51 protein-coding genes and 1 pseudogene (1 of these 52 running past the window's edge) are annotated in these 47152 nt (G+C 44.3%); 17 read left to right on the forward strand and 35 right to left on the reverse strand.

Annotated elements, in window-relative coordinates:
• The 4 genes from lpdA to pdhA form a co-directional block, all read right to left on the reverse strand.
• Positions 1 to 1135: the 5' portion of a dihydrolipoyl dehydrogenase gene (lpdA, locus tag C7R91_RS23925; RefSeq protein WP_016743458.1), read on the reverse strand. The gene continues 275 nt to the left of window position 1, outside the view; 1135 of the gene's 1410 nt are visible here — the first part of the coding sequence; the start codon lies at positions 1133 to 1135; its stop codon lies beyond the left edge, outside the window.
• 6 nt (positions 1136 to 1141) lie between these two features.
• Positions 1142 to 2530, reverse strand: coding sequence for a dihydrolipoamide acetyltransferase family protein (locus C7R91_RS23930; RefSeq protein WP_047067641.1), 1389 nt, complete (start codon positions 2528 to 2530; stop codon positions 1142 to 1144).
• Positions 2531 to 2631: 101 nt separating this feature from the next.
• Complete coding sequence (locus tag C7R91_RS23935) at positions 2632 to 3612, reverse strand: alpha-ketoacid dehydrogenase subunit beta (protein ID WP_047067643.1); 981 nt, start codon at positions 3610 to 3612, stop codon at positions 2632 to 2634.
• 3 nt (positions 3613 to 3615) lie between these two features.
• Positions 3616 to 4701 carry a pyruvate dehydrogenase (acetyl-transferring) E1 component subunit alpha gene (pdhA, locus tag C7R91_RS23940; protein WP_047068606.1) on the reverse strand — a complete coding sequence of 362 codons (1086 nt, stop codon included), beginning with the start codon at positions 4699 to 4701 and terminating at the stop codon, positions 3616 to 3618.
• Between the two features lie 327 nt (positions 4702 to 5028).
• Between pdhA and C7R91_RS23945 the strand changes: the two genes are divergently transcribed.
• Complete coding sequence (locus tag C7R91_RS23945) at positions 5029 to 5763, forward strand: alpha/beta hydrolase (RefSeq protein ID WP_047067644.1); 735 nt, start codon at positions 5029 to 5031, stop codon at positions 5761 to 5763.
• A gap of 3 nt (positions 5764 to 5766) precedes the next feature.
• Here C7R91_RS23945 and C7R91_RS23950 read toward each other — a convergent pair whose 3' ends face one another.
• From C7R91_RS23950 to ltaE, 3 genes are all read right to left on the reverse strand, one after another.
• A complete protein-coding gene (locus C7R91_RS23950; protein WP_047067647.1) occupies positions 5767 to 5964 on the reverse strand; it encodes a hypothetical protein in 198 nt (65 codons plus the stop codon).
• A gap of 133 nt (positions 5965 to 6097) precedes the next feature.
• The gene (locus C7R91_RS23955) at positions 6098 to 7741 is read right to left on the reverse strand and encodes a peptide ABC transporter substrate-binding protein (protein ID WP_047067649.1); all 1644 of its coding nucleotides are present in this window, start codon (positions 7739 to 7741) and stop codon (positions 6098 to 6100) included.
• Between the two features lie 225 nt (positions 7742 to 7966).
• Positions 7967 to 8992, reverse strand: coding sequence for a low-specificity L-threonine aldolase (gene ltaE / locus C7R91_RS23960; protein ID WP_047067651.1), 1026 nt, complete (start codon positions 8990 to 8992; stop codon positions 7967 to 7969).
• Between the two features lie 124 nt (positions 8993 to 9116).
• Between ltaE and C7R91_RS23965 the strand changes: the two genes are divergently transcribed.
• Positions 9117 to 9419 (forward strand): HesB/IscA family protein, encoded by a 303-nt coding sequence (locus C7R91_RS23965; RefSeq protein ID WP_047067652.1) that lies wholly within the window; start codon positions 9117 to 9119, stop codon positions 9417 to 9419.
• Between the two features lie 65 nt (positions 9420 to 9484).
• Here C7R91_RS23965 and C7R91_RS23970 read toward each other — a convergent pair whose 3' ends face one another.
• The 4 genes from C7R91_RS23970 to yneA all read right to left on the reverse strand — a co-directional run bounded on the left by C7R91_RS23970 (position 9485) and on the right by yneA (position 12849).
• Positions 9485 to 11734, reverse strand: a complete 2250-nt coding sequence (locus C7R91_RS23970; protein ID WP_047067654.1) for a HelD family protein — start codon at positions 11732 to 11734, stop codon at positions 9485 to 9487.
• Positions 11735 to 11772: 38 nt separating this feature from the next.
• Positions 11773 to 12138 carry a fluoride efflux transporter CrcB gene (crcB, locus tag C7R91_RS23975; RefSeq protein WP_047067656.1) on the reverse strand — a complete coding sequence of 122 codons (366 nt, stop codon included), beginning with the start codon at positions 12136 to 12138 and terminating at the stop codon, positions 11773 to 11775.
• Positions 12139 to 12239: 101 nt separating this feature from the next.
• Positions 12240 to 12437 carry a DUF896 domain-containing protein gene (locus C7R91_RS23980; protein WP_007718933.1) on the reverse strand — a complete coding sequence of 66 codons (198 nt, stop codon included), beginning with the start codon at positions 12435 to 12437 and terminating at the stop codon, positions 12240 to 12242.
• A 76-nt stretch (positions 12438 to 12513) separates the two neighbouring features.
• Positions 12514 to 12849 (reverse strand): cell division suppressor protein YneA, encoded by a 336-nt coding sequence (yneA, locus tag C7R91_RS23985; RefSeq protein ID WP_047067658.1) that lies wholly within the window; start codon positions 12847 to 12849, stop codon positions 12514 to 12516.
• Between the two features lie 162 nt (positions 12850 to 13011).
• On the opposite strand from yneA, the gene lexA reads away from it, so the two are divergent.
• Positions 13012 to 13635, forward strand: a complete 624-nt coding sequence (lexA, locus tag C7R91_RS23990) for a transcriptional repressor LexA (protein ID WP_007718939.1) — start codon at positions 13012 to 13014, stop codon at positions 13633 to 13635.
• Between the two features lie 51 nt (positions 13636 to 13686).
• Here the strand turns inward: lexA and C7R91_RS23995 are convergent, their stop codons facing one another.
• Positions 13687 to 14172: a DUF456 domain-containing protein gene (locus C7R91_RS23995; RefSeq protein WP_047067660.1), complete on the reverse strand. Its 486-nt coding sequence runs from the start codon at positions 14170 to 14172 to the stop codon at positions 13687 to 13689.
• 108 nt (positions 14173 to 14280) lie between these two features.
• Here C7R91_RS23995 and C7R91_RS24000 point away from each other — a divergent pair, with 108 nt between their 5' ends.
• Entirely contained in the window at positions 14281 to 14847 is a 567-nt protein-coding gene (locus C7R91_RS24000; protein ID WP_047067665.1) for a DUF4269 domain-containing protein, read from the forward strand.
• Between the two features lie 192 nt (positions 14848 to 15039).
• On the opposite strand, the gene arsC is transcribed toward C7R91_RS24000, so the two are convergent.
• The 5 genes from arsC to C7R91_RS24025 form a co-directional block, all read right to left on the reverse strand.
• Complete coding sequence (gene arsC / locus C7R91_RS24005; protein WP_047067667.1) at positions 15040 to 15444, reverse strand: arsenate reductase (thioredoxin); 405 nt, start codon at positions 15442 to 15444, stop codon at positions 15040 to 15042.
• A 20-nt stretch (positions 15445 to 15464) separates the two neighbouring features.
• Complete coding sequence (gene arsB, locus C7R91_RS24010) at positions 15465 to 16508, reverse strand: ACR3 family arsenite efflux transporter (protein ID WP_047067669.1); 1044 nt, start codon at positions 16506 to 16508, stop codon at positions 15465 to 15467.
• Positions 16509 to 16526: 18 nt separating this feature from the next.
• Complete coding sequence (locus C7R91_RS24015) at positions 16527 to 16928, reverse strand: ArsI/CadI family heavy metal resistance metalloenzyme (RefSeq protein WP_047067671.1); 402 nt, start codon at positions 16926 to 16928, stop codon at positions 16527 to 16529.
• Positions 16929 to 16993: 65 nt separating this feature from the next.
• Positions 16994 to 17308 (reverse strand): arsenical resistance operon transcriptional regulator ArsR, encoded by a 315-nt coding sequence (gene arsR / locus C7R91_RS24020; protein ID WP_047067673.1) that lies wholly within the window; start codon positions 17306 to 17308, stop codon positions 16994 to 16996.
• A gap of 134 nt (positions 17309 to 17442) precedes the next feature.
• On the reverse strand, positions 17443 to 18333 hold the full coding sequence (locus C7R91_RS24025) for a GNAT family N-acetyltransferase (protein WP_047067675.1): 891 nt from the start codon (positions 18331 to 18333) through the stop codon (positions 17443 to 17445).
• Positions 18334 to 18918: 585 nt separating this feature from the next.
• On the opposite strand from C7R91_RS24025, the gene C7R91_RS24030 reads away from it, so the two are divergent.
• Both C7R91_RS24030 and C7R91_RS24035 read left to right on the forward strand, forming a co-directional pair.
• A complete protein-coding gene (locus tag C7R91_RS24030) occupies positions 18919 to 19182 on the forward strand; it encodes a CD3324 family protein (RefSeq protein WP_007718970.1) in 264 nt (87 codons plus the stop codon).
• 157 nt (positions 19183 to 19339) lie between these two features.
• A complete protein-coding gene (locus C7R91_RS24035; protein ID WP_047067677.1) occupies positions 19340 to 19978 on the forward strand; it encodes a FusB/FusC family EF-G-binding protein in 639 nt (212 codons plus the stop codon).
• A 62-nt stretch (positions 19979 to 20040) separates the two neighbouring features.
• Here C7R91_RS24035 and C7R91_RS24040 read toward each other — a convergent pair whose 3' ends face one another.
• The 4 genes from C7R91_RS24040 to C7R91_RS24055 all read right to left on the reverse strand — a co-directional run bounded on the left by C7R91_RS24040 (position 20041) and on the right by C7R91_RS24055 (position 22689).
• The gene (locus C7R91_RS24040) at positions 20041 to 20556 is read right to left on the reverse strand and encodes an SRPBCC domain-containing protein (RefSeq protein WP_047067679.1); all 516 of its coding nucleotides are present in this window, start codon (positions 20554 to 20556) and stop codon (positions 20041 to 20043) included.
• 31 nt (positions 20557 to 20587) lie between these two features.
• Positions 20588 to 20932, reverse strand: a complete 345-nt coding sequence (locus C7R91_RS24045) for an ArsR/SmtB family transcription factor (protein ID WP_047067682.1) — start codon at positions 20930 to 20932, stop codon at positions 20588 to 20590.
• Between the two features lie 172 nt (positions 20933 to 21104).
• A complete protein-coding gene (locus tag C7R91_RS24050) occupies positions 21105 to 22070 on the reverse strand; it encodes an SDR family NAD(P)-dependent oxidoreductase (RefSeq protein WP_047067684.1) in 966 nt (321 codons plus the stop codon).
• A gap of 112 nt (positions 22071 to 22182) precedes the next feature.
• Complete coding sequence (locus C7R91_RS24055; protein ID WP_047067686.1) at positions 22183 to 22689, reverse strand: TetR/AcrR family transcriptional regulator; 507 nt, start codon at positions 22687 to 22689, stop codon at positions 22183 to 22185.
• Between the two features lie 868 nt (positions 22690 to 23557).
• Between C7R91_RS24055 and yjcZ the strand changes: the two genes are divergently transcribed.
• Both yjcZ and C7R91_RS24075 read left to right on the forward strand, forming a co-directional pair.
• Complete coding sequence (gene yjcZ / locus C7R91_RS24070; RefSeq protein ID WP_083995000.1) at positions 23558 to 23644, forward strand: sporulation protein YjcZ; 87 nt, start codon at positions 23558 to 23560, stop codon at positions 23642 to 23644.
• Positions 23645 to 24281: 637 nt separating this feature from the next.
• Positions 24282 to 25274 (forward strand): GNAT family N-acetyltransferase, encoded by a 993-nt coding sequence (locus C7R91_RS24075; protein ID WP_047067690.1) that lies wholly within the window; start codon positions 24282 to 24284, stop codon positions 25272 to 25274.
• A gap of 394 nt (positions 25275 to 25668) precedes the next feature.
• Here the strand turns inward: C7R91_RS24075 and C7R91_RS29815 are convergent, their stop codons facing one another.
• Together C7R91_RS29815 and C7R91_RS24080 are read right to left on the reverse strand one after the other, a co-directional pair.
• A complete protein-coding gene (locus C7R91_RS29815) occupies positions 25669 to 25794 on the reverse strand; it encodes a hypothetical protein (RefSeq protein ID WP_255322433.1) in 126 nt (41 codons plus the stop codon).
• 126 nt (positions 25795 to 25920) lie between these two features.
• The gene (locus C7R91_RS24080; protein WP_047067691.1) at positions 25921 to 26868 is read right to left on the reverse strand and encodes an ABC transporter substrate-binding protein; all 948 of its coding nucleotides are present in this window, start codon (positions 26866 to 26868) and stop codon (positions 25921 to 25923) included.
• 347 nt (positions 26869 to 27215) lie between these two features.
• Between C7R91_RS24080 and C7R91_RS24085 the strand changes: the two genes are divergently transcribed.
• The 3 genes and pseudogenes from C7R91_RS24085 to C7R91_RS29820 form a co-directional block, all read left to right on the forward strand.
• Positions 27216 to 27854, forward strand: coding sequence for a flavin reductase family protein (locus C7R91_RS24085; protein WP_047067694.1), 639 nt, complete (start codon positions 27216 to 27218; stop codon positions 27852 to 27854).
• Between the two features lie 167 nt (positions 27855 to 28021).
• Complete coding sequence (locus tag C7R91_RS24090) at positions 28022 to 28819, forward strand: putative protein N(5)-glutamine methyltransferase (protein WP_047067696.1); 798 nt, start codon at positions 28022 to 28024, stop codon at positions 28817 to 28819.
• A gap of 1011 nt (positions 28820 to 29830) precedes the next feature.
• Positions 29831 to 29965, forward strand: a pseudogene (locus C7R91_RS29820) (IS3 family transposase); the annotation flags it as partial.
• Positions 29966 to 30007: 42 nt separating this feature from the next.
• Here the strand turns inward: C7R91_RS29820 and C7R91_RS24095 are convergent.
• From C7R91_RS24095 to C7R91_RS24125, 4 genes are all read right to left on the reverse strand, one after another.
• Positions 30008 to 30385 carry a PH domain-containing protein gene (locus C7R91_RS24095; protein ID WP_047067697.1) on the reverse strand — a complete coding sequence of 126 codons (378 nt, stop codon included), beginning with the start codon at positions 30383 to 30385 and terminating at the stop codon, positions 30008 to 30010.
• A 1350-nt stretch (positions 30386 to 31735) separates the two neighbouring features.
• Positions 31736 to 32200, reverse strand: coding sequence for a hypothetical protein (locus C7R91_RS24115; protein WP_106786234.1), 465 nt, complete (start codon positions 32198 to 32200; stop codon positions 31736 to 31738).
• 53 nt (positions 32201 to 32253) lie between these two features.
• Positions 32254 to 32709, reverse strand: a complete 456-nt coding sequence (locus C7R91_RS24120) for a hypothetical protein (protein ID WP_047067700.1) — start codon at positions 32707 to 32709, stop codon at positions 32254 to 32256.
• A gap of 400 nt (positions 32710 to 33109) precedes the next feature.
• Entirely contained in the window at positions 33110 to 33421 is a 312-nt protein-coding gene (locus C7R91_RS24125) for a WGxxGxxG family protein (protein ID WP_047067702.1), read from the reverse strand.
• Positions 33422 to 34020: 599 nt separating this feature from the next.
• Between C7R91_RS24125 and C7R91_RS24130 the strand changes: the two genes are divergently transcribed.
• A complete protein-coding gene (locus C7R91_RS24130) occupies positions 34021 to 34566 on the forward strand; it encodes a GNAT family N-acetyltransferase (RefSeq protein WP_047067704.1) in 546 nt (181 codons plus the stop codon).
• 567 nt (positions 34567 to 35133) lie between these two features.
• Positions 35134 to 35958 (forward strand): DUF6492 family protein, encoded by an 825-nt coding sequence (locus C7R91_RS24135; protein ID WP_047067706.1) that lies wholly within the window; start codon positions 35134 to 35136, stop codon positions 35956 to 35958.
• 93 nt (positions 35959 to 36051) lie between these two features.
• On the opposite strand, the gene glnA is transcribed toward C7R91_RS24135, so the two are convergent.
• The 5 genes from glnA to C7R91_RS24160 all read right to left on the reverse strand — a co-directional run bounded on the left by glnA (position 36052) and on the right by C7R91_RS24160 (position 41581).
• Positions 36052 to 37386: a type I glutamate--ammonia ligase gene (glnA, locus tag C7R91_RS24140; RefSeq protein WP_047067708.1), complete on the reverse strand. Its 1335-nt coding sequence runs from the start codon at positions 37384 to 37386 to the stop codon at positions 36052 to 36054.
• Positions 37387 to 37421: 35 nt separating this feature from the next.
• Complete coding sequence (locus C7R91_RS24145; RefSeq protein WP_007719086.1) at positions 37422 to 37832, reverse strand: MerR family transcriptional regulator; 411 nt, start codon at positions 37830 to 37832, stop codon at positions 37422 to 37424.
• 168 nt (positions 37833 to 38000) lie between these two features.
• Entirely contained in the window at positions 38001 to 39278 is a 1278-nt protein-coding gene (locus C7R91_RS24150; RefSeq protein WP_007719088.1) for a methionine gamma-lyase family protein, read from the reverse strand.
• A gap of 7 nt (positions 39279 to 39285) precedes the next feature.
• Complete coding sequence (gene hflX / locus C7R91_RS24155; RefSeq protein WP_047067710.1) at positions 39286 to 40578, reverse strand: GTPase HflX; 1293 nt, start codon at positions 40576 to 40578, stop codon at positions 39286 to 39288.
• Between the two features lie 85 nt (positions 40579 to 40663).
• Complete coding sequence (locus C7R91_RS24160) at positions 40664 to 41581, reverse strand: RNA ligase family protein (protein WP_047067712.1); 918 nt, start codon at positions 41579 to 41581, stop codon at positions 40664 to 40666.
• A gap of 528 nt (positions 41582 to 42109) precedes the next feature.
• On the opposite strand from C7R91_RS24160, the gene C7R91_RS24165 reads away from it, so the two are divergent.
• Positions 42110 to 43060: an AAA family ATPase gene (locus C7R91_RS24165; protein ID WP_047067714.1), complete on the forward strand. Its 951-nt coding sequence runs from the start codon at positions 42110 to 42112 to the stop codon at positions 43058 to 43060.
• A 59-nt stretch (positions 43061 to 43119) separates the two neighbouring features.
• On the opposite strand, the gene C7R91_RS24170 is transcribed toward C7R91_RS24165, so the two are convergent.
• The gene (locus C7R91_RS24170) at positions 43120 to 43872 is read right to left on the reverse strand and encodes a DUF4184 family protein (RefSeq protein WP_047067715.1); all 753 of its coding nucleotides are present in this window, start codon (positions 43870 to 43872) and stop codon (positions 43120 to 43122) included.
• Between the two features lie 21 nt (positions 43873 to 43893).
• Positions 43894 to 44379: a translation initiation factor IF-3 gene (gene infC / locus C7R91_RS24175; protein ID WP_047067717.1), complete on the reverse strand. Its 486-nt coding sequence runs from the start codon at positions 44377 to 44379 to the stop codon at positions 43894 to 43896.
• 201 nt (positions 44380 to 44580) lie between these two features.
• On the opposite strand from infC, the gene C7R91_RS24180 reads away from it, so the two are divergent.
• From C7R91_RS24180 to C7R91_RS24190, 3 genes are all read left to right on the forward strand, one after another.
• A complete protein-coding gene (locus C7R91_RS24180) occupies positions 44581 to 45048 on the forward strand; it encodes a MarR family winged helix-turn-helix transcriptional regulator (RefSeq protein ID WP_174769370.1) in 468 nt (155 codons plus the stop codon).
• A gap of 47 nt (positions 45049 to 45095) precedes the next feature.
• Positions 45096 to 46328 carry a multidrug effflux MFS transporter gene (locus C7R91_RS24185; RefSeq protein WP_047067718.1) on the forward strand — a complete coding sequence of 411 codons (1233 nt, stop codon included), beginning with the start codon at positions 45096 to 45098 and terminating at the stop codon, positions 46326 to 46328.
• Positions 46329 to 46440: 112 nt separating this feature from the next.
• Positions 46441 to 46872 carry a VOC family protein gene (locus tag C7R91_RS24190; RefSeq protein ID WP_047067721.1) on the forward strand — a complete coding sequence of 144 codons (432 nt, stop codon included), beginning with the start codon at positions 46441 to 46443 and terminating at the stop codon, positions 46870 to 46872.
• A 97-nt stretch (positions 46873 to 46969) separates the two neighbouring features.
• On the opposite strand, the gene C7R91_RS24195 is transcribed toward C7R91_RS24190, so the two are convergent.
• A partial coding sequence (locus C7R91_RS24195; RefSeq protein ID WP_146142147.1) for an IS3 family transposase occupies positions 46970 to 47152 on the reverse strand: 183 nt, incomplete at its 5' end.

The following is a 47152-nucleotide window of genomic DNA, read 5'->3' on the forward strand; positions in this document are numbered from 1 at the left end:
GACCTACAATGTAATCGATGCCTTTTTCTTTTGCTTCTTTCTCATTGATTCCAACGCTTGCGATTTCTGGATCGCAGAATACAACCGCTGGAATCGCTTTGTAGTCTACTTCTGCTGGATGACCGGCAATCGCCTCAGCAGCAACCTTACCTTCGTAGGAAGCTTTGTGAGCCAGCGCAGGACCTGCTACGATATCCCCGATCGCGTACACGTTAGGAATGCTCGTGCGGCCTTGCTTGTCAACAACGATCAACCCACGGTCAGTCATGTTCATGCCGATATCGCGAATACCGAGTTCATCTGTATTCGGACGACGTCCAACAGTAACGAGTACGTATTCCGCCTCGATTTTTTGTTGCTCGCCTTTTACTTCTGCAGTCACGATCACGCCGTTTTCTGTCTCTTCCATTCCTTGTGCCAATGCTTTTGTATGGATGGTAACGTCGAGCTTTTTCAGCTTGCGTTCCACCAAACGTGGCATGTCTGGCTCAAATCCTGGCAAGATTTGATCGGAACCTTCCAAAATCGTTACTTTTGTACCAAACTTCGCAAACACTGTACCGAGCTCGATACCGATGTATCCGCCGCCGATTACCACGAGACTCTTCGGCAGTTCAGTTAAGGACAGCGCTTCAGTAGAAGACATTACGCGTTTACCAAACGGGAATGCAGGCAACTCGATTGGACGCGAACCAGTTGCAATGATGCAATGCTGGAAGCGATAACGGTTGACATCATAACCGTGGAATACGCGTACTTCATTTTCACTTACGAACAGCGCTTCACCAGGGATTACCTGGATTTTGTGGCCTTTGAAGAGGGAGCCTACGCCACCAGTCAGTTGCTTCACGATGCCGCTTTTCCACTCTTGTACTTTAGCAAAATCAACTTTCACATTTTCCATTGTAATACCCATGGATTCTGTATGTTGTGTGTGCTCATATGTGTGTGCAGCGTGGATCATCGCTTTGGAAGGGATGCAACCTACGTTCAGGCACACGCCACCCAGCTCAGCTTTTTCCACGACAGCTACTGTTTTACCAAGTTGAGCGGCACGAATCGCTGCAACATATCCACCTGGACCGGCACCGATTACGAGTACGTCAACCTCTGTAGTAAATTCACCTACTACCATTGTCTCTTATCCCTCCATGACGAGCAGCGTTGGGTTTTCGAGGAGCTGCTTCACGTAGTTGACGAAACGCTGTGCAGGTTCGCCATCAACCAAGCGGTGATCAAAGCTCAAAGACAGGTGCAACATTTGACCTACCGCGATTTCACCATTTTTCACAATCGGCTTTTCGCTAATGCGGCCAACACCCAGAATAGCTACTTCTGGATAGTTAATGATAGGCGTGAAGAACATACCGCCCGCAGAACCGATGTTTGTGATGCTGAAAGTAGAACCTTTCAACTCGTCAGCAGTCGCTTTGCGATCACGTGCTTTCTTCGCCAGCTCGCCGATTTCGCCTGCGATTTGGAAGATGGATTTGCTGTCAGCGGATTTCACAACTGGAACGAGCAAGCCGTCTTCTGTCGAGGTAGCGATACCGATGTTGTAGTACTTTTTAAAGATGATTTCTTGTTTTTCATCGTCGATAGAAGCGTTGAGTTCTGGGAATTTCTTCAGACCAGCTACAACTGCTTTCACGATCATAGGCAGGTAAGTCAGCTTCACACCACGCTCTTCAGCAAGTGGCTTCGCATCTTTACGCATTGCGACAAGCGCTGTAACATCCACTTCGTCGAAGATCGTTACGTGTGGTGCTGTGTAAGCAGATTTCACCATTGCTTTCGCGATTGCTTTACGCATACCTTTCAGTGGAACGCGTTCTTCCAGCTCGCCTGCTTGAGGTGTGTGGTGAACGGTTGGAGCCGCTGCTGCTTGTGCTACACCTGTAGCTGCTGCAGGAGCCTCTGTTGCTCCCGAAGCTACCACTGCTTGTGCAGTTGGCGCTGCTGCTCCGCCAGATACGAAGCGATCTACGTCTTCGCGTGTGATGCGGCCCAATTTGCCTGTACCAGGTACATTAGCCAATTGAACGCCTTTTTCGCGAGCGTATTTACGAACGGAAGGAGTAGCCAACACATGCTTACGGTCAATTGGTGCCGCTACTGCTGTTGCAGTTGCTTGCGCCATTGGCGTTTCCAAAGTTTGGTTCGCATTTGCACTCACCTGGGAACCGATGTCGCAGCCTGGCTCCATTTTGTCTGCAGCTTGAGGCGCTGGTGCCGCTTCAGCAGCGTGGGAATCGCCATGACCATGGTCTGGCAGGTTCGGAATTTCGCCTTCTACGTCAAACTCGATCAGTGGATCGCCGACTACAGAAACCGTACCCTCAGTTACTTTCAGGTCGATAACTTTCCCTTTAACAGGCGATGGTACTTCTACAACCGCCTTGTCATTTTGTACTTCCATGATGACTTGGTCTTCTTCTACGGAATCTCCGGGCTGTACGTGCCATTTGACGATTTCGCCTTCATGGATACCCTCGCCGAGCTCCGGGAGTCTGAATGTAAAACGACTCACAGTATCTCCTCCTTATAACACTTCGCCATAGTAGTAAGCCTATATTTCCCAAAAGAAGGCGGAAAGCTTTCAACTTTTCCGCCATTATGTCCGTTTCTCAATTAAAAATCGAGGACTTGAGTCAGACCATCTACTACGCGTTTTACGTCAGGCAGCCATACATCTTCTGCTTGTGCAAACGGGTAAACGGTATCTGGAGCTGTAATACGCAGCACTGGAGCTTCGAGGTGCAGGATCGCACGCTCGTTGATTTGCGTGATGATTTCTGCCGCAACACCAGACGTTTTTTGTGCTTCTTGAACCACAATCGCACGATTTGTTTTCTTCACAGAATCCACGATCGTATCGATATCGAGTGGGCTGATGGTGCGCAGATCGATTACTTCTACTTTTGCTCCACGCGCTTTCTCGATTTCTTCTGCTGCTTTCAGGCTGGTATGCACCATCGCACCATAGGTGATGATGGTAACATCGCTTCCTTCTTTTACTACGTTTGCTTTGCCGAGTGGAATCGTGTACTCGCCTTCTGGAACTTCTTGACGGAAGGAACGGTACAGCTTCATGTGCTCGAGGAATACAACTGGATCGTTGTCGCGAATCGCGGAGATCAACAGTCCTTTTGCATCATACGGGTTGGAAGGGATAACTACTTTCAGACCCGGAGTTTGCATCATCAAGCCTTCCAAAGAGTCAGCATGCAGCTCAGGCGTTTTCACACCACCACCAAATGGGGAGCGGAATGTAACTGGGCTCGTGAAACGACCGCCGGAACGGTAACGCATACGAGTAGCTTGAGATGCAATTGCATCGAACGTTTCAAATACGAAACCAAAGAACTGAATTTCTGCTACTGGACGGAAGCCGTTTACGGAAAGACCAACAGCCAAACCGCCGATTCCGGACTCAGCGAGCGGCGTATCGAAAACGCGTTGCTCGCCGAACTCAGCTTGCAGACCTTCTGTTGCACGGAACACCCCGCCGTTGTTACCTACGTCTTCACCGAAGACAAGAACGGTTTCATCGCGCTTCAACTCCACGCGCATTGCATCCGTAATGGCTTGAACCATTGTCATTTGTGCCATGGCTTATTTCGACTCCTTCGCCAGGAATTCTGCCTTTTGCTCTTCGAGTGCAGGCGGCAGTGTCTCAAACATTACATCGATCAGTTCGCTAACTTTCATCTTAGGTGTTTCGTCCGCTTTTTTGATTGCGTCCGCAACAGCAGCTTTCGCTTCTTCGATGACAGCTTCTTCGTCTTTTTCACTCCAGAGACCTTTTGCTTCAAGGAACTTGCGGAAGCGGATCAGTGGATCGCGCAGTTCCCACTCGCTTTGCTCTTCACCTGTACGGTAACGAGTTGGGTCGTCACCAGCCATGGTGTGAGGACCATAACGGTACGTCATTGCTTCGATCAGAGTCGCACCTTCGCCATTCACGCCGCGCTCTTTTGCTTGTTGAACCGCGTAGTAAACGGCGAGAATGTCCATACCGTCAACGCGTTCGCTAGCAATACCAGCCGCAACTGCTTTGACTGCGATATTTTCAGAAGCCGTTTGTTTTTCGAACGGCAGAGAGATCGCATAACCGTTGTTTTGAGAGAAGAAGATAACAGGCAGCTTGTATACACCTGCAAAGTTCATACCCTCGTAGAAGTCACCTTGGGAGGTCGCACCGTCACCGAAGTAGTTGATCGCAACCTTCTTTTCACCGCGCAGCTTGTAACCCATTGCAACACCTGTTGCTTGTGTACATTGAGCCGCGATGATGATTTGTGGCATCAATACATTTACACCTTCAGGAATTCTGCCGCCCTCGATATGTCCGCGGGAGTACAGGAATGCTTTGTGCATTGGGTAACCGTGCCATACCATTTGTGGAATATCACGGTAGCTAGGCAGGATAAAGTCTTCTTTGGAAAGAGCAGCCTCGGAACCGATCATGCTTGCTTCTTGACCAGCTACTGGTGCATAGAAACCAAGACGACCTTGGCGGTTCAAGCTGATTGCGCGTTGGTCCCATACACGGGTAAATACCATTTTACGCATCAGTTCACGCAATTCATCATCGGAGAGCTTAGGCATCAAGTCAGGACGAACAACCGTACCATCCGGGGCAAGAATTTGCAGCGGGGCGTTGTTCTCTGTTTGTTCAACAGCAGTGGATACGCTCATCACATTCACCTCGTCACTAGAATAAGGGACTTCCTTTTCCCGCGTTGCTCCTTGTCGCCTCAATCTGAGCATCTGCTCGATAAGCGAAGAATCCAATTCGCGGCGGAAGTGACCCTGATAAAAACCAGAAGAAAGTTGCATGGTGCAAGAAAGGGCTTACAGCGCCGTTTGCAACACCCTGTTATATTGCAGTCAAAATACCTGTTTAATGTGTTACAGTATTGATATTACAGGGTTTATTTCCTCTCTGTTATCATTTACTATATAAGCTGTATCAGTTTTTTTCAAGGCTTAGTTTTTCATTTGAGCATACAGGGAGTGTAATCGATGTCTGACTATGTAAAGCGAACCATTATGAAAGAAGAAGTGCCCAGCATCCACGTGGACACTCCCCGCTCGGTCAAAGTATACCTACCGCCGGGGTACAATGAGCTTCTTTCTTACCCTGTTGTGTATTGCCAGGATGGGAACGACTTTTTTACGATGGGTCGAATCGCGACTATCTCCAATCAATTGATTCTGGAAGAAGGTATCGAACCCTACATCGTCGTCGGTGTTTCCGTCGATCGCAACAAGCGCACCAGCGAGTATTCTCCATCGGGGGCGAGAAATGCAGCCTATCAGCGTTTTTTCACCGAAGAGCTGATTCCTTACATTGAGGAGCGCTATCCTGTGCGCCGTGATCCTGCTTCACGTGTACTGGCTGGAGACTCTTTAGGTGGAACCGTTTCTTTGCATCTCGCATTGGAACACCCCGACCTCTTTCCACAAGTACTCGCGCTGTCCGGGGCGTTTTTCCAGACGACACTCGACCCGCTTTTGAATCAGTCCAGTTTATCCTGGCTGCGAATCTGGATGGTCGTTGGCCTCGACGAGACAGCTGTGGAAACAAGTGCGGGTACCTTCGATTTCGTCCAATGGAACCGCGAGGCAAAACAGATTCTTGAGGACAAGCAAGCAACCTTGTCCTATCGAGAAAAACCAGGGAATCACGTCTGGGGTTTGTGGCAAAAAGAGCTGCCTGACGCCTTGCGCTACTTCTTCCCACCTCCCCGTCTGTAACCATTACGAGCCGTTGATTTCTTTGATGTCCTCGTACCCGTAGTACCGGCCATCCACCAGGAAAATGCCTTGGTGGTTGGCTTTTTCAATTTCGCCCGCAACCTGATTGGAATCGTTTAGGACGATGTTGACAATCTTGCTCTCGTCCCGTTTCATTTGATTGAGAATGCGTTCTCGCTCTTTGGCCGAGATCATATCCATCCCTCTTTTCCCCTATGTTGGATAGCTATAGTATTTCATTGGGGGGTCTGAATTACACACAAGTGAGTCAACCGAATGGAACCAAAAAAAGCCTTGCCGCTCTCCAACTTTCCGGACACGGCAAGACTCTTTTTTATTGTTCGATAGTTGTATATTTAAAATCTCTACCACCAAACGGGTTGATCAAAAATCCTTTGACTTTGTCATTTTTTATATACGGTCTTGCACCATAATACACAGGGGCAATCGGCATTTCCTCCATTAAGATAGTCTCTGCCTCACGCATGATCGCATTACGCTTCGCCGGGTTTTTTTCCAAGTAACTCTGGACGATTAGCTCCCGGTATCTGTCGTTTTCCCAAGCAGCGTCGTTCGTGCCCACTGTTTTGTCCTTGAAAATTTCCAGGAAATTGATGGGGTCGTTAAAATCAGCACCCCAATTTCGGTAGGCAAACTGATAGTTTTTGGAGCGCTTGTTCTGTAAAAAAACTTTTTCCTCCAAGCCACTGATTTTCACATCTACACCAAGGCTTCTTTTCCATTGATCCTGAAGAGCTTCGGCCAGCTTTTTTTGACGATCGTCACCTGAACCATATGTGAAGGTCACTTCAGGCATCGTCGAAAGCCCAAGCTCCTTTAACCCTTCAGCCAATAACTGTTTCGCTTTGTTTACATCCTCTTGGAAATAATCATTTCCGCTGAGTTGCATCGAGGGAGGAACCCATGCAAAAGCCGCAGGCACCCCAGTCTGCACGATTCCGTCTACAAGAGGCTGCCGTTGTATTGAATACGAGAAGGCTTGTCGAATTTTTTTATTCGTAAAAGGGGGCACGGTTGTATTAAAGGTGACTGCAACTGTATTCGGATACGGCGCCATTACGATTTTTCCTTCGTCCTGCAAAGCGGGGATCACATCGACGGGCAACACGTAGCTTGGATGCCCTCCCCAATCCAATTCACCAGAATCAAACAATGCTTGAGCAGTGTTGGTATCGGTAATCATGCTCCAGACGATCTTGTCGAGCTTCACGGCATCCTTGTCATGATACTTCTCGTTTTTCACAAGAACCATTTTGTTTTTATGCTCCCACAGCTCCATTTTGAACGGGCCGTTGCCCACGTAGTTGTCTGGAGACGCTGCCCAGTTCGGATGTGCATCCAAGGTCTTTTTATGTAAAGGAAACAATGTCGGGAATGCCGTCAGCTCGTAAAAAAACGGAGCTGGCGAATTGAGCTTGACCTCTAGTGTAAAATCGTCTAGTGCCTTGACCCCTACGTCTTCATGCGATCCTTTTCCTGTGTTAAATTCCTCTGCCCCTTTAATGAAATAAAGCATATAGGCATATTCGGACGCTGTCTTCGGGTCGAGATTTCTTTTCCAGGCGAACTCAAAATCATGGGCGGTTACCGAATCTCCGTTGCTCCATAGCGCATTCGTTTTCAATTTGAACGTGTACGTCGTCAAGTCCTCGGATACCGTATAACTGTCGGCGATCGCGTTGGCTATTTTCCCATCCGGTCCATAGCGAGTCAGCCCTTCAAAACAGGCAGTAATGACATCAAAGGAAGTGCCATCGGAAGCTAGTCCGGGGTCTGCTGTCGGAGGCTCTCCACCGTCAGCGTTCCAATTCAATACCATCTCTTTTCCCGTTGGCTTCGTTGGTTGAGATGCCTGATCATTCGGTTTGTTCGTTACCCCCGTTTCACTTGTACTACATCCCGTTAAAGCTTGAAGCAGTAAGAAACAGCTCAAAATGAAGCTCATCCTCTTTCTCATCGAGTCCATCCCCCTTGATTCCATTCAATAGTAAGCGCTTTCACTTCATCACACTACCATGATAACGTAAGAGTAGACGAAACAAATCCGACGGTATGGCGAAAAACTGATCACGTAAAGACTCATATTTTGTACAAATTGTCTAATTATTTTGAATTGATTATTTCGGCAAAGAAAAAAGCCAGTCCTTCCTTCGACTGGCTACAAATGGTTGAAACGAACCGATTAGAATGTATTCAATAATTCCTCTACTGCTTCCACAACGTTCTTGATACATGGATCGGTAATGTGTCGATGCGTCGTAAAGCGAATGACATACTCATCAAAATCAACAGCGAGCACTCCTTTTTCCTCCAGTCGTTCCAAGAAGGCGACTGCTGTTTGCCCAATCGAGTCTGTATTCACCAGCACGATATTCGTGTCGACTTGCTCGACTTGAAGCGATAGCTGGCGCAAGCCTTTTGCCAATTGCTGTGCCCGTTCATGGTCTTCTGCCAATCGTTCGGTCATCTGTGTCAAAGCGATGATGCCCGGTGCTGCCAAATACCCTGCCTGACGCAGCCCGCCGCCTAATTTTTTTCTCCACCATCTCGCTTCTTCGATAAATGCACGATCTCCAGCCAAAATGGAGCCAACTGGAGCACTCAGCCCTTTGGACAAGCAAATCTGAACGGTATCGGCAAAAGCGCTTAGCTCACTGACTGCAACATCCTGGGCAACAGCCGCATTGAAAAGACGAGCACCATCTAAATGAACGGGAATCCTGTGTTTCTGTGCGATATCATAGACACGCTTCATTTGTGCGACAGAGATTACCGCCCCGCCCGCGCGATTATGTGTATTTTCGAGACAGATCAATTTTGTGCGAGGAAAATGGATATTGTTGCCCCGAATCGCTCTCTCTACATCTTCTGCACGCAAAGCACCGCGTTCGCCAACTAGCGTCCGTGTTTGCACGCCGGCCAATGCCGACATAGCTCCGCCTTCATAGTAAAAAATGTGCGAATCTGCTTCCGCAATGATCTCGTCTCCGTTGACACAATGCGTCAAAACAGCGACCTGATTGCCTTGCGTGCCACTTGTTACGAACAGGGCAGCTTCCTTTCCGAGTATTTCAGCCGCGATCGCTTCCAAACGATTGACAGTTGGGTCCTCTCGATAAACATCATCACCAACCTCCGCACCGGCCATTGCTCGAAGCATCTCCTCGGTTGGTTTCGTAACGGTATCGCTGCGCAAATCGATTTTCATAGATGACTCTCCTTCCACCCTGTTGTCATTCTCTAGACATATCGTAACACTTTCAACATTGCATCCTGATTTCCCTCTTGCTAAGATGAAGGGGTAACTTACATACAGTTAGGGGATTTGACCTGTGAAACTAAAAATCACGCGTAACGCTGCCAAGCAATTGGCTCCAATCATCGAGCAAGAAGAAGACAAAGAATTGAAACTGCGCGTTTATATTACTCATGCTCACGGCGATCATGCACACTACGGGCTCGCTCTGGACAAGCCAACAGAGGAAGATCTTGTGATCTCGACTGACAAAGAGATTGATGTGATCGTGAAAAAAGATGAGCCATTGCTGGATGGCGTCGTCATTGACTATCTCTTCTTGCCGCAAGAAGGTTTTGTAATTACCAACCCTTCAAAAGGTAACACAGGCGACCACTAAGCAAGATACAGATAAACCCTCTGCTTTTTTACAGGCAGAGGGTTTTCTTTGATGAGTAGATTCTCTTATTCGTCAGGAGCCATGGTGTACAGCGCTGCCGGTAAATCTTTCAGCAACGGTGAAGAAACATCATCAACCTTCGTCATAACAAGCCGATGGACCGGACGCGTCATCGCGACATACAACAGTTTTGCATCCCATTCATTATTTTGATAGGCGTCCACATCCAGTATAATGACCACATCGAACTGCAAGCCTTTTGTTAAAAAAGCAGGCATGACGGTTACGCCACCCGGAAATTGGTTATCCTTGCTGCCTAACAGAGTCAGATCAGCAATCTTGTCTTGCAGGCCTTTATGTGCTTTTTTACTCGCTTGGATGGTTTTCGCTACGATCGCAATCGTTTTGAAGCCTTCAGACTGGTAGGCAGCGACACGCGAAGAGATGTCCTCCCACAGTTGCGCTCGCGAACGAGCCTTGACCATGATTGGTTTTTCACCATGACGCAAAACAGGTTTTGCCAATACCGTCTCGGGCAATTCAATTTGCCGTAACACTTCATTGGCACAGCGCATGATCTCAATTGTCGAACGATAGCTTTGCGACAACGTATAATAAGAAGGAAACAGCTGTGCAAATATCCCCTTCGTCAACTCTTCCCAGGCATGAATCCCCCGGTAGCTATGAATGCCTTGCGCAATATCTCCCACGATCGTGAGCGAATTTCGCTTCGTTGCCAATGCAATGACAGCTATTTCTAACGCACTCAAGTCTTGTGCTTCATCTACGACCGTATGATCGAAATGCTCCGCTTTGTTCATTCCTTCAACAATATGCTGCAAGTATAGCAATGGCGCGATATCTTCCGGCTCCAATCTCTCCTCTGCAAATAACGCAGCACTTGACTGAGTCACATCACGCACAACCTCGTCTGAAATGTCATCAGGTACGAGCTTGCGCAGCAATTCCTCGTCAGCAATCAACTCGCGATAAGCTGAGAAGATTTCCAGTCTCGGAAACGAAGTCAGGTACGTATCCAATATTTGCTCCAGCATTTTCTCGAATTTGTACAAGCCTTCTTTGTCCAAATCGACTTTTCGTTCTCGCAAATGGGCAAACAATTGCTTGTTCATTTCTTGCTTCAAATGCTTTCGAAGCGCTTCTACCCGTCGATGATACGGCATATTGGCGAATTGCTCCAGGAAGCATTGGCGAATAAAATCACCTGGAATGGTAAAGACTTGCTTGGTTTTGTTGTATAAAAAGCTGAGCTTCTTAAAAGGGATTCTCGTTTCAACGATATGCCGAATGTATTGCTCCAGCGCCTCCCGACAAGCGAGCGATCCTTTGAAGCGAAGCCTGTTTCGCGTCATTTCTTGCTGGCGCTCATCCTGCCCCTCCTCGAAGAACAATTGAAGAGGCTTATCGGGACTTACGATTCTCCATCCTTTAGGCAGCAGAGGCTTTACAAGACGCGCTGCCCAATCTACAAAGGTAGACTGTTGAACGTCATCGACGCCTAACTCTGGCAAAACCTCGGATATATAGGTAAGAAACATCCGGTTGGGTGCAAACACCATGAACTTTTTGGACATCATGGAATCCTGGTAGTTATAAATCAAATAGGAAAGTCGGTGCAGCGCAATGGTCGTTTTTCCGCTCCCCGCTACTCCTTGCACAACAATAGGCCGTTCTTTTTCCGCCCGAATAATATCGTTTTGCTCGGACTGAATCGTAGCGACGATGTCTTTTAGTCTGCTATCGTTAGCCTGATTCAGATTGGCTGCCAAAAATTCATCGATGAAGCCCTCTTGCAAAAACTCATCGGGATGCCCCATTTCGCGGTTAATCGTTTCTTTTACCGCTCCATCATAGATGCCGACAATCTTTCCGTCTTCAATCGCAAAATTACGCTTTAATCGAACTTCACCACGAACGATCTCGCGTCCCATACGATAGAACGCGTCTTTGCTTTCACCGGAATAATAGAGACTGGCGATAGGCGCACGCCAATCCACGACGACAGAATCAAATGTATCACTGCGCACAATTCCCCGTTTTCCTATGTAGACCTGGTCCAGCTCATAGATTTCATCCTTCAAGAAATCCACTCTGCCGAAATAAGGCTTCTCTCGACCTTGATCTTCCAGATAGCGCAAATCCTTTGCCTTTTTATAGTTAACGACCTGCTTCACATAGTCATCTGTTGCCTCACGGATTTCATTGCGAAGCTGCTCCATTTCTTCGTCGATCGCTGAAATGGTTTCATCCAGCTTTTTTTGTTCCAGTTCATAATCACGATGCTGTGTACTCACATTCATTCCCCCTCACATGTATCGTGTCATTGAAAGTATCAGGACCATTGCCTCGCCAGCCATATTCCAACCGCACAAGAAAGGAGACCGACTCCCAAACTGAGAAGAGCGTACAAAGTGCCACGCAACAGATGGCCTTCTCCCCAAAAAGTAACCACTTCCAAGGAGAAGCTAGAGAAAGTCGTAAATCCTCCCATGACACCTGTTGCAAATAAGAGATAGAGTGTCGGAGATAAAAAGCCACGTTCTTTCCCCAGCACGAACAAGATGCCGATGACCAAAGATCCACAAACATTGGCGACCCAGGTTCCCCACGGCCATCCCGGCTGATTTGCGAACAAAGACAATAGGTAGCGCAAAAGAGAGCCAACTGCTCCTCCAACCGCCACAGCGATCCACGCCATCGCTTTCTTTCCCTCCCTGGCTATCCAAAGCGTTATGTATGTCACAGAAAAAGACACCCTAGCGTCAAGCGAGGATGTCTGTCGTATCAGTAATTGTTATCTTACTGTTTTGGCTTATTTTCTTCAAGGTCTTCCACATAACGGATGGAATCCAAATTTGCTCTCAATGAAAGCTTAACGGCGTCAATATACTTTTGGCGCAATGCTTTTTGTTCGAGCTTTTCCTCTTCGGTCAAACCTTCTTCGCGAGATTTTTTGACCAATTCATTAATGCGTTTAATTTCTGCGTCAGATACCACTGCTGGTTCCTCCCACTCTGTAATAGTGCCGCTTTATTATACCACATTCGAATGTTCCCGCAAGACAACCGAACACTTACGGCATATCAGGCATGATCAGAGTCTGACCCGGGTAAAGCCTGTTGCTATCCAAACTGTTCGCTTCCTTGATTTCTATGATATAGTCACGAACATCTGTATGCTGATCTGAGTAGCGAACAGCTAACGACCATAGGCTATCTCCAGATTGTACGGTTACCTCTACACCTTGGGGCTCCTCCATTGGCGAAGAAGCAAACACTAGTTCGGTCAACAAGTAAAAAAAGAGAGTAAATGTAATAAGAAACAAGAGAGCTTGTCCTCTCGTGATACCAAAGCGAACACGACGTTCTTCTTTTTTCTCGAAACGATTACGTACTGTGGATGAATTCATAATAATGGCCTCCTCACAAACATACGTTCTGATCATTTGTAACCTCATGATAAATGAGAACATATGTTCATGTCAACAAATAATCGAACTTATGTTTGTCGAACGCAAGCTCCCATGGTATAATATAGGAAAATATGTTCGAGAAATCAGGGGTGTCTTTCTATGTCAAAATTATCGAGTAGACAACAAGCCATCATCGAGTTCATACGAAAGGAAGTTCGTGATAAAGGGTATCCCCCTTCTGTACGTGAAATTGGAGAGGCTGTCGGACTAGCTTCCAGCTCAACGGTACATGGTCATTTGGCACGCTTAGAGAAAAAAGGCCTCATTCGTCGAGATCCTACCAAGCCTCGCGCCATCGAATTGCTATCAGATGAAGATCGTTTTCAAGACAATTTCGAAGACTCTGTCGTCCGTGTGCCCGTAATCGGAAAAGTAACCGCTGGACAACCGATTACTGCTATTGAGGATGTAGAAGAATACTTCCCGCTTCCGGACAATATTGTGACTTCTGACAAGGTCTACATGCTGCGCGTCTCTGGGAACAGTATGATTGATGCCGGGATTCTCGACGGAGATTACGTAATTGTTCGCCAACAGCACGTAGCGAACAATGGTGACATTGTCGTAGCCATGACAGAAGAAGACGAAGCGACCGTCAAAAGATTTTTCAAAGAAAAGAATCACTTCCGTCTCCAACCGGAAAATGCCACGATGGAACCGATCATTCTGGAGCATGTCACCATCCTCGGTAAAGTCATCGGTGTATACCGCCTCATTCACTAGTTTCCACATAAAAAAAGGACAGCCTCGGCTGTCCTTTTTGTTTTCTATATGTTATCTGGCAATAAAAAACCAGATGATCATCGTAACTTGCAAGATGACTTTTACGACCGCGCTGCCCAAAAATCCGATCAGTGAGCCTACCCCCGCTTTCACTGCTCGCTCCACCGATTGCTTCTGCACCATCAACTCTACGAGAACGACGAATACGAACGGCAAGATCAGCATACCAAACGGTGGGAAAACGAAAATCCCGAGGATAATTCCGACCGCAGCAGCAACGGACGACCACTTTGACCCCCCATACTTTTTCACGAAGTACATGTTCGTCAGCAAGTCAGCACCGTAAAGCAGAATACTTAGAACGACCATTCCCCACCAAAAGGATGCCGGCAATCCCGCTCCTGGATCTGCAATAAAAAAGTGATAGAGCAAAAAGCCCGCCCACAGCAAGATCGTATCAGGTAAAACGGGTAAGAAAATTCCTGCGATGCTTAGCAAGAACAATAACACAACCACGACCCACAAAAATATTTCCATCTACTACACTCCCTTCCTTTAGGTATACGAGTGATTACCGATTTCGTTGCGTACTTATTTACTTTTGTCTAAACTATTTTAAAAGAAAGTAGACACGGAGGTAGTCTCATGAGAAATTGGCATGATCTCTCCTACTTGGGCAGAGGATCGATGCGCCAAAAAGCGGCGTGGGAAGCGATTCAACAGACGCATATCATGGAAGTACTATCCGATTACCGTCCAGTGCTTGCCGGAACCATTCCATTGGACATTGACGTTGCGCAAAGCGATCTGGATATTATTTGCGAAAGTCATGATCGGGATCGGTTTGAGCAGGTTGTTCGTACAGCGTATGGCTGCTTGCCTGGGTTTGAAGTAACACAACTAGATGTGAAAAATATTCCCACGTGCGTTATCTCGTTTTTCACAGCTGACTTTTGGTTTGAATTGTTTGCTCAACCGGTAGCGGTCGAAAAGCAAAACGCTTATCGTCATATGGACATCGAAGCACGATTGTTAGATATAGGGGGCTTGGATGCATACAAACATATCAGGGCTCTAAAGCAAAACGGCATGAAAACCGAACCTGCCTTTGCTCAATACTTTCATATTGCGGGTGATGATCCATATGAGGCATTGTTGCAATTGGAGTCATTAACCGAAGAGGAATTACGTCAAAGAATTCAGCAGCTGTGATAGGCTTTTCACTTTTTCATCCACTTACCCAATTGTTTATAATAATTGTTTCGCAAGTATACATTCGGTATGTACTCCTACTGACAATGAGGACATACATTGTGTAGAGAAAGTCCCCTTCCGCAAGAAAGGGGACTTTTCATGCTTTTTTAGGAGGTGGTCATCTGAAGTTTACAGCTCTTATGGAGAAATTTACTTTCCCGTTTCCATAAACTTCTTTATACGGGCTCCGATCTCGTCACGAACTCGTTGAAACTCAGGCCATTCTTTCCCCGCAGGATCATCAAATCCCCAATGGACACGGTTTACATGAGTAGGAGTGGTTGGACAAACGGAATCGGCATGGCTGCATAGTGTCACGATCAGATCAGCCTTGTTTAAAATATCAGAGTCAATGACATCTGATGTTTGATCGGAAATGTCTATTCCAACTTCTTTCATCGCTCGAACGGCATTTGGATTCACACCATGGGCTTCAATCCCAGCAGAGAAAACATTCCAGTCGTTACCCAAGTATTTCTTTCCCCATGCTTCCGCCATTTGGCTTCGGCAGGAATTTCCTGTACATAAAAAGTAAATCGTTTTTTTGTTTTCCATGATGTACACACCTTTTAGCTTCAATTTGGATATGTGCTGGCAAAATATTTGCGCTTGAACCATAAAGCTACATTAACCAATGCAATCATAACAGGTACCTCAACAAGAGGGCCTATCACGGCTGCGAAGGCCGCGCCCGAATGAATCCCAAACACTCCAACTGCCACTGCAATAGCTAACTCAAAGTTATTACTGCCCGCTGTGAAAGCAAGGGTCGTAGTAACAGGATAATTTGCCCCAATCTTCTTCCCCATATAGAAAGAAATAAAGAACATAACGATGAAGTAGATGAGAAGTGGAATCGCGATTCTGACTACATCAAGTGGAACGCTTACGATGTTTTCTCCTTGTGTTGAGAACATGACAATGATAGTAAAGAGTAAGGCAATCAGTGTCATAGGACTTATTTTCGGAATGAACACTTTCTCATACCAATGTCTGCCTTTCCCTTTTACAAAAGTAAAGCGCGTCAGCATCCCGGCAAGAAAAGGAATACCTAGATATATAAACACCGATTTTGCCACTTCCGCCATCGTAATACTAATGACTGCACCCTGAATACCAAGCCATTCGGGAATTACGGTGACAAAGACATAAGCATATACTGAAAAGAAAAGCATCTGAAACACAGAATTGAAAGCCACAAGCCCGGCAGCATATTCTGCATCACCTTTTGCGAGGTCATTCCACACAATCACCATGGCGATACAACGTGCCAATCCAATCATGATCAGCCCCACCATATATTCTGGTTTATCTGGCAAGAAAATGATGGCTAATAAAAACATCAGAACCGGACCTATAACCCAGTTTTGAATAAGAGATAGAACAAGAACCTTAAGGTCTTTAAATACACGTCCCATTTCTTCATATCGAACTTTAGCTAAAGGAGGATACATCATCAGGATTAAGCCTATAGCAAGCGGTATGGATGTTGTACCAATTTGTAAGTTATTTAATCCATTTGAGAAAGTAGGAAAGAAGGTTCCGATAATAATCCCTACTGCCATAGCAAGAAAGATCCAAAGGGTCAAGAAGCGATCTAAAAATGATAATTGTTTCATTGAGCCTCCCACTTTGTCTTAGCAGCAGGATGTGGATTCGATTTTATGAACGTCACTGTCAGACTTTGTGTAGAAAAATTCCCACTCATTACCGTCTGGATCAGTAACCCAAAATTTATCCTGCACAGCATAACAACATGTCGTATCCATCTCGTCACGAGCGAAAAAGCCTTCCTTTTCTAGTCTTTCCTTATGAGTCAGGATTTCATTTGCACTTTCAACCTGGAAGCCGAAGTGGTTAACTTGATTTCCGCTTACAGCGTCCCGGACATTCAATGTAAAGTTTAGTCCTGGAGTTTCAAGCAAGAACTTAGCATAATCAGGTTTTACCTTTACAGGATTAACCCCAAAAACCTTTTGATAGAACTCAATAGATTTCTCCAAATTGGTAACGTTAACGCCAACATGTACATACTTCATTTCAAAATCCTCCTTTATTTTAAAAACTATTAATCAAAAAAAATTGATATAAGGTCTAAAAAAAATTAGCAGCAGCTTCCTTTACCTGTTTTCCTGAAGATACAACAAAGCTCTTCCGATAAGAGGTGATTCACTTCATCATCATTCAGATCGTAGTAACTCCAGGTACCTTTTGTCTCTTTGATAATTAGGTTGGCATCCAATAATATCTTCAGATGATACGATAATTTAGATTGAGGCATGTCAAAAACCTCGGTAAGGTCACAGACGCATGTTTTACCTCTTTGACAAAGCTCATACATAATTTCAAGTCGCTTCTGATCGGAAAGAGCCTTGAATTTCTTCTCATATAGCTCCAATTTGTGCTTAATATGGTTCATCGATTACAACCTCATTCATCAATTTTTTTTGATGTATTTATTATATGCACGTTTGCCAAGAAGATGCAATAATTAAATCAACTTTTTTTGATATAACATCCTTTTCGATAGGTGTTGTTACACTAAGAAGCAAATCATGCGTGTGAAGTAAGCGGAAAACGAAAATGTTCTGTCTCGATTTTTAACGAGGGACGAACAAATAAGACATCATCGGCCGTTGTCATCCATGCAGATTGGATCTTTTCATTCTCACTATCCGGCATAAAGTAAAAGTGAATGATCGTTGTCTCAGCCATTACCAAATGAGAAATGACCGCTTCTATATCCACTGTTTTTTTACTTACAAGATCAAATACATGCAGTTGGTCGTCTTCTCGTTCAAATAAGACAATCACATCCTCTTCTTCGACATAATAGATCGCATCCCGAAAAACGAGCAGAAAGTAAAACATCAACAGATGTTCGCTATCCTTGACGGCCAGTCTCGATGAAACGGGGATTCTTTTAGCAGCAAATTCCTTCATGACGATAAAATCAGCCTCATTATCAACATCCAGCTTGCGCAAGACCGATTTTTGTTCCACTAGCTTCTTCAAATCGGACACCAATAAGCGAAAACTACTTTCCTGTACTCTTTCAAAGCCGAACTTCGGATAAAAATCGAGTACGGTATCATTGGCATACAAATAAATAAAATCGTATTCCTTCTCACATGTTTCAATAATATGGTTCATCAATTTCGCTGCCAGGCCTTGGTTGCGATAGGCAGGATGCGTCATAACCGTTCCGATCTGAAGTGCTTTATAATCTTTGCCATTGAATGTCACGATCATCTTACTGGCAGAAGCGTTAGCAATAACCTGATCCCCATCCAAAAAGGAATAGCAGACATAGTTATCGTTCCAAAAGCCCTTGTTATCCCATTCTTTAAAATCGAGCTGAAAGATCTGCTTGGCCAGGTCATTAAAGCTTTCCTTGTAAGTTTCTATATGCTTGTAGTCGCTAATCAATCGATATTCACCCATGTAAAACCCTCCCATTCCATTGTTTGTGCTGTTTGTCATCATTCATTCCTTTTCAGCAATCCCTTCTTTCCAATAAAAAAGACCACAAGAAGAATTCTCTTCTCATGGCCAAATTTATCGTTGTGATGAAGACACCTATCCCGAACAGACTAGATATCATGCACAAACGTGAAATTTGTTTTGATGAGATATAATGCCTTCTAATCGCTTTTGAAAAAAGGCATTAGATACCCTTACTATATTTGACTTTCAAAAGATTGTAAATGAGCATTCCATTTCTTTTTCGTTGCGTAAGTATCGTTATACAAAAAAGCCATTTTCTTATATAATTACAAGTGCTCCCTTTTCGAAAAGGAAAGGGGAAACCGTTTATAAATTGGACCTCGAGGGGGGTGTACCAATGGCGAATGCTCTCAATTTGCCACATACCGCAGCGGCTCATGCAAAGCCTAGAAATAGTGAGGCGATACTTTGCATGAGGTGGTCTTACGTTTAATCGAATCATCGCCTTCATTTGCGTATCTCATTTTCTATTTCTTGGCTTTGCCCCTTATTTGCCTATCTATAAATAAGGAGCGAGCAGAAATGAAATGTGTGAAAGCAAATTTAATCCTTCCTGAATCGTTACTCGCAGAAATTCAAAAGTACGTGCAAGGAGAAACCATTTATATTCCGAAGACAAAAGTAACCCATCAAAAATGGGGGACGCGCACTGGCGGGAGAAAACTCCTGGATGAGCGGAATACGGCTATTAAAAGCAGCTTCCGGGCCGGGACGGCTATTTCTCAGTTAGCTGAGGAATACTTTTTGTCTACAGAGACGATTAAAAAAATCGTATATACCAAATAAACGTTTTTAAAGCACTGACGACCTTTCCAATTCGGTTGTCAGTGCTTTTTTATGGCGAGTTTTTTTGGGAAATGTCCTCTCCCTTTCCCCTCTCTTGAAAACACGTTAAAGTAAAGAAGAACCCACCTTACAAGACAGAAACAGGAGGAACCGCAAGATGGAACCTTTTATCCATACGCATCAATATCACTTCATTAAATCACGCGTTCAAGCAATCATGAACGCCTATGCAACCAGTACAGATGTCAACGTGATTCGTGCTCGCAAAGAAATCGCCCATGAAGAAATCTTTCAATTGTTCCCAAACATGACGGAAGAACAAAAAGAGATATTGCAACCGATCGACTCGATTAAAGAAAAGGCAGAAGGAAAGCAATTTTTGCATCAGCTTTCACCGTTTGTGATTCCGTTCCCTGCTCTCACAGAGTCTGCCATTAAGAAGCTCTTTCCAAAAGTCAAGAAGCTTAAAGTCTCGAATTTAGCTGAGATCAATTTTTCAGAAACCTCTTATGTAAGCTGGCTAGACACTGCGACAGAAAAGAAATTTATTGTCGCTTACCACGAAGGAAAACTGATTGGCATACACGGCCAATTTACAAACGTAAACAAAAAAGGCGTTTGTGCGCTCTGTAATCGCTTTGAGGAAATCGGCATGTTCGTCCTTGAAGCCAAAGGTTCTGGGGATGGAACGTATTTGAAAAAAGGAAACTACATTTGCCAAGACAGTGTGACGTGCAATCAAAATATTATTTCGCTGGATAAGCTGAACGATTTTCTCACGCTGATGGTAAAATAAATTTGCAACGAATCGAAAAAGCCGCCGGGTCCCCATGCCAGGCGGCTTTTCCTATACATCCCTTACTTGATCTCGCTCAGACTCTCTTCCAAACGATCCCACGTTTGGGTGATGCCTTCTAGCATGCCCATGTCCATGACCGTTTTGAGGGCTTCCGCAGATACATATTCAGAACGGCTGACCAACTTCGTCTTGCCACCCAAATCAATGAATTCCATCATAACCTCTGTCGAAGGCAGGGTATCATTTGTGTTGCCTTCTGCATCTGAAAAGTAGTCGGTATAGATGATTTTCTCGGGCTCAACAATCTCCTTATAAACGCCTTTGCCCCAAGATTCCATCCCGTAAAAATCACCTTGATTCTTATCGACGCACTTCATGCAGTAGTGCCAAACACCACCTGGTCGGAAATCAACATGACAAACCGGGACTTCCCAGCCTCTCGGTCCCCACCAACGCTTGAGATGCTCAGGCTCCTTAAACATCTTGAACACGAGATCTCTCGGCGCCTCGAATACACGCTCCAATACCAGCACCCGCTCGTTCTCGACCCTTGAAACCATTGCGTTTCTTGACATAGTAATTCCTCCTCATCCATTTGAATGGATCTTAATCATTTTCCTTGTCCTGCAGTTCCCGCAAATAGTCTTCCAGATTATCGAATCTCTCTTCCATAACACGCTGGAATGACTTCACCCAAGTATCCAGCGCTCGGAAGGGCTCAGGCCTGAGTTTGTAAAATCGGCGGTTGGCTTCGGCCTTTACATCCACGATTCCATTGTCACTAAGCACCTTCAAATGCTTCGAGGCTTGGGGCTGGCGAAGCCCCAGTTGGTCAGCGATTTCCCCTACAGTTAGAGGACCGTCGCGCAAAAGTTCTACGATTTTCATTCGATTCGGTTCAGCCAAAGCACTCAGCGTCGCCATGTCCATGTCCGGATTCATCCCTGACATGTCACTCACCTCGTTACATAATGGATTCTACGTTTACCTCATCCCCTTCAGCGTTATTGTGATCGTCTTGTTAACCAAAATATACACCAAGGGGAATATTCCTGTAAAGGAATATTTGGAGGAATTGCGCAGACCTTTCGTTAGTGATTAATCAATAACTAACGGATATCATTTATTTCATGGAAGTACGATTCTGCAAATGCTGGATCGTTGCCGTTATCCCCTCCTCGAAATTCGTCACTGGGATTGGTCCAATAAGCCGTTTATATTTTTCTCCGCTAAGGATTAACGGTTTTTCAGTTAAGTACAGCATCTCGACAACCTCCTTCATCACCGGTACGAACATACCCAGCAAAGACAAACCAAATTTCCCAAGTGGAATGACCGGTTTCACGGTGCCACTTGCTTTTTGAGCGATTCGGACAATGTCTCGACCTGAAATGATACCTCCACCTGGGATATGCCAGTTTTGTCCATAAGCAAACTCGCGGCTGGCCAACTCTACAATCATCTTCGCTGCATCCGGCAAATAAACAAACTCGCGAGGAACATGCATATTCCCAATGAAAAGCCCCGGTTTTCCAGCCGCAATTGCCTCAAGTGTCGAACCCAAATACGATGCTTGATTAGCAGTGGGACCATAATAATCCGGTAGTCTGACAATCATCGTTCGCGCATGATCCCAGCGACTGCTCAATAGCATTTGTTCAAAAGCCAATCTGATTTTTCCTTTCTTTGTATGCGGTTGCTTTGGATGCTCCTCTGTCACTGGTTCCATCTGCTTTCTCCCATATGGATAAATGCCGTCTACCGCAACAACCTTCAACCCTCTCTTGTTCGCCGCTTCCATGATCGCTTCGCCAAGTGGGATCAGCTTATTCACCATCTCGTGATAAGGGACGTTTGCACAATGGAAGAGTACATCCGCTCCTTCCGATGCTGCTACGATGTCTTGAGACTGGAATGCATCCCCGACGGCCAGTGACAAATGTACTGGATTTCCCAGTTCTGACGCCATTTGCTCCAGCTTTTGTTGAGAACGCCCAAAAGCAATCGTTTCAATGCCTCGATTGATGAGCTCTTCCAAAATTGCCGCTCCCGTTCCGCCTGTTGCCCCGACTACAATCGCTTTTTTCATTTCGGATCATCTCCACTCGTTTTATTTGTGATTGATCAATCACTAACTAATTTGAACTATAACGTTTTAGTTAGTGATTAGTCAATAACTAATTATCGCAATTTTTTCTCCGCTACACCTCCATCAATTCTGGCATGTCCAAAGCCGCTGAAATATTACACAGCATTCCTCTTGCCAGGAAAATAAGCGTTCTCTCTTCCGGATTCGCGATGCCCGCTTTGCGAAAAGCTGTTAGGACAATCTGACGAACCTCCCGAAATGCTTCGCGCATTGCCTCACGAATCAAAGGCTCTTGAATCGTCTGGGCCTGCATTTGAAGCAGTATTTCATTTTGATGGGAAGCCAAAATCTTTTCATATGTCTTGATTAAATCTGTTTCCAATTGCTCTTTGGATGCGGACTCCACAACAAGTCGGAAAGAGTCAATGATCCGCTCCCACGACGCCTCTAATGCTGCCAGTAACAAAGCTTCCTTTGATGCAAAAAACTTAAAAATATACGGCTGGGAAATCTTTGCACGCTCTGCAACCTGCGCTGTCGTTGCCCGGAAATATCCGATTTCAGCAAAGACTTCAATGGCAGCAGAAATGATTTCCGTTTTACGATTGACCGACGTCATTGCAAGATCGCCTCCCTTTTAGTGATTCATCAATAATACCTGATTATACGACAGTTTCGGACCGGGTTCAAATGACATGTATCACTGCCATGCAGACTTTCCACAAACTTTGCGATGGATGATGGAAAATAACTGGTTTTATTTGCATTTTATATTGAATCGTTTTCTTTCTGTTCCTCGTCTTAATAAACAAACGTATTTAGCAGGGAGAAGAAAGTATGAAAAGTCTTTTCAAAATGATGATTGGTCTGGCCTTTGCTTTTGGTCCTTTATTCTTTGTGCCTGTAAAACGCTTCTTTCAAGCGATATTCCAGGAACCATCTCAACCTGGGACACGATCCTTTTCTCTTTCAGTTATCTCGTTTCTACGGTAGTAGCTCTTATCTATGTCAGATTCACACATAATGGAAAAATACACATCTTCCTGTCTATTCCTACACTTTTGTGGGGACCTTCAAAAGTCCTGCATATTGAGTCAGAAGAATTAATTTATTGGAAGTATCACGAGAAAATAGAATCTACTTTAGACGAAATCACTTCAGATTATTTTCAAGTCCTTCGAACCGGTTTGAAACTTTGATAACGTACACCGTTTTCAAATAAAATTCATGTTCTTATGATCACTTACCCTCGATAAAGTCGTACCAAGAAAGCTGTCCCAAATGCCATGAATGTGGCTAGGGAATAGCCTTTTTTTGTCGTATATCCCCTGTTGATTTAACTTTTTTGAGCGGTTCGACATGACAAGTAACAATTTGATTACATGCCCAAATTTTCCACTTGCTGTGATATCGCCCTTACATAGCTCCTCAATTTGCATAGCTTGAGTTTGAGGTTCTTTCCTCATACTCTTGAAGGGGTGATATCGATGGGATTCTTTGACGACAATTTTGCTTTAGTTTTGGTTCTTTTCGTTTTATTAACAATTGTTGCTGTCAGCTGTGATGATTGCTAATATCTGTGCAGTGTTTTGGGGGCTAAGCTGCCCTTTTTCTCCCTCTTGGCATAATTGAGCTTTGAGCCCATCTTTTTGTCCAATCCTCCCCCGTTACCCTTTAGTAGAAAGAGTGTAGTAATTGCGGAGAGGTTAGATATGGACACCCTGTTATACGACAAAACTTTTAAGTGGTATGTCCTTCACCTACGATTTCAACAAAAGAGCCGCCCGGTTCTTTCCCCCGAGGCGGCTTAACGCCATTCACATCATCATGTTAGGAACCTAACAACTCGTCACTGTATAGCTCCCTTATTAATCGGTTTACTATATTTCGATTGTATTCATTTAAGCGTGTACTATCCAATGCTTGCTATCCCCCAGATCGATAGCGAAATCATTGAATGGTCGCACCAAATGTAGAGAGACCCACCCCTTTCCCGATCAGCAAACCTGCTGCATCACAGCAACCAGACTATGCTGAATCGCTTGATTTGTTTTGTTAAAATACATATTTCCAGAATATGATAGCTTGCTTTGTACCGAGAAAAGAATCTTTCATTTTGCTTCATCTTCTGTACCAGTTGGATTAAGGAAACTAATTGCAATAGTTTGCGGGTAGCCTTATGATGATAAAAAAATCAGAGGTGTCCATTTAATGTATTTCATACCATTTACTGATGAGTTAATCCCAGAGGCAGGGCAACTATTGTCCAAACGTCATATACTAGACCGAGAAATCCTTTCCGTACTACCAATTGAATGTGAAGATGAAAACTATGCAACGACTGCTGTCAAAACGTTATGGTCAAAACCAAACAGTAGCGGAGTCGCAGCAATTGAAGATGGAAAATTAATCGGTTACCTAATTGGACAAAAAATTGAAAATCCTCTTCGGGATCGACATGTCTGGATTAATTTGGAGGGTCATGCAATTTCTCGCAATACCTCCGTTGAATTATATAGAGATCTTTATTCTGAGGCTTCACAACTATGGGTAGATGAGGGATATTTCAGTCATTTTGCACTCATTCCAGCAAGTCAACCGGAATTACTTCATTCTTGGTTTCGTTTAGGATTTGGTTTTGAACAAACACATGCATTGCTCTCATTACTTGATCGGGAATCTCCCCTTCCCTTGAGCATTCCAGATGTTGAAATTCGCTTGGCATCCCCAGCAGATCGTAGTTTGGTAGAGGATATTGCAAATATAATTAGAAGTCATCAAAATAAGGCACCCGTTTTTAGTTATTCTTTACGTGATGATCCTCAGGAATTACGTAAAGGTTATGCAGGCCTCCTTGATGATCATGATGTAGATTTTTGGATCGCCTTAAAAGATGGAAAAATTGTTTCTTTTCAAGGATATTTCCCCTTAGATAAAAGGCATGTAAATCTGAATGTACCGGATCGTTGTGTTGAATTAGGAGTTGCTGGTACTCTAGATCAATATCGCGGGCAAGGTATTAATTATGCACTTACGCTACATGGACTTGCCCAAGCGAAGAAAAAAGGATATGTCTACTGCATGACAGATTGGAGAGAGACGAATTTACAATCTTCGCGTTATTGGCCTCGCCAAGGCTTCCTTCCTGTTTCTTACAGAGTTTCTCGCCTTATTGATAGTAGAATAATCTCGGTGAAAGAGTAGTTCCAAATCCCCGTCCCCTCCGAATTTTACATACATTTTCGAGATATGAGTACATTTGGCCAATCAAAAGGATGGTTGAGTTCGTAAACTGTCTTAGATCGTCATCAGGAGGGGATATCACTTGAAAAAGAAAAAATCTAAGTCTCAGCGATTCAAGAAAGTAAATGGTCAATTGGTTGAATTTCTTCCTAGCTTTCAAGAATGTGTGAACGAATGTAGACGTGTAAGTCCGCCCCATGAAGATTGTGAAACGCTATGTCTCCCGTATCTAGACCCAAGAAGAGTACGATTGGATGTAGAGTGTTACGAACGTTGCCGTCGCTGGAGATCTCACGGGATTTGTGATCACATTTGTCAGGTGCCCTATTGAGCATTAAGTCAGGCTCAAGTTTATTCAGTCAGAGCAGTTAAAAATTCCTCCAGTCAAATCGCCATTGTTCTTCCCACTCCAAATGTTCGCGTTAACACCGTGTTTCGTGGGTGCCGCCAAGATGACCTCTATTTTTTTGACTGCACCCACGAAAGAAAAACCCCCTCGCGCCAGCAGGCCAAGGGGGATCGTATATGAGTAAGCAGTCGGAAATAATATATACGTTATCAAATCCACGACACTTTCGAATAGCCCCATTTTGTGTCTATCGCATAGTTATTGCTTTTTCAGCAACATGCTACCAATCTCTTCTAAGAGCATTTCCTTTCCAAGTGGGCCAAAAGCTTTGATGTTGAAGGTTTCATTGGTTACTTCATAGAGATGCCCTTGTTGAACTGCCTTGTTGCTTTTCCAGACTGGGCTCTTTTTTAGTTCTGCGTAAACATCATCCGCTTTTCCGCCGAAATTGACGAGGAACATATGGTCTGGCTGAAAATTCGTCAGTCCTTCCAGCTCAATCATTTCCATTGTTTTATCAACAGGTGTTCCGGCTGCCGGCTTCAGGCCGAGATCAGAGAACAGCACATCTGCATATCCATAGTTCCCATACACGCGGAACAATTTTGGCGTTACGGCCAGGAACATAAAGGTCTCGTCGCCGTACGCCTGCTTGAGCTCCTCGCGCATGCCTTTCGTCTTTTCGTCATACCCTGCCAGCCATTTGTTGACGTCCTCTTCTTGTCCAAACAACCGACCGATTTCTTTAAACTTATCACGCCACTTGTCCATGTCTGTCTCCAGAACGACAGTCGGCGCAATTTTGGACAGTTGCTCGTACATCTTTTGCTGGCGGTTATTCATAATAATCAGATCTGGCTTTGTTTCTACCACAGCTTCTAGATTGATGGAGTCATCCCACATCCAGCCAACCGGTTTTACATCTGTCAGCTTATCCGATACGTGGGACATAATTTTTGTCTTGTATGTATTGGCCGTAGCAACCGGCTTGTGTCCCAAAATTAAAAGCTCCTCCGCCGCTCCCGATACGTCTGCAATTCGCTTTGGTTCCGCAGGGATTGTCACTTCCCCCATCAGATGCTTGACTACGCGTGTCTCAGGCTTCTTCGGTGCTTCCGAAGCCGTTTGGCTGCTTCCACAACCCGCCGATACGGCTGTGACAACTGCTACCAAGCAGGCCAGTACGATTCGTGTTCTTTTTTTCATGTGCTCATTTCTCCTTGTCACGTGATGTTTGGTGTGAAGTATTGTTTGATAATGATTATCATTATAAGTGACAGAGTAGATAATCACATATTTGAGCACTCATGTCAATGATTTTTATATTTTTTGTGTATATATAGAGAAAAGAGCTTGTCCCATTGTCTCTCGACTTTTAGGACTGCCCCTTTTTGTTATTCCGTCCCCCTCCCTTTCTCATAAGTAATTTGGTGTAAGGTTCAATCGAAATGAAACAGCAAAATAACGAAAAGAATACTGATTATAATTTGAACTAGGTCTCTGATCTGAGACGATATGAAAACTTTTCTTTACTAAGTGGAGGGAGCGCGATTATGCATAAGGTAGTTGAGCCAAAAATTCTTTATTTTGGGACACCAGTTGTACTCATCAGCACATTAAATGAGGACAATTCTGTCAACCTGGCCCCTATGTCTTCTGCATGGTGGCTGAATCAATCATGCATGCTCGGAATGAGTAGTACATCTCAAACCGTTATCAATTTGTTGCGCGAGCGCGAATGTGTTTTAAATCTTCCTTCGTCTGATCTTGCTCATGCAGTAGACCGTCTAGCTCTACTTACTGGGCGAAATCCTGTCCCAGAGCGCAAGGCTAATGTGGGTTACCAATTTGAACCCAATAAATTCGAAACGGCTAAGCTCACTCCCCAAGATTCAGACCTGATTAGGCCTCCACGCGTTGCAGAGTGCCCAGTTCAATTAGAGGCAATCGTAGAGCAGGTCCATAATTTTGAACTGCCCAGCTCTTTAAAAGCTATTGAAGTGAAGATAATACGCGTTCATATTGATGAACAAATCCTAATGACTGGCGAGAACAACTACATCGATCCTGAGAAGTGGAGCCCACTTATTATGAACTTCTGTGAATTTTTTGGGCTTAGCTCCAAGCTGCACCCGTCAAGATTAGCCCCAGTTTTTGGTCCTTCTCCAGGTTCCGTTAGTAAATCGAATTAAACATCATTGGGTGCTTTTGAGCGCCCTTTCTTTTCGAATATTTTCAACAGAATACAAGCATTGGAAAAATACAGTTGAACTCAAAACGTGTGTTGTGTCGCCCCCTAACATGGAATAAAATCAAATACATAAAATTACATTAATTCTGAAGTGAGGGAAATTAGTCTTTGAATAATAATGAGATTCATGACGATCAATTTTTTTCTGTCATCGTCACTAAACTTCAGGAAGCTGGGTGTGTTTTCGCTGAAGACGAGGCCAGGCTCCTCATCGCCTCGGCAGGGACAACGACTGAACTTTCGGACATGGTAGAACTACGAACATCTGGCATGCCTCTCGAGCACATTATCGGTTGGGCTGAATTATGTGGACTGCGGATTATTGTAGATAAGGGAGTATTCATTCCCAGACAACGTACAGCATTCCTCGTTAGACAAGCTGCCGCCCTCGTCCGTCAAAAGTCGGTCGTGCTTGACCTTTGTTGCGGTTCAGGGGCGGTGGGTGCGGTTCTTGCACACTTGGAACAGATCGAATTGTATGCTACTGACATTGATCCAGCCTCGGTGCATTGCACCCGTCGCAATATTACTACCGTAGGCGGTCGGGTTTACGAAGGCGATTTATTTGAGCCTCTTCCTAAAATCCTTAAGGGGTGCATTAACATCATCGTTGCCAATGCTCCCTACGTCCCCACCAAAGCCATCGAATTTCTTCCACCCGAAGCTCGCATACATGAGGCGAGAATAGCACTCGACGGGGGAACGGATGGGCTTGACGTTCAGAGACGAGTAGTGGCTGCAGCTCCACTCTGGCTGGCTCCTGGTGGGCACTTACTCGTTGAGACAAGCGAGCGTCAGACACCTCAGACAGTCGCTATCTTCAACCGTTGCGGGCTGATTACACGGGTGACAAGGTCTGACGAGCTCGATGCTACCGTCGTAATCGGGACCAAGCCGGCTCCTTAAAACGGTTTAGAAGTCTACATCCATCCACATAGACTAGCGTTTCGAGAACGCATCCATCTTTCTCCTTAAGCAGGACATTATCCCGATAGAGACATCATTCAACTCTATGGTTCCACCATTACCGATTTGTTAAATCAGTGCCAACGACAGCAGCGCTTGATCTGACTGCAAGAAGCACCGCATTTTCACGGCATTATGAAAACTCCGATTACTGCAAACGAAAATGAAGCAGTCCTAATTTTCTCGTAATAACGGAAGGTATCCGTAGAAAGTCCTGTCCGCTGCAACTTTGGAAATCGAATACGTCGACCTTGACTTGGAGTTTACTCCAAGGGGTGAGGTGAAAGCTAGGGAAAGTTGAGCAGGTTAGGAGGCAATCATAAAAGAAGTACGATCGATGCGTTAAGACAACCTCCCCTCAGGATATTGAAAGGCTGGGCATGCTACCCGGAATGAATCAAAATGCAGCCGCAAAGTCTAACATCGCCACATTTTAAAAAGCTGTACAAAAATAGCTGCTCACTTAGGCTATTTTTGTACGGTTTGAAATTTATGTAAATGACATGTATGGTACAAAAGGATTGGGATTGTTTTTTTATAATGTACTTATTGTTTTATTGAAATACTTAGGTTCGAAATGTAACGGCCGTCGGATAACTGGTTATCTATATGGTCACTTCAATACAAAAAAAGTCCCCAACTGCTTTAAGCAAATTGGGGTACACAAGAAGTAATACGTGAATAAAAAAGTAGTCATCAATATAGTAGGATATCGCCTCAATATTTACTACAAGTATATATAGGTATGTATACCTTCTCTTGCCACAAAAAAATAGCGCAGACTCATCTGCACAGATTAAGTCGTACGCTTATCCCCAAGAGAATCTACACTAGATTTCATATTACATTCCTTTTATCGGTTTGATTTGGCTGCTACTTCATGGATAAATATTGGTAAATAGTTGGTAATGCTTCCTCACTTGTAGGTTACCTTCCAAATGCTCAGGAATGATGTTACATAGTGATCAGGGCAGTATGTACACGTCTCTAGCTTACTTAGAGGCAGTAAAAGGAAAAGACATTAGCATGAGAATTTCCCGCAAGAGAATGCCCGCTGATAATGCCTCTATCAAATCGTTTCATTCCAGGGGCAGTCCCATTTGAGTAACGGCTTTTCATCAAGCAACATTAATCCAAAATGTACTCGGCCAATACGCTCTGTATCTGGTAAATATTCAAGTTCTTGTTAAATTGTTTTTGGATCGGTACTGCACTTCCAGAAACCCAAATTTTCAATTCCGCATCCAAGTCAAAATTTCCGGCTGTTTCAATGCTAAAATGATGAATACTTTTATAAGGAATGGAATGGTACTCTATCTTCCTACCAGTAATGCCTTGCTTATCAACCAGTATTAATCGCTTGTTGGTGAAGATGAACATATCTCGAATTAATTTGTACGCCTTTTCTATTCTCTCATTGTTCGCTAAAATTTGAGCATACTCCTTTTGAACTTCAGCAATGCTAACTTCCGAAGCGTTACCCATTAGACCATCTAATAAGCCCACATTAACGTCCCCCTATTCAAATCATTGATAAATCATATTCTCCAAATAGCTCAAAATTCCTACTGAATTGGTTACTTTTGCCTCAAGGTGGCAGTGATTACCTTGAAATTCAGGATATTGAACTAAGGTCAATCGCATTTTCCAAACGGCACAGCATGCGGATTTGTAGTCAGCGTCCAAGATTAGATGATAACGAGTAGGCTTGTCCTACGTGCCATTTTGGATCAACTTGGAATGGTCAGCAATCGATTAGGTATATTATTGAAAAATAAATAATCACAGGGTTTTTTCATATAATTGGGAATTACTTTTATGATCGGGAGATTCTCATGCTCTTATCTCTCCTTGATACGAATAAAATATTATGTTAATACGATTCAACTTTTTATGACTTTGCAAGCATGATTAGGGTAATAATCGTAGCTATCATACGGTTTTACAACACCCCAAATGGTTGGATTTTATCTGGGTTCTATAGTGATTACCAAACCAATCCTAGCTCAAGTGAGTTACTTCATAACGCGACTATTGACGGTTTTCATCAGAAACAAATATGGGATCAGGTTGTAGTAGACATCATTTTCTAATGAGGCTCTGCTGCATCTTGAATTTCCTTAAATTGTTCCTCTGGCAATATGTCCTTTGCGAACGGAGCCAGTGTCCCAATCATGGACTGCACCAACCAAAAGTAGCTACCGCTTCCTCTTGGCTTATAATCGTCATGGTGTTTTTATTGCGGTTTTCAGTCGTATACACTCCGTGATCAGAGCGCTGTAAAATCGTGCCGTTGTATACGTGAAAGGAATATCCAAATCACTTTCCTGTTTGTCATCCAGATCAACGCATGAGACCTCAATCTCTGTGTCTTTCAGTTCGTTGATGAGAATTTTTAAACGCTGATGGCCAATAACCAGGTTTCTTGTTCTTTCACTCCAGACCAGAGGCTCAACGTAGCCAAATTCCTCGATGGACCGTTTCGCTTTTCGTAATCAGGATCACCGGCTTCAGGTCGATCCGTGGATTGTACTCTACAGCTTTGATCATAGAGTTTGGATTTTTTTGTAAGTACATACTATTCAGTCCTTCCTTAAGACACAGTAAGAATAAAAAAGCCGGCCTCAGCGAGCGACAACTTTCTGAGCCGTCGCTCGGCCTTTTGGCTGGCTTTGATCTTCACAAATTTTTGAGCTGCGACTACAGGGTGAATACTTTTACAATCTCGTCCGACCGGCGTAGTATTTCTTCCGTGTAGTATAATTCTTCTGTCGTTGAGTCAACAAACTGCTGCACTACATCTCACCCACCTTCATGACGGCACTTATTCCTTGATTTATTAAAATAGTAAAAATATTAATTTTTATATAAATTTACATTCATAAAAACAGGACGACCTGCATAATTTATACACTCTAAATAATAGGTTCCGGGCTCAAGTACAAAATATTCTTCTTTATATTGATTCCCAAATAATGACATAGACAAGTTTTTTCCATATGGGTTAACTATAGTGACTTTTGAATCAATGAACGCAGGATAACTGGGATATACACTACCAGTAAAAGCTACTACCTTAACTGACGTTTTTGAGTCGATGGTGAATTTTCCTGATGAAGCTATGCTATCTAATCTAGAAAGATGGAACCAATAGAAAGCGTCGTCCTGACTTTGTTTTTCAACTTGAACCTGACTCTGTACTTGCTTAAGTGAAGTTTGGTTTTGTTTGATACCACTTGCAAAAGCAGCTTGATTGCCAATTGTTAAAGCAGAAACAGCTACACCACATAATAGGAACTTTTTGAATGTCCTTTTCAACATCTTCCCCACCTCTTCATTTCTATATTTATTGCTGAAATTGTATCCGGAAAAAGTTAATTTTCAATTAGGGATCCTCTCATATAAACCGGCATACTAGTGTGGTTTAGAAACTCTAAGTAATACGTACCAGGCTCAATAACAAAATCCTCTTCCTTATAATCCCTTGCATAAATCGACATGGTCACGCGTTTGCCGTCACCCTGTCTAACTATACTGACTTCTGAATATGGAGTCACTGGAGACCAAGATATATTCGCAGTAAGGACTTTTAGCTTAACTGACTTGGTTGAGTTAAGAGTGAACGGACCAGAGCTGTGCCAACGATCTACTCTAGAAATATCAAACGAGTGAAGAACCTGTCCTTGGGCATTGGCTTGGATTTTCACTTGACTTTGTTTCTGGATAGGCTTCTGTGTGCTATCACTTGCAAATGCACCTTGAGTACCAATCGTTAAACCCGAAACAGCTACAGCACATAACAGAATATTTTTAAATTTCCCTCTCAACATCCTACCCTCTCCCTTTTTATTACATTTAATTACATTTTTAGTTTATTTATACATCCATGTAGCTGCAATATTTTTTTAAACAAAATATCACAACGCACACGTAAAAAATCAAAATTGCGCACCAAATAGAAAAATCCCTCGCACCTATAGGCACAAGGGGGTTCGCATAGCGCATAGTAGTAAGCAGCCATCGCTCCCAGTCGTGAACGCGTGTGCGGAACATATTCTACGCTTTTCAATCAGTTTTACTGCTCCATGAAAACCGCATAAAATCAACAGTTTCACCCACTGTTGTTTCAAATGACATCAAATGATTTCATCATTTTGTGGGTAATTGGTGGGTGCGTTATGCAAGTAAAACAACCCGTCTCCTCAAAACAGAAACGGGTTGTTGATTTTGTTACTTCTGGGGATTTCGCTCCCTATTTCTCCCCCTCAAACCGAGAAGACCAGCTAAACCAAGCAAGCCTATCCATTCCCAGTCTGCATCAGTGTCTACTGCTGTGGTTCTGTACATGTTGTTATTGATACCTGTGTTAGCAGGCGCCCCATTTCCTGTTACGCCTACACCTGTATTGCCTGTCATATTATTTGGGGTGTTTGTTCCTCCTGTGTTCCCGGCACCTGTGGTACCACCAGCCTCAGCGAATGCAGTTAAACTCATTGTAACCGTTAACATGAAAACCAGCATAATTACGTTCAACTTTTTCAACTTGAATAACCCCCTTACTGTATTCTCCATTACTCCATGTAATATTATCAATCTGCGAAAAATTATTCAGACCATCGTATTTTTGTTTGCATACTTTATTTAAACAAATAAAAACCTCCCTCTTTAAAAGAAGGAGGCTTTGAAGTGGGATGATTGTTCTATCCAAGGAAACACTATACATACAGAATGAAATTTACAAACACTGGTGATCGAAGCATGCACTCTTTGTCCAGTTCCGCATTTTGACGCGTGCATTTGCTAATCCACATAAACGAAATCGTGATCCCCTCCTGTAACCAACGCACTAAAACGCTTTATTACCCGCAGATGGAACATCAAGCTCAATGACACCTGCAGACCAATCATTATAGTGTGAGACTTCTTCACGTCCTTCAATGTACGCGATTCTGCTCATGGACAGAGTATCTGTTATTGAGTAACATACGAACGTGCAAATACTTATTCTGTAAAACTCAGACGGGTGGTACAATGTGGGAAAAAGGTGAGGTTTTGTTAATTCGAAATGAATACAATATTCATTAATCTTTTCTTTGATTAACAATAATAAGAATGTATTAAAACGATATCGGAGGGATTTTATGAAACTAGTAGGACAACAAGTATATCTTCGACTTTACAAGATTTCTGACGCCAGCGAGTTAGCTAAATTGCATACTAGAAATCGTGAATTTTTTCAACGAGTTTGCCCCTTACTCCCAGAAGTCTTTTATACTGAAGAACACCAAAAAATACGCATTGAACAGGTATTAAAAAAGACAGATGAAGGGCAAGTATATGCTTTTGGAATCTTTTTAAAAGCAACTGATAAACTTATCGGAGACATTTCATTAACTCAAATTGTTAGGGGAAACCTCCAAAGCTGTACTACGGGATTTTCTTTAGATAAGGAGTATAATGGAAAGGGCTATACAACAGAAGCTCTTCAACTTGTTGTAGACTTTGCTTTTAGAGAATTAAAACTACATAGAATTGAAGCAGGAGCCATGCCTGACAATATAGCATCTATTCGCGTATTAGAAAAAGTAGGGTTTAAAAAAGAAGGTATCGCTAAAGAAAATATCAAGATTAATGGCAAATGGACAGATCATCAAATATTAGCTATCATCAACAGCTTGGATGTGTAAGCTCATTTCATCGGCTATATGAGGCACCGCTGACGGTGGTACAGCAACTTTAAATTACTCCATTTAAACTTAAACCGTAACTGATCACCCGAAGTGCCGTTCTAATCGAACGGCTATTTTTCTTTGTACACAGAACGTTAAAAATGTGAATGAATTCATCCCCGATATGCATTTGGATAGGGCTTCCATGGTCAAAGACCATACCTATCAACTTTCAATCTCCCCTCCACCAAACGCCTTTTGCTGGTTTCGTCGGATTTCGTCTCGGTCATCACAGGGCTCCTGGTTTTCTGCCAGCTCCATCTGTTTCGGTCTACTTCAAAGAAACGTCTTTATCCAGTCAGTACCATCCGAGTCTGATCGAGCTGCCATTGTTGTAGGTCAACCATTTCGACGAAACAAAGTGAGTAAGGAAAGTCACTCAATGGCTCAAGAAGGCAGACAAACACACATTTCGCAGGATTTCCATATCTGTCAGATTCACGCTAACAAAGAAAATCATATCCTATCTGGAAAGTCGGACCCTCTGGCCTGCTTGAAACTGCTTACCGAAAAGGAGTTGAGAAGTTGACACGTTCAGCGAAAAGCACCTTCAACAGCTCTATCAAAATTGATGTCCTGATCCCAGCTATTGAGAAAGACCTTGGCACTCTTCCCTATGTCATTGACAGTATCCGTAAGCAAGTGAAGCATCCGGTCGGTAGGATCATGGTTGTATCGCCACCAAGCAAACGAATCCAAGCCCTTTGCCGGCGTAAAAACTGCACCTTCATCAATGAAAAACGCGTTTTACCGATTACCAAAAAAGATATTCACTACCAAACCAAACGCACCAATCGCTCAGGCTGGCTGCTCCAACAATTGTTGAAGCTGGCGGGGGGAAACTTGACCAAGCAAAGGTATTACCTTGTGATTGACGCCGACACCATTCTCATCCGACCTCATGTCTTTCTCGTCAACGGGAAAACCGTTTTTTACTGCCGTAACTGGAGTCGTCCCGAGTATTTTCACACCTATAAAAAATTAATGGGAACCAAGCCAACCGCTTCACGCTCTTTCGTTGCCCACTATATGCTGTTCGACAAATCGAAGCTCTCCCGGTTGAAGTCTAAAATTGAGGCTAGGCATAAGACTAGATGGTACTGGGCGATTATCAAGAAAACCAACAAGCAGAGTTATGCCGGCTTCTCCGAGTTCGAAACTTACGGTAACTTCGTGAAAGCTCACTACCCCGGTCATCAGCTTGTAAGAAGTTCGCTTAACAAAAGCTTATCTTCAAAACCGGCATCACTTACTCGCAAGCGAATCATCAGACTGGCTCAGAAATACAGGTCCATCTCCTTTCATAAACGCGGCTGGTATATCCGGAAAAAGAAGAGCGTGAGAAAATGAAGAGCTGCTGTATATACCCGCATCTCAAAGAAAATTGAGATAGATAACATAGAAAAAACCCCTCGCACCTACAGGCACAAGGGGTTTTGCTTATTAATAAGCAGTCATGTATTGCTCGCGCTCCCAATCGTGAACGCGTGTGCGGAACATATCCCACTCAATTTCTTTCGCTTCAATAAAGTGTACCAATGCATGCTCGCCCAATGCTTCGCAAATCACCGGATCTGCTTTCAGGCACTCGATTGCTTCCTTCAAAGTAGCAGGCAAGTTCTCGATTCCGTTTGCTTCGCGGTCTTGCTCGGTCATCACGTAGATATTGCGATCGATAGCAGGTGGTGGAGTAAGCTTGTTTTTGATTCCGTCCAAGCCAGCTTTCAGCATAACTGCCAACGCCAAGTATGGGTTCGTTGCAGGGTCTGGGCTACGTACTTCAATACGCGTGCTCAAGCCTCTGGAAGCAGGGATACGGATCAATGGAGAGCGGTTTTTCGCAGACCAAGCTACGTAGCAAGGAGCCTCGTAACCAGGAACCAAACGCTTGTAGGAGTTTACGAGCGGGTTCGTGATCGCAGTAAAGCTGCGCGCATGCTGCAAAATACCTGCCAGGTAATGCTTCGCTGTTTGGCTCAGTCCCATTACATCGGACTCGTCATAGAAAGCATTTTCTTTACCACGGAACAGCGATTGGTTCGCGTGCATACCGGAACCAGCTACACCGTACAGCGGTTTTGGCATGAAGGTTGCATGCAGACCATGTTTTTGCGCGATGGTTTTAACAACCAGTTTGAACGTCAAAATTTGGTCAGCTGCTTGGAGTGCATTTGCATACTTGAAGTCGATTTCGTGTTGACCAGGAGCTACCTCGTGGTGAGATGCTTCCACTTCAAAACCCATTTTTTCCAGCGTCAATACGATATCACGGCGGCAGTTTTCACCGGAGTCGAGTGGAGCAAAGTCGAAGTATCCGCCTTGGTCGTTCAGATCCAGCGTAGGCTCACCTTTTGCGTCCAGCTTGAACAGGAAAAACTCAGGCTCTGGACCTACGTTGAAAGCTGTGAAGCCCATTTCTTCGGCTTCTTTCAAGGCACGCTTCAGGATATAGCGCGGGTCTCCTTCGAATGGAGAGCCATCTGGCATGTGGATATCACAGATCAGACGTGCAATTTTACCAAATTCATTGCCCCACGGGAATACTACCCATGTATCCAGATCAGGTACCAGGTACATGTCGGATTCCTCGATGCGAACGAAGCCTTCGATGGAAGAACCATCAAACATCATTTTGCCATCGAGTGCTTTTGGCAATTGGGACAGCGGGATTTCTACGTTTTTAATGATCCCCATCAGATCGGTAAACTGCAGTCGAATATACCTTACGTCCTCTTCTTTGGCCATGCGCATGATGTCTTCTCTTGTAAACTTGCTCACATTTCTCTCCTCCTGTCTCTATATCGGCTTTCTATCTAGTGGAAGAAGCGGGAAAGCTCTCCACGTATCAATGCACCCTCGCCATGGCGAGTGGCATCGCGATACATAATCTGTTGCCTTAGGAGCTGATGCAGCTCTTTGTCGGACATGTCCTTGCGTTTCTCTTCGGACGTCGTGGTAATCTCTGTTTGTTCCAAAGCAGGCTCTTGCATTTGCAGGACTTGCTTGATCCCTGCGATATTCAGTCCTTTTTCAATCAGAGCCTTGATCTCCAACAAGCGATCTACGTCGTTGAAAGAAAAGAGCCTCTGCTTCCCTTCTGTGCGGGCAGGCTGAATCAGATCGTTTTGTTCGTAATAACGGATTTGCCTCGCAGTGAGATCCGTCAGCTTCATGACGATCCCAATGGGAAAGAGGGCCATATTCCGGCGAAGGTCATCACTCATGACTTGTCCCTCCTGTTTCGTATTTCTAAGTCTTATTCTATTTTATAACAAAATCCCTGTCAATAGATGTTAGATAATATTACACAGAAAGTTATGTACAGTTTTTTCACATGAAAAACGACATCCTCCACCATCCAGAGAATGTCGTCCATTCCTTGCGCTTTTATCCTATTCACCCGGTATTTCGAGTAAGCCTTTTTCCAGCATCCCATTCAACGCCGTCAAAATCCCTACTTTTACATGCGAGTACGTCAACCCGCCTTGAACGAAGCCCAAGTACGGTGGACGAATCGGACCATCGGCCGAGAATTCAATGCTCGCCCCTTGAATAAACGTACCGGCTGCCATAATCACAGGGTCAGCGTATCCAGGCATTTCGCTTGGATACGGAGTGACGTGTGAATCGACTGGTGCTGCTTTCTGTATTCCTTGGCAAAACGTGATCAGTCGTTCCGCACTGCCGAATTCCACGGATTGAATCAAGTCGGTTCGCGGCTCATGCCACAGTGGATTGGTTTTGAAGCCCAGACGCTCCAGCATTGCCGAAGAGAATACCGCTCCCTTTAAAGCTTCTCCTACAACGTGTGGAGCCAAGAAGAAGCCTTGGTACATCTCCAGGAGCGAGTAGAGCGATGCACCACCCTCTGCGCCTATTCCCGGTGCTGCCATCCGATACGAAGCAAGCTGAACCAAATCCTCGCGTCCCACTATATAACCGCCTGTTTTGACCAAGCCGCCACCCGGGTTTTTGATGAGAGAGCCTGCCATGATGTCTGCACCTACATGCAAGGGCTCTTGCTCCTCCGTGAACTCTCCGTAGCAGTTGTCTACAAATACGATCAGATCAGGCTTGATTTCTTTTACAACCCGAATCATTTCTTTGATTTTCGCAATAGTGAAAGAAGGTCGATCTGCATAGCCTCGCGAACGTTGAATCCCGATGACCTTCGTCTTGGGGGTAATCGCTTGTGCAACTGCCACAAAATCAATTTCACCTTCTGGCGTCAAAGGCACGTAGCTATAACCGATGCCGTAATCCTTGAGCGAGCCCTGCCCTTCACCACGCACACCTACTACCTCTTCAAGCGTATCGTACGGTTTGCCCGTAATATAAAGCAGATCATCCCCTGGACGAAGGATTCCAAACAAAGAAATCGCAATCGCATGTGTGCCCGAGATGATATGGTTGCGGACCAAAGCCGCTTCTCCGCCAAACACTTCGGCATAAATCGATTCTAACGTTGCACGTCCAGAATCATCGTAGCCATAGCCTGTGGATGTTGAAAAATGAAATTCATTAACCTCGTGCTTTTGGAAGGAACGAAGTACTTTCAATTGATTCGTATCCACCAAAGCGGAAATTTGACGATGTCTCTCTGAAATCGTCGCTTCCACCTCCATCACCAGAGGACGAAGCTTTTCTCCATGGGAAAAGTATGAAAACATCTGTTACTTACCAACTCTCTTCAACAGTCTCTGGTTTATCCAGGAGGAAAGGAGCAATCCTGCCGTATATCGGATTTTCCTTGTTCACACGGACGGTGATCAAGTAGGCCGCTTCCTCTTCATTAAATTCTTGTTCCATCTCTACCCCATCCCGATGCAATAGGGAGAGAATGTCTCCCCGCTCGACAGGAACGCGCAGCTTCATTTCATTAAATGATTGCAGGGCAAATGATTCAATCCGGGCGAGCAGTTGCTTCAGGTCATCTTCCCGCATGGCAGAAATCAAAATCGATTCGTCTGCACGCGGCAAATAAGAACCTTCTGTTAGCATATCTGCCTTGTTGAAAACGACTAACTGCGGAATTTCTTCTGCTTTTAGCTCGCGCAAAATCTTGTCTACAACTTCCATGTGTACTTGGAAATCAGGATGATGACTATCCACCACATGCAGGATGAGGTCTGCTTCCTTTACACCTTCCAGCGTCGAACGGAATGCAGCGACCAGACTCGTTGGCAAATCTTGAATAAAACCAACTGTATCTGTCAATAGCACATCCAGTCCGTTTGGCAGCTCTAATTGCCTGGTCGTCGGGTCCAAAGTGGCAAACAGTTTGTCTTCCTGCAACGTGTTTGCATTCGTAAGCTTGTTGAGGATCGTCGACTTCCCAGCGTTCGTATAGCCAACCAACGCAATCTGGAACACATTGTTTTTCTTCCGACGCTCCCGATGCAATTGTCTCGTCCGAACAGTATCCTCTAATTGCTGCTTGAGTTCACTGATCCGCTTGCGGATATGACGACGGTCGCTTTCCAGCTTGGTTTCACCTGGACCTCGGGTACCGATACCGCCTCCGAGACGAGACAGCTGTTTCCCTTGCCCGGCAAGCCGCGGCAGCAAGTAATTGTACTGCGCCAGCTCTACCTGGATTTTCCCTTCACGCGACTGTGCACGCCCTGCGAAAATATCCAAAATGAGCTGCGTACGGTCAATCACTTTGCAATCAAAAACTTTATCCAAATTACGAGTCTGACTCGGAGACAACTCATCGTTGAAAATGATGACGTCCACTTCCAGCTCTTCAGCTCTCTGCGCGATTTCATCAATTTTTCCTGTCCCCAAATACCAAGCAGAATCAACCCGGTCCCGATTTTGCGTGATGACGTCCAGTACTTCTACACCAGCAGTATCGGCCAGCTCATGCAATTCTTCCATGGAAAGACGGGTTCTTTCTTCATCCCGGTTATCTAAATAGCAACCAACCAGTATGGCCGTTTCTTGCATTTTGATCAGATCGTTCACCGATTCACGCCCCTTCATGACTATCATACCACATTTTGCCCAAAACGTTACGGCAGCGGGGCACGCCACCTGAAATCAACTTATGTCATGGGTTACCTGCCGCTTTCTCCGTGAAAATCTCCTTCATAAAAAGCGGAATCACTTTGCTAATCGCTTTGCGGAGCTCCTTCTCATCGTATCCATCAGGCAAGGCATCCAACTCTTCCTTGAGGATATCTTCATGGATGCGGAGATTCAGATTTTTCAGGATAACCCCCATGTCTTTTACACCAAAGGTCTCTTCCAGTACACCTTCATCAATCAATTTGTAGAGAAACTTCTCCACACGCGCGAGTGTCACATACTGCTCTACAAACAACACTTCTCCCGGCTTGGGCTGATTCGGATCTTTCGGTGGCTTTTGACGTTTGACTTCACTAAATACATCCGTGACGATTTTGACATATATCTGCCGTCCAAAACGATCCCGGTAATCGGCATTTTTTACGACGATGCCCTCACCGATTTCTTCATCCCGGAGCTTGCCACCTAGCGCTGTTTTACCGACAAACGATCTGAGATGCTCTTCCCCTTGGTATTCCCCCTGATAAAAGACCGGTACGAGATGCAAGCCAAGTCGCTGCGCTTCCCTTTCCACGATAGCGAAATCCACATATTCGCAGGCAGCGGTGTCGTACATATCAAATAAAAAAAATTGCTTTTCATACTGGGGATATTTGATTTTATGCGGATTCAACCACTCTCCGAAATAAACCATGCCCGCCACGATTTTCTCTTTCGGGAGCTGTTGTGTCCATTGAAAAAAGCCATGCAGATTCTCTTCCTCATGCAATTCCGTATTTCGAGAAAATGCCCGGATGCTGTTTGTTTCTTCATCGTATCGAAAGCTTGCATTCGCTCCGTCAAGCTTTTCTTGAATGATAATGCTATCTCCTTCCTTGAATACGCTTTCTGTCGTTTGATGTCCGAGACGTACGACGTCCGTATATTTCTTTTGCTCCATCTTGATCCTCCGCATGTTTTGTAAAGTCCTTTATTTTGGGAGATTATACCATATTATGGAATTTTGAATGAGAAACCTTGAAGAAAACAGAACGACCATCACTCTTCGCTCACGGAGTAATGGTCGGTTGTCTTTTGATGCTGATTTATATTTGAAATCTCCTGGTTTTGGTTTTCATCAATTCTTTTTTGGTTAATTGACTCGCTTTTATCCTCACTGCTTGCACATGCGCTAATTTCTGAGGTTTCTTTTTTCCTTGGATTTTTGTGTTTTTAGAATCAGGCGCTCCAACTGGTGATCCGCTGTCTTCATTTACAACTTTAAGTCCAACCTTTTTCTGTTTTTTAAAATGACCGCCAAACGCTTATAACACTTTCATTTGTTCCTTGTACAAATCCACACATTTTTACATCTACATTCCAATCTCGCCCAATGACTTGTCCACTTCCATCTCTTGCGTAAAAACTGGCAGGTTTTCCGATGTTCCTGAGTATACTTTCTGTATGATGGTCAAGGCAGGTGAAACATGTGAAGCAAGCAGGAGCCATTCCTCAAACTGAAGTGCTCGAATCTTCAAGCAGTAATAATCGAATTCAAGTTGTATTCAATCGACCAGTTAGTGTTAAGCAGCTAAATACTTTACCTGAAATAGTTCGTACCACGTCGAGTTCCAATTTAACAACTGTTTTTGAAGAATTAGAAAGCCTGATTGGTTTACATGAAGCCAAGAAAACGATTTATGAAATTTATGCGCTCATCAAAATGAATAAAGCAAGGGAACGGCACGGGCTTAAAATTGAAAAGCAGGTTTTCCATATGGTTTTTAAAGGAAATCCCGGTACAGGGAAAACAACAATCGCACGCCTTTTCGGAAAGATCTTTAAGGAAATGGGTGTTTTAACGAAGGGCCATCTAACTGAAGTTGAACGTGCAGACCTCGTTGGTGAATTTATTGGGCACACGGCACAAAAGACCCGTGATCTAGTTAAGAAAGCCATGGGAGGAATACTGTTTATCGATGAGGCCTACTCATTAGCTCGTGGAGGTGAAAAAGATTTTGGAAAAGAGGCTGTAGATTGCCTTACAAAATGCCTTGAGGATTTTGGCAATGATTTCGTCTGTATAATTGCCGGGTACAATGATGAAATGGATACATTCCTTGAGTTAAATCCGGGACTGCCTTCACGTTTTCCTGTCCACATCAACTTTGCTGATTATGAGGTAGATGAGTTGATGGAAATTGCAAATGTAATGGCAAAGAACAAGGAGTATAAAATATCTCCAGAAGCAAGTGAAAAGCTGAGAAGAAGATTGCTAACAGTAACGAACGATCCGTTTCATGTAAATTTCAGTAATGCAAGATATGTACGAAATAATATTGAAAAGGCAATACGTGTGCAAGCCGTTAGATTGCTCAAAATTCCTGACCCAACCCGTGATGATTTAATGAATTTGAAGTCTGAGGATTTTTCAATTTAGACACAATAAAATCCCTCATATCGAGGGATTCTGTATTTTATTACCGAGGTAAACCTGCCCTATTTTTTCAAACTAAGCCTGTCCAAAGCGAAGCAGAGCACCACGATTCCAAGTAGTGATCCCGAGAGAAACGGGACGACTTGCTGCAAAGGATGGACGAAGGGTGATATTCCTTTAACGAGGAATGCGTGTAAAAAGACCGTCACGATACCAAACAACCCCACTCCGAACCAAAACAACCATTTTTCCAAGACAGGTACTTGTCTCATGACGATCTGTCTGTTTTTTTGCGCACTTTGTGCAATGACATACAATATGGCTAAGCCGCCGAAAAGGGTACTGCCGTGCTGCAACAGCTTGTAAACGGGTACTTGATAATGAGCGATCGAAATGGATTGTTGCAGGAACAAGAAGTGGTCAACCATACGACCACCGTCATGAGTGAAGGCGTCCCATGCGATATGACTCAAACTACCGAGTAACGCAGAATACACAAATACAAAGGCCGCACGCCACGCAGGCATTCTACTACCATTGTCTTTGTAGTCCAGACCTCGTCCAACCCACTCTGGCAAACGCGCAAGCATCGGCTTCTTGACCACGTACTGGTACAAAAACGCCAATAGGATCGCGATGGGCAAATCAACCAGCACCAATCCGAGCATGGTGTGACTATAAACACTGGATGGCTGCATCCGGAAGAAATACTCAAAATCGGGTGCCATACTGCCAAAAACGAGGGCAGAGAACGAAAACCACTTGCATTTGCGTAACGGCAGTACAATAGCCGGGTGAGAAAAAGTGAAAGGCATGTGCTTACTCCCTTTTCTTGATTAGAGCGGCAAAAGATTGGCAACTACCTGCTTGCCGCTTACTTGAATTCCTTTATCCTGTTTTCCGCAATGAGTCAGATCTTTGATGAACTGCTCAATTAATCGCTTGGCTTCCTGACTTTCCTTTTTCTCCAGTTTTACAGTCAATTGCACGGCATCCCCAGATGAAAGAATTCGTTCTGCCTGTCTTTTTTTCGTATCATAATCATGGTCTTCGATGTAGGCACTTAAACGAATTTCTTTTACTTTAACGCCTTTTTCTGCTTTTCGGTTTTTGGCGTTTTCCTTGATAACCTGTTCCTTATAATTCGTCCGATTCACTAACTGACAAGGCGGCGGACTCGAAGCCAAAGACAGACACACTAAATCCACTCCCTGTTCTTTTGCCATTTGTAACGCTTCTTTTGTGGAGATGATTCCGAGATCTTCCCCATTTACTCCTGTTAATTCCACGACAGCCGCTTTTATTTTTTCATTCAGGATCATCTTGATCTCACCTAACCTGTTCTTTCGATTTTCAAGGACATTATTACTTCTCCAAAGGATGCAGCGTATCCTCCCAAAGCTCGTAACTGCAAATCATTTTCATGACGAACACTAATCGTTTTTGTATAATAGGACAAGGCATTAAGCTTACGGGCGTCTTTAACAAAATATTCATTAGCAGACTAATTAATTGGGGGTACTTTGGTGGAGTTCAGTTATGCAACCGCATTAACACATTCTGCATCTCATGTGATGAAAATGCATCGGCAAAATGTAGAATTTCTGATTCAAAAATACGACGTTTATCCCGGTCAGCCCATTCTCTTGATGCGCTTGACAGAAAAAGATGGAATGATTCAAAGAGAATTGGCCCGAAAAATCGGAGTAAAGCCCGCTACGCTTACCGTCATGATTAATCGGATGGCAAAATCGGGACTTGTTGAGCGCAGAGCAGATGAACGGGACCAACGTATTTCCCGCGTTTATCTTACCGACAAAGGTCGGATGGCTACCAAGCACGTCAAAGAAGTATTACGCGTCATTGAGGAAAACTGCTTCATCGGATTCTCAGAAGAAGAAAAAGATGTTTTGCGGGGCTTACTCGATCGCATGCACAGCAACCTCCAAGCTTTTTACTCGCAAAATACGCAGTCCACTTCTGCATTGTAAAAAGCTTCTTTTCTGGAAAAATAATGAGAAAGGTTTGACAACTTGCCGTGAATAAACTAGCAAAAGAACTTGATTCCACATCCCTTACCGGTAACAAATCACGCCGATTGTGGATGGCTGCGATTCTAGGGTCACTTTCTGCCTTTGGCCCGCTATCCTTAGATATGTATTTACCTGCACTTCCTATGCTTGCCGATGATTTGCAAACGAGCACCTCCATGACTCAACTCAGTTTGACAGCATGCATGCTCGGTCTGTCCTTTGGTCAATTGTTCGCGGGGCCGATCAGCGACGTACGCGGTCGAAGAATCCCTTTGATTATCGGGCTCATTTTGTATGCGGTCTCTTCCTTTTTGTGTGCGGTAGCACCCTCTATTTATACGTTCGTCTTGCTTCGCTTCGTACAAGGTCTTGCTGGTTCTGCTGGTATCGTTATCGCCCGCGCTACGGTTCGCGATTTGTACGCAGGGACAGAGTTGACGAAGTTTTTCGCCCTCTTGATGCTCATTAACGGGATCGCTCCGATTGCGGCACCTATCGTAGGGGGACAAATCCTGGAATTCACTACCTGGCACGGCGTGTTTGTCGTTCTGGGTTTGATTGGCGCTATCATGTTCCTCGTCGTGCTGCTTGCTCTTCCAGAAACCTTGCCACAAGAGCGCCGCTCCAAGGCGGGAATCGGCAATACACTGACGACCTTTGGTACCTTGCTGAAGGATCGCGTTTTCATGGGTTACGCCATGGCGCAGGGACTGGTGATTGCTGCTATGTTTGCCTACATCGCCGGTTCGCCCTTTGTGTTTCAAAAAATATTTGAAGTGTCTCCACAAACCTTTAGTCTGATTTTCGCGATTAATGGTGTGGGCATTATTATTGCGAGTCAAATCACAGGGAAGCTTGCCGGGAAAGTGAAAGAAACTTCCTTGTTCATTGCTGGGATTACGATTGCGGGAATCGGTGGAATACTTCTTCTGGCAATGATTCTCCTTCAAGCTGGCCTTATTGCTGTGCTCGTACCCCTCTTCTTTGTTGTATCCAGTGTAGGGATTGTCGGCGCAACAGGCTTTTCCCTTGCCATGCAAAATCAAAGCAAGGCGGCAGGAAGTGCATCTGCTCTACAGGGGCTACTTTCCTTCATTAGCGGGGGAATTGTCGCCCCGCTTGTGGGAATCAGCGGCGAACATACGGCCGTACCAATGGGGATCATCATTGCTCTATCTACCATCGGCGCCATGGTCTGTTACGTAGTCATGATTCGTCGGAATTCATCAGCTTCCTGATCAATTCTCCACTTGCAAACATACGTTCTATGCATTACAATCACACTATGGGTAATAATAGTAAGTGGGCTTGACTAGTTGGTCATATGAAAACCAAGGGAGATGTTGACTGATGGCATTGCGTTTGATTCCTTACATTGTTTTGAATGGTACTGCAAGTGAAGCAATTAGCTTTTACGAGCAAGCTTTAGGTGCTGAAGTGCTGTATAAGCAAACCTTCGGTGAAATGCCGGAAAATCCGGAGTTCCCATTACCTGAAGAAGCCAAGAATCGCATCGGACATGCTACCATTCGAGTAGGTGAAACGGAACTGATGTTCTCCGATACCTTTCCAGGACAACCGCATCAGCTTGGTGATCAAGTGACCATCTGCATCTCGACCGATGATAAAGAACAAGCTCATAAGATTTTTGATGCCCTGCAAGAAGGCGGTCAAGTGATTATGCCTCTGCAAGAAACGTTCTTCAGCCCAGCATACGGCAATGTGAAGGACAAGTTTGGCATCACGTTCCAAATTTACACAGATAACCATTGCATGGAATAATATCAAAGCCCTGTTCGCTTTGAAGTGCCCCCTGTCAAGTAGACAGTGAAAAAACAAAAAGCTTAGACACCAATCTGAACTTAGGTTGGTGTCTTCTTTATGCCACAGAACTTTGTAGATATTGCCTATATTCTAGAGGCGTCATACGGTTTAGCCTTTTCTGGTACCGATGATTATTGTAGTAATTTATGTATTCCGTAATGGCTACTTCTAGCTCTTCGTATGTATTGAATTTCTGTAGATAGTACATCTCCGATTTTAACATTCCCCAGAATGATTC

This window comes from Brevibacillus formosus (assembly GCF_003013405.1).
GTDB lineage: Bacteria > Bacillota > Bacilli > Brevibacillales > Brevibacillaceae > Brevibacillus > Brevibacillus formosus.

Bases quoted from the DNA above. Each gene is read 5' to 3' on its own strand.
- C7R91_RS23935 (WP_047067643.1), bottom strand. From the start codon at position 3,612: ATGGCACAAATGACAATGGTTCAAGCCATTACGGATGCAATGCGCGTG.
- pdhA (WP_047068606.1), bottom strand. From the start codon at position 4,701: ATGAGCGTATCCACTGCTGTTGAACAAACAGAGAACAACGCCCCGCTG.
- C7R91_RS23945 (WP_047067644.1), top strand. From the start codon at position 5,029: ATGTCTGACTATGTAAAGCGAACCATTATGAAAGAAGAAGTGCCCAGC.
- C7R91_RS23950 (WP_047067647.1), bottom strand. From the start codon at position 5,964: ATGGATATGATCTCGGCCAAAGAGCGAGAACGCATTCTCAATCAAATG.
- C7R91_RS23955 (WP_047067649.1), bottom strand. From the start codon at position 7,741: ATGAGAAAGAGGATGAGCTTCATTTTGAGCTGTTTCTTACTGCTTCAA.
- ltaE (WP_047067651.1), bottom strand. From the start codon at position 8,992: ATGAAAATCGATTTGCGCAGCGATACCGTTACGAAACCAACCGAGGAG.
- crcB (WP_047067656.1), bottom strand. From the start codon at position 12,138: ATGGCGTGGATCGCTGTGGCGGTTGGAGGAGCAGTTGGCTCTCTTTTG.
- yneA (WP_047067658.1), bottom strand. From the start codon at position 12,849: ATGAATTCATCCACAGTACGTAATCGTTTCGAGAAAAAAGAAGAACGT.
- lexA (WP_007718939.1), top strand. From the start codon at position 13,012: ATGTCAAAATTATCGAGTAGACAACAAGCCATCATCGAGTTCATACGA.
- C7R91_RS23995 (WP_047067660.1), bottom strand. From the start codon at position 14,172: ATGGAAATATTTTTGTGGGTCGTGGTTGTGTTATTGTTCTTGCTAAGC.
- C7R91_RS24000 (WP_047067665.1), top strand. From the start codon at position 14,281: ATGAGAAATTGGCATGATCTCTCCTACTTGGGCAGAGGATCGATGCGC.
- arsC (WP_047067667.1), bottom strand. From the start codon at position 15,444: ATGGAAAACAAAAAAACGATTTACTTTTTATGTACAGGAAATTCCTGC.
- arsB (WP_047067669.1), bottom strand. From the start codon at position 16,508: ATGAAACAATTATCATTTTTAGATCGCTTCTTGACCCTTTGGATCTTT.
- C7R91_RS24015 (WP_047067671.1), bottom strand. From the start codon at position 16,928: ATGAAGTATGTACATGTTGGCGTTAACGTTACCAATTTGGAGAAATCT.
- arsR (WP_047067673.1), bottom strand. From the start codon at position 17,308: ATGAACCATATTAAGCACAAATTGGAGCTATATGAGAAGAAATTCAAG.
- C7R91_RS24025 (WP_047067675.1), bottom strand. From the start codon at position 18,333: ATGGGTGAATATCGATTGATTAGCGACTACAAGCATATAGAAACTTAC.
- C7R91_RS24030 (WP_007718970.1), top strand. From the start codon at position 18,919: ATGAAATGTGTGAAAGCAAATTTAATCCTTCCTGAATCGTTACTCGCA.
- C7R91_RS24035 (WP_047067677.1), top strand. From the start codon at position 19,340: ATGGAACCTTTTATCCATACGCATCAATATCACTTCATTAAATCACGC.
- C7R91_RS24040 (WP_047067679.1), bottom strand. From the start codon at position 20,556: ATGTCAAGAAACGCAATGGTTTCAAGGGTCGAGAACGAGCGGGTGCTG.
- C7R91_RS24045 (WP_047067682.1), bottom strand. From the start codon at position 20,932: ATGTCAGGGATGAATCCGGACATGGACATGGCGACGCTGAGTGCTTTG.
- C7R91_RS24050 (WP_047067684.1), bottom strand. From the start codon at position 22,070: ATGAAAAAAGCGATTGTAGTCGGGGCAACAGGCGGAACGGGAGCGGCA.
- C7R91_RS24055 (WP_047067686.1), bottom strand. From the start codon at position 22,689: ATGACGTCGGTCAATCGTAAAACGGAAATCATTTCTGCTGCCATTGAA.
- yjcZ (WP_083995000.1), top strand. From the start codon at position 23,558: ATGGGATTCTTTGACGACAATTTTGCTTTAGTTTTGGTTCTTTTCGTT.
- C7R91_RS24075 (WP_047067690.1), top strand. From the start codon at position 24,282: ATGTATTTCATACCATTTACTGATGAGTTAATCCCAGAGGCAGGGCAA.
- C7R91_RS24080 (WP_047067691.1), bottom strand. From the start codon at position 26,868: ATGAAAAAAAGAACACGAATCGTACTGGCCTGCTTGGTAGCAGTTGTC.
- C7R91_RS24085 (WP_047067694.1), top strand. From the start codon at position 27,216: ATGCATAAGGTAGTTGAGCCAAAAATTCTTTATTTTGGGACACCAGTT.
- C7R91_RS24115 (WP_106786234.1), bottom strand. From the start codon at position 32,200: ATGTTGAAAAGGACATTCAAAAAGTTCCTATTATGTGGTGTAGCTGTT.
- C7R91_RS24120 (WP_047067700.1), bottom strand. From the start codon at position 32,709: ATGTTGAGAGGGAAATTTAAAAATATTCTGTTATGTGCTGTAGCTGTT.
- C7R91_RS24130 (WP_047067704.1), top strand. From the start codon at position 34,021: ATGAAACTAGTAGGACAACAAGTATATCTTCGACTTTACAAGATTTCT.
- C7R91_RS24145 (WP_007719086.1), bottom strand. From the start codon at position 37,832: ATGAGTGATGACCTTCGCCGGAATATGGCCCTCTTTCCCATTGGGATC.
- C7R91_RS24150 (WP_007719088.1), bottom strand. From the start codon at position 39,278: ATGTTTTCATACTTTTCCCATGGAGAAAAGCTTCGTCCTCTGGTGATG.
- C7R91_RS24160 (WP_047067712.1), bottom strand. From the start codon at position 41,581: ATGGAGCAAAAGAAATATACGGACGTCGTACGTCTCGGACATCAAACG.
- C7R91_RS24170 (WP_047067715.1), bottom strand. From the start codon at position 43,872: ATGCCTTTCACTTTTTCTCACCCGGCTATTGTACTGCCGTTACGCAAA.
- infC (WP_047067717.1), bottom strand. From the start codon at position 44,379: ATGATCCTGAATGAAAAAATAAAAGCGGCTGTCGTGGAATTAACAGGA.
- C7R91_RS24190 (WP_047067721.1), top strand. From the start codon at position 46,441: ATGGCATTGCGTTTGATTCCTTACATTGTTTTGAATGGTACTGCAAGT.